The following is a 54748-nucleotide window of genomic DNA, read 5'->3' on the forward strand; positions in this document are numbered from 1 at the left end:
TGTCACCGGCGCGGCCCAGGGCATCGGCGCCGCCTACGCGCGCCGCCTGGTCGAGGAGGGCGGCACCGTGGTGCTGGCCGACCGTAACCACGAGGGCGCCGAAGCCACCGCCGCCTCGCTCGGCGGCCCGGGCAAGGCACTCGCGTACCCGCTCGACGTCGCCGACCGGGGCAGTTGCGAGGCGCTGGCCGCGCACCTGGGCGGCGCCCACGGCCGGGTCGACGGCCTGGTCAACAACGCGGCGATCTTCAGCACCATCCGCATGAAGCCCTTCTGGGAGATCACCGACGATGAATGGGACCGGCTGATGGCGGTCAACCTGCGCGGGCCCTGGTTGCTGACGTCCGTGCTCCTGCCGCTGCTGCGGGCCTCGGCCTCGGCCAGCGTGGTGAACATCGGCTCCGACGCCGTGCAGCTCGGCCGTTCCGGCTACCTGCACTACGTCGCCGGCAAGGGCGGTGTGCAGGGCATGACGTACTCGATGGCCCGCGAGCTGGGGGAGTTCGGCATCCGGGTCAACACGTTGTCACCGGGGCCCGTCTACACCGAGGTGGCCAGGGAGACGGTCACGCCCGCGCAGCGGGAAGCGATGATCGCGGCCCAGGCGCTGCACCGGGCCGCCGGTCCCGACGACATGAGCGGCGTGCTGGCCTTTCTGCTCGGCGACGACTCCGCGTACCTGACCGGGCAGACGATCAGCGTCAACGGCGGGCTGGTGCACCGATGAGCGACGAGATCCGCGAACTCGTCGCCCTGTCCTCGCGTGTCCTGGGCGCCGCCGAGCAGGGTGACCTCGTCTGGGGACATGCCTCCGCCCGCGATCCCGAGGGGCGTGGCGTCTGGATCAAGGCCGCGGGGTGGGGCATGGAGGAGATCACCCCGGAGCGGGTCCACCTGGTCGGGCCGGATGGGGACGTTCTGGAGGGGCGGGGACCAAGGCACAGCGAGTACCCGATCCACACCGAGATCATGGCGGCCCGCGCCGACGTCGGCGGCGTCGTGCACACGCACTCGCCCTACGCCGTGGCCCTCGCCGCCGCGGGCCAGGACCTGCTGCCGGTGAGTCACGCGGCCAACTACTTCGTGCCGCCCGGGGTACCCCGCTTCACCGACACCGCCGACCTGATCCTCACCCGCGAGCTCGGCCGGGCGGTGGCCGGCACGCTGGCCGGGACCTCGGCGGTCTTCCTGGTCAACCACGGCATCGTCACCGTCGGCCCCACCCTGCGGGCCGCCACGGTGGCCGCGATCATCCTGGAGCGCGCCGCCTACCAGCAGTGGCTCACCCGGGGCTTCGGCACCTGGCCGACCTGGTCGGACCCCGGAGAATCACTCTCCAAACGCGAGCACATCTTCCATGCGGACGCCGTGGAGCAGGTGTGGGAGTACCTGGTCCGGCGGCTCCCGGGCTGATCGAGGGTCTCGCGTTCACCTCGTTGCGCCACCACGCCGGAATCGTCGCACTCTTCGGCTCGCGGGTCCCGCCACCACCTCATACCTGATCGGGCGGGACAGGGAAAAGGACCCGCTTCTCACACGTTTTCATGACCGCCCTGAACGCCGTGCTGCCTCGGCATCGAGCGATGAAGGACCCGAGAGGGGCACCAAGCCTGCCGAGGCTCTGATCAGGCGGGGTGCACTCAACGACGAAGCCTCTTCCTGGGCCAGCAACTTCACCGGGTGGGCGATCTTGAAGAGGGCAGGCTTCGATCCAGCGCTCCGGCAGGGGCTCAGTTTCTCAAGGCTCAGGCGTCCGGGATCTTGGTCTGCGACTTGTTCAGCGTGGAGACGGTCATGCTGGACCGGCTCGACAGGATCGTGAACGGGGTGGCGTACGGACAGGGCTGCGCGGTCCGCGTACGCGCCGGGGGCAGGTCGCCGGGTCCTGGTGGCGGTCAGTCGAACAGATCGCGGCGGTAAGCCTCGCCGACCGCGCCGGCCCGGTCGCGTACCCCGAGCTTGTTGAAGATGTGCACCAGATGGGTCTTGATGCTGGCCTCGCTGATGAACAGCCTGCTCGCCGCCTCCCGGTTGGACGCGCCGTCCGCGACCAGTTTGAGCACCTCCAGTTCGCGCCTGCTCAGCGGACCTGGCACCGGTCTGCGAATCTGCTTCATCAGCCTGCTGACCAGGGACGGCGACAGTACCGACTTGCCTTCGGCCGCGGCGCGCACCGCGTCGAGCAGTTCCGCGGTCGGTGCGTCCTTGAGCAGGTAGCCGACCGCGCCCGCCTCCACGGCCGGCAGCACGTCGGCGTCGGAGTCGAACGTGGTGAGCACCAGGATCGGCAACCGCCGGTTGCCCTGGAGCAGTCGCCGGATGGCGGTGACGCCGTCCATCTTCGGCATGCGCAGGTCCATCAGCACGACGTCCGGCCGCAACGTGGCGATCCGCGCGATGGCCTCTTCACCGTCGCCTGCTTCGCCGACGACGGTGAAGTCCGGCTTCTTGCTGAACGCCGCGCGCAGGCCCTCCCGCACGATGGGATGGTCGTCCACGATCAGCAGCCGGATCGGGCCGGCGGCGGTCATGGCCGGTCCTCCACGGCTGTCTGCGGGACGCTCACGCTGATCGCGGTGCCGTCTCCGGTCATGCTTTCCACCTCCAGGTCGCCACCCACAGCATGCAGCCGCCGGCGCATGGCCTCCAACCCGAAGCCCGGCTGCCGCACCGCGCCGGGATCGAAGCCGACGCCGTCGTCACGCACGTCAAGCAGCACCACCTCACCCAAGTAGGACAGGGTGAGCCCCACCCGGGTCGCCCGCGCGTGCTTGGCCACGTTGGTGAGCGCCTCCTGCGCGGCCCGGAACAGGGTGATCTCGATGGCGGTCCGCAGCGGCACGGTGTCTCCGGTGACCTCCACCGTGACCGGCACCTCATGAGACTCCGACCAGCGCCGCGCCATGCCGGCCACCGCCTCGGGCAAGTGGGAGCTCTCCAGCTGACCGGGCCGCAGCGCCAGCACCGAGCGGCGGGCTTCGGTGAGGCTGCCGGTGGCCAGTGACTCGACGCGGTCGAGGTGGAAGCGCCACCGCTCGGGTTCTCCTGCGGACTGCCGCACCGCCCGTACGTGAGTGACGATGCCGGTCAGACCCTGGGCGAGAGTGTCGTGGATCTCGCCGGCCAGCCGCTGCCGCTCCTCCAGCTGGCCGGCCTCGCGCGCCTGTACCAGCAGCAGGTCCTGCAGACCGGCGTTCTCCGCGAGCGCGGATTCGAGCCGCCGGTTGGCCTCGGCCAGCGCGAGGTTGGCATGCTGCTTCCTGCCGTCCTCGACCGTGGCGATCCAGCCTGCCACGGCCACCGGTACGAAGATCCCGATCGGCAGGATGTAGACAAGGACGTCATCCGGTACGCCGACGGTGAGCAGGGTGGCGTACTGGCTGATCGCCGTCACCGACACGGCGACCAGAATCCAGTGCGCGGCGAACATCGCGAACGCGTAGAGGTAACCGATCCAGGAGAACGCGAAGAACGCCGGGCTCCTGATCACCAGAAGCGCGCCGAGGGCCAGCAGCCCGGCGTAGAAGACCAGTACCAGCCGGGGGTACGCGGCACGGTTGGGCAGCAGCCACGCCGAAAGGGAGAGCCAGCCCAGTGCCAGCGCGACCAGGCCCAGCGTGCCCGCCGTCCGCCGGCCGTCGACCGGCTCGGCGAGCAGGCCGAACACCACGGACACGACCAGCCCGGCAGCGCCCAGCGCCGGGAACAGCCACCGATCCCGGAGGTCGGTGGCCGTGGCCCGGCTGACGAGCCGGACGAAGCGGTCTGGTCTCATCGGACTCCCCCCGTCTACTCCCATCGGAACAATTTCACTGCGATCATGCCGAACACCACGGTGATGACGGCCAGGGTGATCAAGTGGCTCGCCGCGGGAAATGCTCCGGTCCACGAGTCCCGCAGCCCATGCATGGCCGCTCCGAGCGGGGTGTACTCGCTGATCCGGGCGATGCCGGGAGGCATGGATTCGGCCGGCATGGCCACTCCGCTGAGAAACAGGCTGGGGAAGAAGACGAACAGCCCGATGCCGGTGGCCGCGTTGCCGGTTCTCGCGATCGAGGCGACGAACAGCCCGAGCGCCAGCAGCGCCAGCACGCCGAGCACGAATGCCACCACGACGCCCGTGACGTTCTTCGGCATCGTCCAGCCGAACGTCAGGTTGCCCGCCAGCGTGACGAGCAGCAACGTCGCCAGCGCCATGCCACCGCTGACGATCAGCTGGGCGACCAGCACCATCGCCGGTTTCGTCGGTGTGGTGGCCAGCCGGCGCAGGATGCCCTTCTCCCGGTAGCCGGCCAGGGTGGACGGCATGATCAGGATGGACATGATGGCCAGGGTCAGCACCAGCACCATGGCGGGGAAGTAGTTGAGCAACGAACTCCGCATCGCCTCCGGGGTGCCCGCCGGGTTCAGGATGACGCCGAACACCACCACCAGCAACAGCGGCAGGCCCGGCACGAAGAACACCGATTCCGGTGCCCTGACGAAAAGCTTGAACTCGGTGAAGGTCAGTTTCCGCAGCGCGCGCATCTGTGCCACCTCTCTCAGACCTCGAACGTGCGGCCGGTCAGCGTGACGAAGGCGTCTTCCAGGGTGGCCTGCTCCACGCGCAGGTCAGCGGCAATGATCCGGTGACGGGCCAGCGTGGAGACGACGGCCTGCAGTACCTGGCCGTTGCCGGCCACGACCACGTGATCGCCCGCTGTGAGCACGTCCGTCACCTCGGGGAGATCGCTGAGCAGCCCGTCCGGCAGCGCCGCCGAGGGGCGGAACCGGACGCGCTGCTCGGCCCCCACCTTCGCCACCAGGCCGGCCGGGCTGTCCAGCGCGGCGATCCTGCCGTCGCAGAACACCGCGATCCGGTCGCAGAGCCGTTCGGCTTCCTCCATGAAATGGGTGACCAGGATGACGGTGACCCCACGCTCCCGTATCTCCTCGATCAGGTCCCACGCGCCCCGGCGCGCCTGCGGGTCGAGCCCGGTGGTGAGCTCGTCGAGCACCGCGATCTCCGGATCGCCGATCAGCGCCAGCGCGATGAACAGCCGCTGTTTCTGACCGCCCGACAGCTTCCCGAACGGAGTGTTCCGCTTGTCGGTGAGCCCCCAGTCCCCGAGCAGTTTCGCCGGTTTCACCGGGTCGCGGTAGAAGGAGGCGTACAGATCCAGTGCCTCCCAGACTTTCAGCCGCTCGGGCAACTCGCTCTCCTGCAGTTGCACCCCCACGCTGCTGCGCAGCCGGCCGTCGTCACGCTGCGGGTCCAGCCCGAGCACACGGACCGTGCCGCCGTCCGGCCTGCGCAACCCCTCCACACATTCCACGGTGGTGGTCTTGCCCGCTCCGTTGGGGCCGAGAATGCCGAAGATCTCACCCTTCTCCACGGTGAACGACACATCCTCCACCGCGACCTTGCCGCGATACCGTTTGTGCAGGTTGCTTACCTCGATGACCGGCATCTGCCCGCCTCCTCCGCACCCGTTCCTTCCAGGACACCGACGAGAATGCCGGGGAAGGCGCCGGTACGGATCGCTCCGGCGGCCACTCGATAGGTTGAGCTGGCGGCATCGACCTAACGGTCACACCATCAGCCGAACGATGGATGCGCCCCCGGCGGCCTGGAGCGGGCACGAGGATCATGCCGCCTGGCCCACCGATGAGCTTCCGTCGCCGCTGATCTTCTCCTCGGACGCCTTCGGACCGATCGCCCTCCTGCGCTTCACCGAGTAACGGCTTCCGGGGCTTGTGACATCGAAGCTTCAGCGGCTCATGGTGCGCTCTGATCGTGGATCTCGCCGTGATCGGTGTCCGGCGCCATGGTCTGGATGCGCGCCTCCGCGACCTGCTGCATGATGCGGCGGGCCCCGCACTCCTCGGCGGTGTCGTACGCCTCTGCGGCCAGCGCCGCCGCGTCGTCTCGTCGGCCTTGGGCGGCGGCGATGTAGATCAGCCCTACCTGGTTGGCGGCGACAGCGGCCGGCAGTCCGAGTTCCCGGCAGAGCCGTACCGCTGCCTCCAAATGTTCCCGTGCGGCATCGAGCCGGCCTGCGGCATGGTCGGCGATCCCGAGGTGCCGGAGCACCTCCCACTGGGTGTGCCGGTCGCCTGCCGACGTGGCCAAGCCGTACGAGTGCTCCAGGAGAGGAAGGGCGCGGCCGGGGTCGCTCCGTACGATCTGGTGGAAACAGCCCTCCCAGAACACCGCAGCCGCCTCGCCCGCCGCGTCACCCAGCGTCCGGTACATGCGTGTCGCACGCTCGAACAGCGCCAGCTCGCGCGGATCCTCGCGCCGGTCGTCGAGGAACCGCGCGTGCAAGATCCGCCCCCGGGCCAGAGCGAGATCGGCCTCGACCTTGTCCAGCTCCCGCTCCGCCGCTGCCAGCTCACCGTCATCACCGACGAAGACAGCGTGCTCATAGGACAGCTTGGCCTTCTCGACACGTGCCTCGCTCATCTCGGTAATGCCTCTCGCATGCAGTCCATGAGACCGTACGCCCGCTGATCTCAGCAAGCTCTCAGATCCGTCCAGCCTTCGATGGAGAAGGCCGCGCGAACACCGCTCACCGGCCTCGAACGCGGAGCGGGTCCGGTGCGCAAGGCGCGGGTAGGTGAGATCCGGAGCGCGTCTGCGAGGGTCAAAATTTCCATATGCGTATAGATCCTTTCTTGGGCTAGCCTCGCCGTACTCCCTGGATCCGGGAAGCCCACCTTTCACCTTTGCGCGCACGCTGAGCTGCGCCGGGACATAGGAGAACAGATGATGGCTGACCGTTGCGACATCGCCGTGATCGGCGGCGGTGTCATGGGGCTCGCGTTGGCGGTGCACCTGCTCGACGCAGGCGCCGGTGACGTCTGGCTCGTGGAGCGCGACGGGGTCGGTGAGGGGACCACCGCCGCCGGGGGCGGGTTCCTGGGCGACTGGGCGCCGTTCGAACAGGAGAGCGCCGCCGCCGACTACGGCCGCGCCTTCTACGCCCGCCTGCACGAGGAGGGCGGCGGCATCGGCTACCGGACCGACGGCATGGTGTACGTGGCCACCGACGAAGCGACGTGGCACGAGCTCATGGCCGGGCAGGTGGGCCGGCCGGTGCCACCCGCCGAGGTCGAACGCCTGACCGGCGGCACGGTACGCGCGGACGGCCTGCACGGTGGGCTGCTGGACACCGTCGGCGGCCAGGTGCACGCGCCGAAGGTGGCGGCGGCGCTGGCACGGCGCTTCCGCGCGGCCGGCGGCCGGCTGGAGACCCGGCGCCCGGTCACCGCGATCTCCACGGTCAAGGGGCGGGTACGCGCGGTCGAGACGACCACCGGGGCCGTCGCCTGCGGGGCGGTGGTCGTCGCCGCGGGCGTCTGGAGCGGCTCGCTCACGCGTGACCTGGGCTTCTTCCTGCCGATGGCCCCGCAGGTCACCTCGCGGGTGAGCACCGAACCGCTGGACATCCCCGGCACGCTCCCCCTGCTCTTCCTGAGCGGCCTGGTTCCCGGCGACGCCACCCTGCTGTGGGTCCGCGAGCACGAGGGCGGCCTGCTGTGGGGCGGGACGTACTCGACCTTCCCCCGCGACGTGCTGATCGACGCGGACGTCCCAGACCGCCTGGACGAGCTACCGGTCGATGGCGTGTTGGAGATCCTGCGGATCGCCGGCGCGGGCGAGTCCGTGATGCCGGCCCTGGCACGGCGGTCGAGGCTGAGGATCAAGCACGGCGCCCCCTGCTACACCCCCGATTCCCGGGCGCTGATCGGCCCGGTCCCCGGCGTCGAGGGCGCCTACGTACTCGCCGGCGACAACGAGGCCGGCATCACCTACGGCCCGGGGTACGGCAAGGCCCTGGCCGACCACATCACCCGCGGCACGCCCCTGGACCACTGGCGACCGGACCGCTTCGGCGACCAGTTCACCACCCAGGGGCAGGTGGTGGCGGCCCTCCACGCGGTGTACTCGACGACACCTTCCTGATGACGCCGTCGCGACCGCCCGGCCCGTCCACCGCTACCACTGTCCGGCGGACCTCGACCGGTGCCGTGTCGGCGGCCTTGGGACAACGCCCCGCACATCGCCGATGGCCGACGCCGATCATGCCACCGCTGGAAGGAGTGGACGCGGACGGCTTCGGAGGGGGCGCCTCGCGCGGCCGCCGCAACTCCTCCTCGCCGGCGGCGTCGACCACCTGCGTGCGAGGCGCGGGCCTCCGCCTGTCTGGCGGAGATGGCGCCGCGAGAGCGCTATTCGGCTCTGAGCGAGGAGGAGGCTCTTCGACCTCCCACGTCAAGAGGAGGCAGGAAGCTGTTACGTCGATGGGGCGCGCGGTGTCTTAGGTGTGAAACCTGAGCGAAGGAGGCCAGCGTGAGCGACGTGGTGGTGGCCGGTGGTGGCTACGCCGGCGTGCTGGCGGCCCATCGGCTGACGCGGTACGACGAGGTGAAGGTGACGTTGATCAACCCGCGCCCGTTCTTCGTCGAGCGGATCCGCCTGCACCAGCTGGCCGGCGGGTCCCACGACGCGGTCGTCGCGTACCGAAAGATCCTGGGCGGGGGCGTCCGGCTGGTGGTCGACAGTGTGACGCGGATCGACGCGGCCGAGCGCGGTGACCATCTGGGGCGCCGGGTTCGCAGTGCCGGCACGTCGAGGCCCGCCGCCCACGCGCCATGGCTTCCACCGACGAGACCCGGGCGGTTCTGGAGTCGTTGCGGCGCGCGTTCGAAACCGGCGAGATCGACGGCGCCCTGGCAATCGAGGTCGGCCACGCCCGCATCACCGGCCTCTACTACGTCCGCAACCCCGACAAACTCACCCGCCTCGAATCCACGACCCCCCTCACCCGGCGATGACGCGACCATGACCGCAACCGGCAACGAGCGCATCGCCCCGGCCGTTCCCGCCGACCCCGCCATCACGATCGGCGGAGCGGTGCGCGAAGAGTCCGACCTGACCATCGCCTCCCTGGCAACGCTCGCCCGGCGGGAACTCACCGCCGACTTGCGCAGGAAGAAGGGAGCGTTCGAATGATCAAATGGGCTGGTTGGCTGATCATCCTGTTCGGAGCCGCGCACACGGTCGGCGCCCTGACCGTGGAGAAGGCCGCGAGCCACGCCGGGACGTGGTTCAGCGGGGGACTGTGGGCGGACGACCTGTCCGCGATGAGTCCCGCCAACAGCGCCCATTGGCTGAGTGTGGCCAGCTTCGGGGTGCCGCTCGTCGTGGCCGGCCTGCTCGTGCTGTGGCTGGAGCGCCGCCGGGTCACGCCACCGCCGTTCATCGCCTGGATGCTGGGAGTCTGGACGTTGGTCGGCGCCATGGCCCTGCTCACCTCGCCCTGGCCGATCCTCCTGCTCGCCAACGTGCTGCTCCCGCTCGGAGCTCGCCGGGACAGCCCCGCGCCCCAGATCGGACGTCAACCATCGTGAAGAGCCGATCAGAAAGCCATCCTCAGCGCCCGGGTCCCGTCCTGCGAATGATCGTCTTCCGGGTGATCCAGGTCCTTCTCTCGCCCCTGGCGGTCATCGGCTCGTTGCTCTGGAGCCTGTCGCTGATCAGTCAGGCGCGGCGCACCGGGTCCTCGGCCACCGTGCTGGCCTCGTGCCATCCGCGGTGGATCCTCCACCACCTCCGCCAACGGCCGGATACGCCCTGCGTGCGGATGATGAACGTGCTGCCCATGCCGATCCGATTCGGCCTGCGCTGCGCGACGATGCCGACCATCGTCGCCCACGCGGCGACCGGCTACGTGCCCAAGCCCTTCCGGTATCCGTACCGGGGCCGGCCGCCCATGATTCATCAAGCGGTGGCACGCACCACCTTCCACGACCAGGCCCTGGCCCGGCACCTGCCCGACGTAGAGCAGCTGGTGGTGCTCGGCGCCGGGTTCGACACCCGCTGCTACCTGCTGCCCCCAGGTTCCGTCGTGCGATGCTTCGAGATCGACACCCCCCAGACCCAGAAGGTCAAACGCGAGGCGCTGGCCAAAGCGGGGGTGCAGGCGGAACATGTCACCTTCGTGCCGGCGAACTTCAAGGACGACGACTGGTTCGACACCCTGCTCGAGGCGGGCTTCGACCCGGGCAGACCGGCCTACTACGTGTGGGAGTCGGTGACGATGTATCTGGATCGCCAGGCCGTCGAGCAGACGCTCCGAAGAATCGCCACCCCTGGCGCCGTGGTGGCCTTCGACTACTTCACCACCGTGATCCTGCGCAGCAGCGACCCCTACTCCGCCGCCGCGCGCTGGACGACCGACCGGATCAAGGAGCCGTTCACCTTCGGCATCGACCAACAGGAGGTAGCCGGGTTCCTGCGCTCGTGCGGGCTACGTGCGCGGGAGCAGTACTTCTTCAACCAAGATCCCGTCATGGCCGGATTTGTCACCGCCACCGTGGACGACTGACGGCCCCACTACGCCAAGATCATCGACCAGACCGTGCGGTGCCGCTGAGAGCAGGAGACCAAGGTCAACATCAGGGGTGAGCGAGTGATGCTCAACCCTGATGGGCCACTCGCCCAGGCGCAATGGGCCAAGACTCCTTTCGCCATGGCGACCCAGACCCTGCCCAATGGCTACTGCGGAAGAGCTGTCCGCACGCCAATGCATGCTTCTCTGAACCAACGAGAGTGTGCCCTGTAATCAGGTGACGGGACGATCAGTCCTGAAGGGGAGGTCCGGTGTGGGGCCGGAGAACGGGTGCGAATGGCGCGGGTGTTAGTTTCCTTCCCGTGTTAAAGCACCAGGACGAGACCAGGGCGGCCTACGACGGGGTCGTCGAGCTGTACGCGTCGATGTTTGCTAATCGGTTGGAGACGCAGCCGTTCGCGCGGAACATGATCGGGACCTTCGCCGAGCTCGTGCGTGGCACGGGGAACCTGCGTGCAGCCGACGTCGGGTGCGGACCCGGGCATCTGACAGCCATGCTGCACGGCTTGGGGCTGGACTCCTTCGGGCTCGACCTCTCCCCGGCTATGGTCGCCCACGCCCGGCGGGCCCATCCGACGCTGCGGTTCGACGAAGCGCGAATGGAGGCCCTGCCGATCGAGGACGGCGCGCTCGGCGGAGTGCTGGCCCACTACTCGATGATCCATACCCCACCTGGAGAATTGCCCGCGCTGCTCGCCGAACAGGTGCGTGTCCTGACGCCAGGGGGCCTGCTCCTGGTGTCCTTCTTCGGGACCGAGGGACCGGAGCCGGTCCGCTTCGACCACAAGGTGGCGCCCGCCTATGGCTGGCCGGCGGAGCAGTTTGCCGAGTTGCTGACCGGGGCCGGACTCGTCACGGTTGCTCGGTTGCTCCACGACCCAGCGTCCGAGCGGGGCTTCCTCGACACCCATTTGCTGGCCCGCCGCCCGTAGAGCGTGGCCCGTGGCCTGGGTCGGGGTGGTGTAGATCATCCGCGTGGATGAGCTCGGCTAACTTGAAGGTCCTCTTGCCGTACTGATTCGTGTCGCGATCTGGCTGAAGCGGGGCATGCCGAGATCAACCACTTGGCGTTGACGGACTTGCTCTGCATCGAGCTGGGCGAGCTTCTCCTCTGCGCTGGCGAGGCTGACTTGGAGTCCTTCGATCTCACCGAGCCATCCCTCCTGTTCAGCTTCGGTGATTCGGGCGATCAAGTTGTCGCGGATCTCGGCAAGCCGTGCCCGTTGGGCCGGGTCAGGTCGGAGGAGCGAGCATCTGACACAAGCCTGACCTGCCCCGCCTTCATCACCGGCCCAGAGTTCATGCCCGAACTCCGCGAGCGCCGCCACCGCACGTGGCAAGGGCCAGACCCGGGTCGTGGAGATGAACCCGCGAGTGCTCGCCTCGGTGGCACGTTGGGCGAGGCACTCGGTGTACGGCAGACGCCATGTCGCCATCCTGCCGCTCGGCCCGATCCGCCGGCTGCGTGACCTGCCCGCCCTCGCGCGGACATGGTCATTGGCAGCCCCAGACGCCCGGACGGGGATGTGGGCCTCGAACGCGTGGTGCTCAGCCGATCGAGGTCTGGCGCGTTTCGTACGGTGCGGTTGGCTGGCCCGCCGACGACGGGCGCTGGGTGCCGGACACGATCAGGGCCCAGGCCAGGCAGCCGAAGGCGGCGACGTGGACGAGAGCCCGGATGTTGTTCCACAACACCCACTTGCTCTCGAACCGCTCGCGTGCGGCGGCGAGATGCTGAGCGTCCCCCGCCTTGGCGAGCTGGTCGTTGAGGGGGACGTTGACGCCGCTGGTGATGAGGAACGCTACCAGGTAGAGCACGAGCGCGGCGATGATCCACGGCAGTGCCGGCTTGCCGTACCCCTGCCAGGCCAGGACGCCGGCCAGGGCGATGAGCGGGATCGACCCCATGAACAGCGACATGAAGGTCGGATTGAGGATGGCCTTGTTGATGTTCTGCATCGCCTCGACCATCGTGCGGTCGGAGGAGCGGTTCAGGCCCGGCATCACCGAGTAGGAGAAGCCCGCGAACAGCCCGGCCATGAGGCCGGTGCTGATGGCGGAGATGAGGAGTATGACGCTTTGCAGGAGTTTCACATGGCCTCCTTGGGGTTCCAGATGCCGGTGGCGGCGGCGTGGCGGGCGTAGCCGGCAAAGGCGCGGGGAGCACGGCCCAGGGCCCGCTGCACACCGTCGCCGAGGTGAGCGTTGCGGCCGTTCATGACGGTGGTGAACAAATAGCCGAGCAACTCGACGATCTCGATGGGCACGCCCTCGGCATCGCCAGGTCGGGGTAGTACGACACGTACGCCGATGTCACGTCCTGCAGGGCAGGGCCCCAGCTCGACTGCTCGGTCCAGTCGAAGGGCAGCCCGCCGCGGCGCGACCCGATCCGTACGGGAAGATCCTTGACGACGCGTCGCCCGGTCTTGCCGGTGCCGCCCAGAACCAGGGTCATGGCCATGTGATTTCTCCTATGTAGTCCGAAATTTCGCAACACGTCGACGATCTTGGTACGGCAAAGCCGGAACAATCCGCGATTGCGCAACGCTCGATGCCCACATTGAAACGATCAAGGGGATCAGGATGGAAAGCCCAGTACCTGAACCTTTCTGACGCCGGCCAAGGAACTGCGTTTCGGCCGGACGGCTACATCTCTCGATGTGGGAGCTCGGGTAGGTCTCAGACGCTCGCGAGGACACTCTCCCGCTGGCTCGACGGCTTGCCGGCGCGGGAGCGGACGAGGTGGACGAGACGGGAGAGGAGGACGGCGGCGCTGCTGAGCGCGCCCGCGGCGGCGAAGACGTAGAGCGCGAGCCACACGTAGGTGATCTGCTCCAGCGTTCCCGCCCGGTTCATGACGACGCCGAACAGGTCGGCCAGGCCGAAGAAGAACGCGATCGGCACCAGGTACGGCACCAGCCGCACGCCCACCCGCCAGACGGCCTTGCCTTCGCGGCGGTGGGCCCAGCGGCCGGACCGCAGGACGCCCATGACGCCGAGGCCGAGGACGAGCGCGCTCAGGCCGGCCAGCCAGTAGTCCGCTGACATGGTGAGGGGTTCCTGACCGGAGTCGGCGCGGCCTTCGAGGATGTCGATCAGGCCGTCGCTGATCAGGAGTGCGTCGTCGCCGGAGACCATGCCGGTGTTGGTGACGACGGCGATGCCGTACTTGCTGTCGGGCAGCAGCGTCTGCGCGGCATTGTGGGTGAGCAGCCAGCCGGTGTGGCGCAGCTGGGGTGCTCCGCCGAGGGTCTTGCCCGCGGTCCAGCCCATGGCGTAGGTGCTTTCGGCCACGCCGGAGGGGGTGTGGGTGGTCTTCAGGATCTCGTCCGTCAGGACACGGCCGCCGCCGTTCTGGGCGACCAGCCAGCGGCCCAGGTCGTCGGCGGTGCTGACGACCCCGGCGCCGCCGTTGATGAACCAGTTCGGCTGGGAACGCTCCAGGACCTGGCCGTAGGCGCGGATGTAGCCCGCGGCCTGGCCGGGGAGTTCCGAGGTGGAGTTGACGGTCGCGGTCGACTTCATCCCGAGCGGCCCGAACACCCGCCGCGCCATGTAGTCCGCGAACGGCACCCCGGCCACCACCTCGACCAGCCGCGCAGCGACGGCGAAGTTGGGATTGTGGTAGGCCATCTTGGTGCCCGGGTCGCCGGCGAGCGGGTAGCTCGACAGCATCCCGACGGCGTCCTTGAGCGTGGCCGGCGCGTCGAGCGCCAGCTCGGGGAAGCTGCGGTCGCTCATCCCCGAGGTCTGCTGGAGCAACTGACGCACGGTGATCTTCGTGGCGCGGGCGTCGGCCAGGGTGAACTCGGGGAGGTAGGACCGCACCGAGGCGTCCAGGTCGATCTTGCCCTCGCCGACCAGGCGCAGCACCCCCACGGCGGTCAACGACTTGGACAGCGAGGCCAGCGGCATCGGGGTGCTCTTGGTGATCGCCTCGCCCTTGGCGGTGTGGCCGTAACCCGCGACCCGCACGATCTGGTCGCCCTTGGTGACCGCCACCGCGGCGCCCGGCAGACCGGTTCGTTCCACATAGTCGCGCACGTACTTGTCGATCGCGCCGGCGTTCAGGTCACCGGTCCGCACCGCTGCCGCCGAGGCCTGCCCCGCGGGCATCCCCACCGCCAGCAGCACACCGGCCACCGCGGCGATCTTCCGCATCATGTTCATGGACTTCCTTCCAAGATTTCCGTCTGTCAGGAGGAGACGGTAGGAGTTCACGCAGGTACGGCGTAGTGCGCGATCGTCGGGTGGTTACCCCGGCTTTCGTCAGGTCTGGTCTTCGTCCCCGCCCGGGGCGCGGTCGGTGAGGCGCTCGCTGCGCTGCCGAGTACGAGCCCGAAGGCGAGCGTTCACCGCGGCCCCCGCGAGCCATCACCGGCGGACCGCCGCTGATGGAGCCGTTCCAAAACCGTCAGTCGTCGGGTAGGGCGCGCACGGCGCCCTTGTCGGCAGACAGGGCCAGAGCCGCGTTCGCGCGCAAAGCCGTCGAAGCGTGCCGCTGAGGGCGGCGTGGCCGGTAACCCGAGCCCTCTCGATCGACGCGGCGGGCAGCGAGCACCGGCTCGGAGACCTGAAGGTGGAGAGTACGGGCCGGGATGTCGACGGTGATCAGATCGCCGTCGGCGACGAGGGCAAGCAGTCCTCCGGCGGCGGCCTCGGGTGAGACGTGGCCGACGGACAAGCCGGAACTTCCGCCCGAGAAGCGGCCGTCGGTGACGACGGCCACGGAGTGGGCGAGCCCTCGGCCCGCGAGGTAGGCCGTCGGATACAGCATCTCCTGCATACCCGGACCGCCGCGCGGACCCTCGTAGCGGATGACCAGCACACTGCCCGGGCCCACCCGACCGGACAGGATCGCGTCCACCGCCTCCTCCTGGGAGTCGGCGACCACGGCTTCGCCGGTGAACACGGTCATGTCGTCGGGGACGCCGGCGGACTTGACCACCGCCCCGTCCGGCGCCAGATTGCCCCGCAGCACGGCCAGCCCGCCGTCGGCCGAGTAGGCGTGGGCGATGTCGCGGATGCAGCCCGAGGCCGCGTCCAGGTCCAGCGACTCCCAGCGGGCCGACTGAGAGAAGCCGGACGCGGAGCGGACACCCCCCGGAGCGGCGAGGAAGAGGCCGGACGCCTCCGGGGAGGGAGCGGGGGCGCGGACGTCCCAGCTGGACAACCATTCGGCGAGTGAGCCGGCGTGGACGGTCCAGACGTTCTCGCGCAGCAGCCCGGCGTGGTGCAGCTCACCCAGCAGGGCGGGGACGCCGCCGGCTCGATGGACGTCCTCCATCAGGTACGCGCTGCTCGGGGCCACCTTGCACAGGCACGGCACCTCGCGCGAACGCGCCTCGATGTCGGACAGGCCGTAGTCCAGCTCGGCTTCGTTGGCGGCGGCGAGCAGATGCAGCACGGTGTTGGTGGATCCGCCCATGGCCAGGTCCAGGGCCATCGCGTTGTCGAACGCCGCCCGGGAGGCGATCGCCCGGGGCAGCACGGTGGCGTCGTCCTTGCCGTAGTACCGCTCCGTCAGCTCCACGACCGTCCGCCCGGCCTGCTCGTACAGGGCTCTGCGGGCGGTGTGGGTCGCCAGGGTGGTGCCGTTGCCCGGCAGGGCCAGCCCAAGAGCCTCGAGAAGGCAGTTCATGGAGTTGGCCGTGAACATTCCGGCGCACGAGCCGCAGGTCGGGCAGGCCGCCTCCTCGATGGCCGCCATGTCGGCATCGGAGACGGCGGGGTTGACCGCCTCGGACATGGTGGTGACCAGGGTCAGGCCGGTACGGACCGTGCCGTCGGACAGCACCGCCCGGCCGCCCTCCATCGGGCCGCCCGAGACGAACACCGTGGGGATGTTCAGCCGCAGCGCGGCCAGCAGCATCCCCGGGGTGATCTTGTCGCAGTTGGAGACGCACACCAGCGCGTCGGCACAGTGTGCCTGGACCATGTATTCGATGGAGTCGGCGATCAGCTCTCTGGAGGGCAGCGAGTACAACATCCCCGCGTGGCCCATGGCGATGCCGTCGTCGATCGCGATGGTGTTGAACTCCCGCGCGATACCGCCCGCCGCGCCGATGGCCTCACCGATGATGCGGCCTACGGGCTGCAGATGGGTGTGACCGGGGACGAACTCGGTGAAGCTGTTGGCTACCGCGATCACCGGCTTGACGCCGATGTCACCTCCGGGCACGCCGGAGGCGCGCATCAGGGCGCGTGCCCCGGCCATGTTCCGGCCATGGGTGACGGTGCGGGATCTCAACTGTGGCATGCCCAGATCTTGGCGGCGTGCCGGCGTACAGCGAAGACGCCCCGAGTGCTAGTAGTCCTGCTACCAGTACCTATCCTTCGTACATGGGAACGACGGCGGAGCGGCGCAAGGAGCTGGGCGACTTCCTGCGTGCCAGGCGCGCCCGGCTCGACCCGACAGCGGTCGGCCTGCCCCCGGCCGGTCCCCGCCGGCGTGGCGGCCTGCGCCGCGAGGAGGTCTCCACCCTCTCCCAGGTCAGCGCCACCTGGTACACATGGCTGGAACAGGGCCGCGACATCCAGCCCTCCCGGCAGGTCCTGGACGCCCTCGCCCACACGCTGCTCCTGACCTTCGCCGAGCATGCCTATGTGCTGTCCCTGGCCGGATATGCCCCACTCACCGAGCCCGCAGAACCGGCGGCCCGCACCGCTCCCGGCCACGTGCAGCGACTGCTCGACGCGCTCGCCGGATTTCCCGCGTACGCCATCGCGCCCGACTGGACGATCGCCGGCTGGAACGCCGCGTACCTTGACCTGTATCCGAACGTGGCCACCGTCGCTCCGGAGGAACGCAACCTGTTGTGGCTGGTGTTCACCGATCCCTACATCCGTGATCTGCTGCCGGACTGGGAGGTGACAAGCCGTCGTTTCGTCGCCGAATTCCGGGCCGAGGCCGGGCCCCGGCTCGGTGACCTCGCCGGCTCCCCGGCCATCCAGCGCCTGCTGGCGACAAGTGCAGCCTTCCGTACGGCCTGGCAGGACCACCACATCGAGGGCTTCGCCTCCCGGATGCGCGTCTTCGACCACCCGATCACGGGGGTGCGGCACTTCGAGCACCACCGCCTGGCCCCTGCCGACCACCCCGACCTGCACGTGGTCATCTACACCCCAGGATGCTGACGTAACGGCGCGGCCTCGCCTTGCGATCCTCCGTGCCCGGCGCGTGGTTGCGAACTAGGCGGCGTAGGCAGGCGTGGTCCATGCCCGGGTACCGGCACCGATTCGGCCGGGGATCGACCTGACCTCCCAACAGGCCACAACAAAGCCGTGACTCAACCTCCGCCGTGGCCAGCCGATACGCGCTGCCCGCCGATGGTCAGCAAGATGTTCCTGACCTTGAGCTTTGTGTGAATTCTGATGGCGTCGGTGAACACCGTGGGTGACGTGCGGACGTCGTCCAAGCCCGTGCTCGACCTCCAGCTGGCGCCGGCGGGCACCATGCCGCGGGCGGCTACTCAGTGGCCGTTCGGGGTGATCTCGCTCGCAGCGAGTAGAGGATCGGCAGGTAGGTGTCGCCGAAGGGGAACCGGGAGCTGCCGTCGGGTCCTTGGGGCAGGATGCGACGTCCGGGGAACTCGGCCTCGGTGTGCTCGACGAGCCGGTCGACGATCAGTCCCGCTCCGGCAGCCGCTGTGACGATCTCGCCCACCGAGTGCGGGTACTGGACCACCTCCTGTGCGGTCATCGGCAGGTCTGGGTCCGCATACGTGTCCGCTACGACCTCACGCTGGGGCTCTCCTCCGCCGTAGGGCCAGTCGGCCACGAGCGGTTCGTAGGTGGCCAGGGTCTGGAAGGCGGGATGTAGGTCGACCAGCACCAGCCTTCCACCTGGCCGCAGCGCCATCGCCGCACCACGCATCCACGCGTTAAGGTCCCCGATCCAGCACAACACCCCGTAGGTGGCGATCACAAGGTCGAACCTGCCCGCCAGGCCGGACGGCAGGTTCTGCGTGTCGGCCTCGACGAAATCGGCGGTGAGTCCGGCGAGCTCAGCCAGCTCGCGTGCCCGGACGATAGCCGCCGACGAGAAATCGACACCGGTGACCCTGGCACCCATACGGGCCCAGTTGAGTGTGTCCATGCCAAAGTGGCACTGCAGATGCAGCACATCCCGGCCGCTCACATCACCGGCCAGCTCCAGCTCGATCCCGTAGAGCGTCTGCCGGCCCGCCAGGAACGAATCGACGTCGTAGAGCAGGTCGTTGGGGGTCGTGCCGTGTGCCTGGGCACGGGCATCCCAGAGGGCACGGTTCGCGGCGAGCCCGTCAGCGGGAAGGATTCCGTTCACGTCCGTAGTGTGGCAGGCCAATGGGAGCGAGCGCCGACACCAGCGCCGATCGTGCGGTGCGGGCCAGCGTGAAGTATCGGTGGGCGGTGAGCATGGCCACGATGCACGGCATCCGGGCGACGCTGCGGCATGAGGGGCCCAGCCCTTTCCGGATAGCCAGTTTGTGGGCGTAGCCTATGTGGCTACCTGGGATGAATCGTGCTCGTTAAGGACCTCCTGGGGCGGTCGGTAGCCCAGCGTCGAGTGGGGGCGCCGCTGGTTGTAGAACCCTTCGATGTAGCGGACGACGTGTCGTTTCGCCTTTGCCCGAGAGGTGAGCACGTAGCGGTTGAGCCACTCGGTCTTCAGGGCGGAGAAGAGCGACTCGGCCATCGCGTTGTCGTAGCGGATGCCGGTGTTGCCGGCCGAGCGGCGAATCTGCCAGGTGGTGCAGAGCCGGCCGAAGGCGTGGCTGGTGTGTTCGAGCCGCGGTCGGTGTGGAAGATGGCGTCGGCGGCGATCCGCCCCGTGCCGATGGCCATGCGCAGCGCGTCGGCGACCAACTCGGTGCGGTAGTGATCGGCCGTCGCCCAGCCCGGCACCGGCTTGTTGTGGCCATCGAGGATGGTGGCCAGATGCAGGAAGCCCTCCCAGGTATGGATGTAGGTGACATCGCCCACCGGCTTGATTCCGGGCCGTTCAGTGGTGAGGTCGCGCCGGATCAGGTCGGGGGTGCCGCGAAAGTCGCCCTGCTCGGTCGTGGTCGGGCGGAAGGTGCGCACCTGCACCGGCGTGAGGTTGCGCGTGCGCATGAGCGCGCGGACCAGTTCCGCCGAGCAGGACTCCCCTTGGCGGGCCAGGGCGGCGTGGATGCGCCGGTGGCCGTGGGGTTCGTGGCTGTCGGTGAAGATCTGCTCGATCAGCGCGGCCAGGTGCTCGCGCCGCTGGGTGGTGGCCGAGGCCGGCCGCCGGCGCCACTCGTGGTAGCCGGAGCGCGACACCCGCAGCCGCCTGCACATCGCCGTGATGCGATGGTTGGCCTTCTCCGGCTTGATCAGCTCGTATGTGGCGAGCGTCATCGAGTCTCGGCCGCGAAGAAGGCGGCCTTAGATTCAAAGACACCAGCTTCTCGCGCAGTTCGGCGTTCTCCCGCTCCAACTCGCGCATCCGCGCCCGTTCGGGGCCCGACAGCGGCTGCTGCGGCTCGGGATGGATGGCCTTGTGCATGTTCACCCAGCTGCCGAGTGTGGTCGGGTTCATGTCGAACTCGCGAGCCACCGAGGCCACCGTGCGCGGGCCGTCCAGCACCATGCGGACGGCTTCCTCCTTGAACTCCGGCGAGAACTGCCTACGACGCCTCGTCACGTACCTGCCTCTTCCAGACTCACTGTCAGGTTACGTTCCTGACTGTCCGGAAACTTCAGGGCACCTCAATCCGCATGGAAGATAGCTGACCCACGGCACGAGGGTCTCCTCCGGCGGCGAGCCCGCCGGACTTGGAGACCCTCGTGTTCTGTGCACCAACCCCAAGGAGAACCTCGTGCATGATGATGAGATCCTCGCTCGCAACGAAACCGTCCTGGAAAGCTTCGAGGCGTGTGAGATCACCCTCACCCTCCCCGACCACGGCACCCTGACCGCGGCGGAAGCCATCCAGCGACTCGGATATGACCCTGCGCTAGCCACGCCCGGACAACCGGAACAGCTCTACGACCTGGGCGACCTCGCCTTCTACCAGGCCGGCAACGGAGTGATCACTGTGGATCTGCACGACGCCAACGCTATGACCAGAAGCGTCATCAGCCCGCTCGGCGGACCCGGGTTCCGGCATTGGTATGTGGGCACGAGCCTCTCGGGGCCAGCCACCTTCTACTGGCGCTACGACGAGACGGAAGGCCACCTGGAAGGCCCAGAAGCCGAGGAGGAGTGGACAATTGACCTCGGCCCCATGGCGACCCACTCCGACCTCATCACCACGACCCTCGGCGAAGACGCCGAATTCACACTCGCGGCGGCGTACCTGAGCATCATCGAACGTGATAGCGGCCTCCGTTTCACCGACACGCTTCACGGCACTCCGGACCTTGTCCTACCCGAAGCCGCGATCAACTGGCCTGGTGCTTGACGCCGATCCTCACCTGGGAGCAGCGCTGGAAGGAGTAGCTTGAGTGAAGTTCTCCTGCAGCGGTGTTCCCCGCCCCTCTGTATGAGGGCGCCGACGCGCTCGACCTCGTCCGGCAGGTCGACCAAGCGAATCTGCATCAGCGACTGCTTCGGGCCGGAGCGGGGGTGGCCGGGTGGGCCAGGACGTACGGCCTGCCGTCGACGATGCTGCGGGGGCCGACGAGGTAGCCGCCGCGACCCGGACCGCGGGTGTCGACGCCGTGGCCCGCCCCGTCGCGGCCAGCGAACCCGCGGCCCGACGACGATTGCCCGGCGAGCGTCACTGACCGCGCTGGCGCGCCTGCCAGGCACGGGCGAGCTTGGACGCGTACGAGCGTGACGGCGCGCGCCAGAAGGCGGCCATCATCCGTTCCTGCGCCTGGGGGATCGAGGCCTGGGTGTAGCCGGGCAGAGTCAGGAACACCAGTCCCACACCACCGCGCTGCAGGTTACGGACACCCTTGATGTCGCGCCGGTAGGGCTCCTCGACGGCGTAGGTGAGGATGTGCGGCGTCTTGAAGATCCGCCCGTAGTGCGCGATCGCCTCATCGAGCGGGGTGGGGTTGCCGTCGCGCTGGATCATGCGCATCAGGTCGTGGGCGCGGATCTCGCCGCTGTAGATCGATACCACGACCCGCAGGATGTCGCCCCAGTGCCGTCTGATCTTGTCCAGGTCGATCCTCCCGCGTGCGAAGCGGGACAGGCTTCCGTAGTCGGCGTCCTGGATGCGCCAGCCCTTCTGATCGGGGATGTCGGCCAGCGCGGGCCGGTACTGCGCACCCAGCAGATGGACCAGGCCGAAGACCACGTCCGGGGTTGAGGAACTTGCGGACAGCCGTTGGCGGTACCCATGAGTAACTTAGCTGGAGGCCTCAGCGAGGTCATGCGGTCCGGGGACCAATTCGCCGGGGGTGGTGACGCGAGGGAACGAGCCGTTGGTCAGTGCCTGGCACTTAGGGGGTGAGCTGGATGCGCTGCGGTAGGTGCATCCGCGCTCGGCGGGAACGCTGCGGCCGCGACGCCGTTGAGCGCATCCGCCCTGGTCGGGTGGGGTTATCCCTACCGTGTGATGGCCTGCCGGCATGATCGCCCCGATAAAGCCAGACATATAGCTTCATAACACCACAAACAACCGATGAAGGGCTTCACTCGTGTCTGGCACCACCTCGTTCCGCCGTATCGTCTCCCGCTCCGCCGTCGTCGCGCTGGCCGGCGTGGCCTGCCTCGCGGTCACCGCCGGGAGCGCCGGAGCGATCATCAACGGCTCCAAGCCCACCGAGTCCTACCCCTTCATGGCGACCATCCCGGTCACGGCCCCTCTCGCGGGTCTGACGGACGGCAACTGCGGCGCGGCCCTGATCAACCCGCAGTGGGTCGTGACCGCGGCGCACTGCCTCGACATGGAGATCGGCTCGATCCCGAAGGGGACTGTGCGCATCGGCAGCGACCAGCGGAAGTCCGGCGGAACCGTCCGCACGATCGCGCAGGCGTTCCTGCACCCGGACTACGCCCAGAACTCGCCGAACAAGAACGACATCGCGCTGGTCCGCCTGGACCGCCCGGTGGGCATCAAGCCCATCAAGATCGCCGACCAGGCGGGCAAGCCCGGCACGCCGACCCGGATCCTCGGCTTTGGCGTCACGAAGTCCAGCGCCAACCCGGCTGACTGGAAGATGGCCAAGAAACTGCGCCAGCTCGACACCCGCCGCGGCGCGGTCTCCGAGTGCAGCGCCGGCTTCGCCGATGACACCCGCCTGTGCACGATCAGCCAGAAGCCCAGGGCCATGGCCTGCAACGGCGACTCCGGCGGCCCCCAGATCCAGCGCGGCCGCGGCGGCCGCTGGGAACTCATCGGCGTCACCTCTGGCCCCGGCGCCAAGAGCCCCTCCTGCGAGCAGGGTCCCGGCCTCTACACCAACGTGCCCGCCTACGGCGAATGGATCAACAAGACCATCCGCGCGAACAGCTGAGCCGCGGCCCGGCAGGCCAGGTGAAGGACCGTGCCTGCCCACGGGTGGCAGGTACCGATGAGCCGAACGCATCCAGGTCATCACCCCCACCCGGCGAACGGGGGCATGAGACTGGCAGAGACCGTTGATCGAGTGATCTGTATTCACCTGTGCGGGAAGATCGGTGGTCACTTTGATTGGTCACCGGCGGCGTAGCGGCTCCAGGGGCTTCCGACTGCCGCAGCCTGGCGTGTCGTGGCTTGGGGGGTGTGGCCGAGCATCTCGGCAACGACCGGGGCTGGAGCTTGCAGTACGGGCTGGCGCAGCCCGGCCTCCCTGTGGCGGGGGCCGACATCAGCGGGAGAGCGTGGTCTCAGTTCAGGCCGGTGAGGAACTCGCCGAAGAGCCGGTTGGCGGTCTGCGAGTCGTACAGGCGCTCGAACTCGGCGCGGGCCAGTCGGCGTCGGAACTCGCCGTGGTAGGAGATGTCTCCCGCGTCGTGCATGAGGTCGGTGAACCACGCGGCGAAGGCCTGGTAGTTCCACACGTGCTTCAGGCACGTCGAGGAATACGCCTCCAGCAGGCCTGCGTCCTGCTCCTTGACGTGCTTCAGGACGGCCGCGGCGAACACGCCGGCGTCGTGAAGGGCCAGGTTCATGCCCTTCGCGCTCATGGGCGGCACGATGTGCGCGGCGTCTCCGAGCAGGTACAGGCGGCCGTGGCTCATCGGTTCGTAGACCACGCTGCGCAGCGGCACCAGCGTCTTGCTGGAGATCGGTCCCTTCACGGCGACCGGTTCGCCGAAACGCGTCTCGATCTCCTCCCAGATCCGGTCGTCCGTCCACTCCTCAGCGGAGGTGTCCAGCGGGCACTGCAGGTAGAAGCGGCTTGCCTGCGGGCCGCGGGCGAATTGCCCGGCGAAGCCCCGGTCGTGGATGGCCATCATGGACTGGTGGTTGGCGGGGGCCTCGGCCAGCACGGTCAGCCAGGCGTAGCCGTATTCGTGGGAGAGGTGGGTGAGCTCGCCGTCGGGGATGCTCGTACGGCTGACGCCGTGGTCCCCGTCGCAGCCGGCGATGAAGTCGCAGCTGATGGTGCGGGTGGCACCCGCGCTGTCGCGGTAGCGGACCCGCGGACGGGAGCCGGTGATGTCCTCCAGTGTCAGGTCCTCGGCTTCGAAGCGGAGGTCGCCGCCGTCGCTGACGAAGACGTCGATGAGGTTGTGCACGAGCACCTGCTGGGGGCAGAAGCGTCCGTCGCCGTGGTCGTCGGTCACGTACCTGAAGGGCCGTGTCTGTCCGTCGATGCGGAAGTTCAGCACCGGCTCGAAGGGGACGCCGCCCAGGACCCGGTCCGCCAGGCCCCACTCGCGGAACATGCGCACCGCGCTGGAGTCGATGGCCCCCGCGCGCTGGCGCTGCTCGACGTACTCGCGGCTGCGCCGCTCCAGGATGACGCAGTCGATCCCGCTACGCAGGAGGAAGTTGCCGAGGGCCAGGCCGGCGACACCCGAGCCCACGATCACGACAGTGGTGTTCTCGTCCATTACGGACATGGATGGTGCTCCTCAGTGTTTTGGTGACGTTGTGTCGCGCCGGAGCCCGAGAGGTGCGGGAATCCGGGGGCGTATTTGGCGCACCAGGCGCGACGACATACGCTTAAGCGAAGTCTTCACTACGCATCATACGTAGTGTCCACTACGTTTGCAAAAGGGGTACGGCATGCGCCGCGATGGAGCCGTCAACAGGGAGAAGGTCCTGCTGGCCGCCGAGCGGGTGTTCGCGGAGAAGGGGGCGGCCGCCTCCACCGACGAGGTCGCCCAGCGGGCCGGGGTCAGCATCGCCACCGTCTTCAGGAACTTCGCCACCAAGCAGGACCTGATCGAGGCCACCGCGTGCCGCTACCTGGAAAAGCTGACCGCCGAGGCGCTGCGGCCCGCCCACGGCCAGGACCCCGGCAAAGCCCTCGCCGCACTGATGAGGACCCTCGCGGCTGCCGGGCCGGTGAAAATGACCCTGATGGACCTGCTGCCTCCCCATGACGACGACGGAGAGGGCCTGTCCCGGCCGGTCGTCGAGGCGGCTGACGCCTTCCGGGCGGCCCTCGACGGCGCGCTCCGCCGTGCGCAGGCCGCGGGCGCCGCCCGCCCCGACGTCACCGGGGACGACATCTCTCTTCTCCTGCGCGCCCTCGCCTACGCTACGGACCTCAGTGAAGGCGAAGCCCTTGACCGGGCGGTGGGCATCGTCCTTGACGGCCTCGGCATACCGCGCTGACTGAGATCCTCCTCAGGGGCGCGCGGGGGTTGGCGGGCGACGACGGCGACACCGGCCAGGGCAATCGCGGCGCCGACCAGTAGGCCAGGTGGATATCACCGAGCGCGGTGCCCGCCGCGGACGGGACCAGGACAGCGATCCCGGCGCCGGAGCCAGTCCGGACTGCGGGGTTGCGGACACCCTTGATGTCACGCCGGTAGGGCTCCTCGACGGCGTAGGTATCAGTTACGTGGAATCAGATCGGAGAGGCAGTCATGCTGGTGCACTCCGGCACCCAGCCTCGCTCGCCGTACTGGCGGATCACGCCGACGCTCACCACAAGGCGACGGCCCCTTGTGGTCGTGGCGGGCGGGGTCAAGGAACTGGCCGTGCGGATCGGCGGCCAGGGCCGGCCGTGGAACTGGGAATGGGACGCCCACCAGTGGGAGGGCCGAGGCTCCCTGCGCCAAGCCCTCGGCCTGCTGACCGCCGCCGTCCGCACCCGCGCCGGCGACCTGGCCTGGGGCGGCCACCTACGGGATCCTGTCCTCTGAGATCCGCACCTGGGCACCGCTGGTCCCCACCCTCGTGGCGGTGCTCAACGACATCTGGGCACGCCAAGGCTGGGGGCTCGGCCATCATCGCGCTCACCGTCATCCCGGTCATCTACGTCGGCATCGCCGCCCTCCGCCGGCACCTGGGCATCACCGTCAAGCGCAAGCCCCGCCACCGCGGCGATACGGACGACTCCGGCCAGACACCTCTGGCTGAATGATCACAGCAGGGCACACCGCCCAGGCACCGGCGTGCCCGGACCAGAACGGCCGGCATCCGCGGGAAGGCCGCGGTCGGGTTCACCGGATCGTCCCGCGCAGATGCCCGTTTCGCGGTGTGAGGATGACGGGTAACGCCTTCGCTACTTTCGCTCCCCGCGCTGCGGGTTCGGGTGCACTGTGGAGGCATGTCGAAGACGACTCCCGAGGCCGGGCATGCGCCGGGTTCACGGCGGTGGCGCATGGTGGCGGTCATCGCTGGAGTGCTGCTGGTGGCCTCGCTGGTAGCAGGGCTGGTGTGGTTCTTCGCCGACCCGCTGAACCTGCCCCCGGCCGTGCTGGAATCCCTGGATCAGCGGGCCAGCGTGATCAGCATGTTCACCGGCATGATCATCGGCGGGGCCGGCCTGGTGGTCGCCGCGCTGGCGTTGCGCGGGCAGCGGCGAGCCGAGCCGGTCCCGCCCACGGCCGAGCAGGAGATGCCGGCGCGGGTGTCGGCCTCGGGGGAGCGGTCGGTCGCCATCGGCGGCGACAACTCCGGCATCATCACCACCGACGCCAATTCTGGCATCATCGCCACCGGCGACAACGCGCGGAACGTGCAGTTGCGGGCGCAGGTCTCCGGGCCTGGCCGGGCGTACCAGGCCGGCGGCGAGCAGACCGTCCATGAAGGCGACGACCACCGGCGCAGCTACGGCGGCGATCACGTCGAGTTCCACCACAACGCCTTCAACGACAAGGTCGTCGGCAAGCAGGTAAACACCCCGCCGCCTAGCCGGGACGGCGATGAGCAGCCCTGAAGACAGTCCCTCGACGGACGGCCAGACAGCGGACGCAGCCGGGGTGGGCGGGCCAAAGGTAGGCGGGCCCGTCGGGGGCGACCACGTCGACTTCCACGACAACGTCTTCCACGGCAAGGTCGTGGGCGCCGAGCACCACCACCACTATCCGCCCAAGCCTGCGCCGGGTCAGATCGTCGAGGGCGACATCCCGCAATGTCCGCCCGGCTTCCAGCCCCGCACGCACCTGCTGCAGCAGGTAGCCGGCGTGCTCGGCGACCAGGCCACGGGCCACACCGACACGGAGGTTGGCACCGGTGGTGGGGCGGCGGTGATCTGCGCTGTCGGCGGCACGCCGGGGGTGGGCAAGACGATGCTGGCCGCCTCCTACGCCTGGGCCTGCCAAGCCGAACGCTGGCCGGTGGTCGCCTGGATCCCCGCCGAAGCGGCCGAGCAGATCCACACCGGGCTGGCCGGCCTGGCCGAGCGGCTCGGCGAGCGTCACGCCGATGACGACGCCGTCACCGCCGCCGCGCGGGCCAAGGCGTGGCTGGCCGCCACCGACCGGCCGGCGCTGGTGGTCTTCGACAACGCCTCCGAGGTGGAGACGGTACGGCGCTGGTGCCCGGCCACCGGCGCCGCCCGGGTGCTCGTCACCACCCGCAACCGCGCCTTCCTGCGCCTGTTCGAACCGGTCGAGGTCGAGGTGTTCACCCCCGATCAAGCTGCCGCCTTCCTGCATCGCCGTACCGGTGTGGACGACGCGGACGGGGCCGCGGAGTTGGCCGTGGAGCTGGGGTATCTGCCGCTGGCTCTGAACCAGGCTGCTGCGATGATCGCCCGGTTGCGGTTGTCCTACCCGGACTATCTGGCGCTGCTGCGCGAGGTGTCCGTCATCGAGTACCTGCCCGCCCAGCGCGGCGACCCCTACCCTCGGGGTACGGCTGAGGCGATCTTGCTGTCGGTCACCCAGGCCGAGGCCACCCTGCCATCCGCCGCCGAGTTGCTGCCGCTGCTGGCGATGCTGTCCCCGGCCGGCGTTCCGCTGGCGGTGCTGCACGCCGGCAGCGGCGACGGCGCCGAGCGGATGCGTCTGCAACAGGCGCTCGCCGACCTGGCCGACACCTCGCTGATCACCTTCAGCGAGGACGGCACCGCCGTGGTGATGCACCGCCTGGTGCAACGCGTGCTGCGCGAGCGCGCCGCCCACGAAGGAAAGCTGAACGCTGTCCTCGACAGAGCCACCGACCTGTTCCACAGCTTCAATAACACACTCCCCAAAGGCGCAAGGACGTGGACAGCGCGAGCCGCTGTCGAGGTGCTGATCGAACAGAGCAGCGAACTCCACCGACACGCCCACACCCACGACATGGTGACCGCCGGCCTGCTGACCCTTCGCGGCTGGTGCGGCAGCTACCTGCGGGAACTGGCCGATCTCACCCGGGCCATCCCCCTGCTGGAGGCCACTCTCACCGACTCCGAGCGAGTGCTCGGCGCCGACCACCCCGACACCCTGACCGCCCGCAACAACCTCGCCGGCGCGCACTACACGGCGGGGGACCTGCGCCGGGCCATCCCCCTGTTCGAGGCCACTCTCACCGACTCCGAGCGAGTGCTAGGCGCCGACCACCCCTACACCCTGACCGCCCGCAACAACCTCGCCGGCGCGCACTACACGGCGGGGGACCTGCGCCGGGCCATCCCCCTGCTGGAGGCCGCCCTCACCGACTCCGAGCGAGTGCTCGGCGCCGACCACCCCTACACCCTGACCGCCCGCAACAACCTCGCCCACGCCTACCAGGAGGCGGGGGACCTGGGCCGGGCCACCCCCCTGCTGAAGGCCACCCTCACCGATCGGGAACGGGTCCTCGGCCCCGACCACCCCCACACCTTGACCACCCGCAACAACCTCGCCCACGCCCACCGGGCAGCGGGGGACCTGGGCCGGGCCATCCCCCTGCTGGAGGCCACCCTCACCGACTCCGAGCGAGTGCTCGGCCCCGATCACCCCGACACCCTGGCATCCCGCAACAGCCTCGCCAGCGCCTACCAGGAGGCGGGGGACCTGGGCCGGGCCATCCCCCTGCTGGAGATCACTCTCACCGACTCCGAGCGAGTCCTCGGCCCCGACCACCCGACGACTCGCGTGGTCCGCAGCAATCTGGCGAAGGCCGTCGCACGGGACAGGGGTCGCTGATCGAGCAGGGCAGGCCAGGGCCTTCATTTAACGATGACGGTCTCAAAGGGTCAGCGCATCACCGCTGGTCAGAAGGCCAGAATAGACACCTCCGTCGGTACCCTCTACAACCACATTCCCGGCCTCAAGAACTCCGCGCAACACCGCAAGGATCTACCACCTGAAGCGTCCGGCGGCCCCCGCTCACCCATCACGCAGGCGTACATCTTCGGCCACGTTGGCCAGGGCGATATCCCGGTTGTAGCCATCACCAAGGCCTCGAAAATGGCGGCGGCCTGCTCGCAGGTGGCGATCGCCTCCTCAAAGCGCCGCACGCGTCCAGCGTGGGGACGGTGCGTCCTCGCATGCGCGGGGCCGACCCGACCTTCAGCACCCGCGCGAGGTCCGGTCGGTAGGTGGCCAACAGGTCCCATCCAACCGTGCCGACCGTACGAATCAGTGTCAGGCCGGCCGTATGGGCGGTAGACCCGAGGAGGATCTATGGAAGGACAGCTAAATGAAGAGTGAGCTCACCAGTCGCGTCCCGGGTGTCGCGGTAGGCAGGGTGCGGCGGTGGTCCCGGATCGCACCGGCAACGTTGCTGGGGCTGTTCGCTATGGCTGGGCTGCTGTTCGGTGCCACGCCGGCGCACGCTGCGCAAGCCACGACCGCCGATGCCGCGACTGCCCAGGTGCCGCGACAGTCGTCGAACGAATCCCACCGAACCCCCAGAGGCCCGACGGGTTTTCAGTACTTCACCACCGGCCCCGGCCAGCAATGCCTTGACCTCGGCAACGCTGGCGTGGCGAACGGCATGTGGCTTTTCTTCTCCTGCGAGACCTTTACGGAGAATGGGGCGACGAGCCCCGGATCGTACGCCCTCTGGGTCGCCTACTGAGCCTGTGGGTGCCGAGTATTCATCCACCTACTCTTACCTAGAAGTGCTCAAGAAATGATCATTCTCGTCTGAGCATTCACTCAACCAGATTTTGAGCGAATGCTCAGTATCTACGTGTGAGGCGTCGCGTTGTTGGAGCTCATGCGCCGTTGGTGCCTTTTGGCGCGGTACAGGCGCCGTAAGCTCGTGGGACCACAGCTGGCGGCGTCGTCCCGGGAGACCGCCCACCGCTGCTGCGGTCAAGGCTCTGGTGCTGCGCATGGCCGCCGACAATCCCACTCGGGGTCACCGGCGGATCCACGGCGAACTGAGCCGCCTCGGTCACAAGATCGCCGCTTCGACCGTGTGGAACATCCTTAACCAGGCCGGCATCGCACCGCAGCGGACCAACGTGGAAGCAATTCCCGACAGCACAGGCCGAACACCTCGTCGCCGTCGACTTCCTGCACGTCGACACCATCAACCTCAAACGCATCTACGCCCTGGTCCTGCTCGAGCATCGCAGCCGTCGTACCCACTGAACCGCGGCCTCCGACAGTTGAGCCCATCCCAAGCTGAAACCGAACCCCCATCGCCAGCCGATCTGGCAAGCCATTGGGTCCGCTGCAGGCCCATACTCGGCGGTCTCCTCAATGAGTACCAGATCGCCAGCTGACGCAACCAAGAATCCGCAGGTCAGACATCGAATCCTATTTGTGAGCACCACACGCGCTGAGCCCGGAGATGTTCTTGCGGCTCGAGCAGGCCGGCGATGTGGGAAGCGCAACCGCGGTCGCGCACCGGGGCTGGCCTCCAGGCACGAACGGCCGCCGGTTCGATCGTCTGAGTCACGAGCCCCCATCGTCCTGGTTGCGCTGTTCCGTCGGAAAGAAGATCGCGCTGATCACATGCGGCCGGCGGCTCGGTGTGGGCCCGTTGCCCGCCCGGGCTCTGAACACCTTCAGCAACTCACCCGCGACCTCCTCCATCTCCTGCGGGCTGAGCCACAACGTGCCCTGCCGATACCCCACCCGATCCGCGGCCGGGTCGGCTCCCGGCCGATCGAGATAGGCGTTGAACTCGGCGAGCAGCGCCGCCATGGCCACCGCGAACCCGTGACGGTGGTCCTCGTTCGACATGGCCTGAGCGGTGTCGAGGTCGATCTGAAGGGCGTCGTGCCGGAGGCGGTAGTGGCGCTCGATCATCCCTCGCACTCGCTGCTCGCCGACGACTTCCAGCAGTCCGGCGTCGGCGAGCAGGCCGACGTGCCGGTACAGGGTGGTCTTGGGCACGTCGGGCAGGCTCTCGCACAGGTCGGACGTGGTCCGGGTGCGCCCACCCGACAGTGCCCACATGATGCGCAGCCGTACCGGGTGCAAGATCAGCTCAAGTGTGTCCACAAGCCAATTATCCCGCAGATGGTACTATTCCCAAATTTGGTACTATTTGGAGGGTGTCGATGACCACGCACACGACCACACCGCCGGCCCGGCTCAGCGACGCGGCCGTGATCCCCCTGCGCACGCTCGATCCGGCCGCCGGACTGGATGACCTGGCATGGCTGGACGAGGCGATCGGGGGCGCGCGGGTGGTGGCGATCGGCGAGAGCGCACACTACAACCGCGAGTCCTACGAACTGCGCCACCGCCTGCTGCGCTACCTGACCGAGCGGCACGGTTTCAGCGCGTACGCGATGGAGACCGGTTTCACGGAGGGATGGCATGCTGACGCCTGGATCGGCGGCAGCGTCGGCGACGATCGGCTCGGCGAGGTCATGGCGGGCGGGCTGACCTCGCTGATGGGCCTGTGGCGACAGATGGGCGCCCACCTGGAGTGGATGCGCGGGTACAACGCCTCCGCCGAGCACCCCGTCGGCTTCTACGGCATCGACCTCGGGGGCCAGAACGCCTCCCTGACCCCCGCCTTGGACGCCGCGCTCACCTATCTCACGCAGGCCGATCCCGGCTTCGCGCCCGACCCGGCCATCCGGGAGACGGCCGCGGTCTTCTCGGCGACGTCTCCGTTCGTCGCGTCCGCGACCATGGCCGCCTACGCGCGGCTTCCGGTTGAGACCAAGAACGCGCTGACGGCAGGCCTCGCCGGCCTCGCCGCGCGCATGAAGGGCCGGCGACTGGAGTACGTCAGACGCACCACCGCCGACGCCTACGAGCGCGCGCTGCGCTCCATGCGGCACGCACTCACCCTGGACTCCGTTATCCGCGGCATGACCGGCGGGGACCATGAGAGCGTGCTCTACAACCGCGACGCCGAGATCGCCGACACGGTCGAAGAGATTCTGCGCAGGCACGACCGGATCGTCCTGGCCGCCCACAACGCCCACATCCAGCGCGGGCCCGCCGTACTCCCAGGCATGAACCCCGTGACCCCGATGGGCCTGCACCTGGCGGACCGGCTCGGCGAGGACTACCTGGTCATAGGCATCACATCGGGAACCGGCCACATGCTCAACTCCGACGCCGGCGCGTTCATGGCCGGCACCCTCTTCGAGCCGATGCCCGCCCCGGAGCCGGGCAGCCTCGACGCCCTCATGCACGCCAGCCACGACGGTCCCTTCGCCACCGACCTACGGCGGCTGTCGCCCGCCGACGCCGACGCCGTCCGGACCGCGACCGTGCAACGCGGTGGTGTCGGCGCCTTCTACGCGCCGGTGAACGCGCTGGACGCCTACGACATCGCCATCCACCTGCCACACGTCACCGGCGCCGACCCCGACGAGACCGCACTGGCCTGCTCACCTCTAGAGGTACGGGAGGCGTTCTCCCACTACAAACCCCAATAGGACTTCCGAACACGAAGATCAACCGTCACCCATCAGCCGAGCCATCCCCGAAACCATGATCACAGGCGAGCTGCGCCGGAACGGGAACGTACGCTAACGACTGCACACCGGCCCCGTGCGGGCGCGCCTTCAGGCATGCGTATCCTGCCGTGATTCCACGCTTGGCGGCGATCCAGGCGGCGGCCGCCTTCGGCGCGGCCGTCTCCAGGGAGATCCAGCCATCGCGTTCCATCTGCCTTGCTCGCTCGCTGATGCCGAGTTCCCGTAGCCGCTGCAGGTAGCCGGCGACCTGTGCGGAGACGAACGGCCGATCCCCGCCGGCGCCCAGTTGGGCCAGGCGCTCCCGGGCGCACAGCAGTTGGCTGACGCGTTCGGTCAACGCCTGGTCGGTGCCGGCGGCGAGGAGTTCCTTGATACGTGCCAAGGGGACGCCGGCCTGGGCGAGTGTCTTGATCTTGACCAGGTCGATGGCGTGTTGTGCGGTGTAGCGCCGGTAACCCGAGGCGTCGCGTTCGGGTTCTGTGAGCAGGCCGCGCTGGTGGTAGTGCCGTACGGCCTTGACCGTCACGCCCGCGTAGGCCGCGAGCTGCCCGGTGGTGATCACGTCCGGGGTTCCCTCCTCGACGTGGGCGGCGTGATCAGCGTATGGACGGCCAGCGCGGTGAGCCAGACAAGAGCGAGGGTGATGCCGATGCGCTGCTGCAGCCCGAACAGCCCGGCACCGCCGAACACGGTGGGCCCGGCAAGGAACAGCACGAACACCGCGGCGCAGCTCAGCGCCGAGTAGAGCATCCAAGCGCGTTGAGTCAGCTTGGCGAAGGTCCATGCGAAGCCGGCGGCGGCGAGGGGCACGCCGAAGATGAACAAGGCCGCGAAGAGGTTGTGCAGGGTCCCGCTCGTGGTGGGTTCGAGCGGCAGGGGCGGGCTCCCAGGCGGGAAGCCGTTGGCGGGGTCGGTCGCGAAGGCGCCGGCGCCAACCAGACCGACCCCGCTCAGCGCGATCAGCAGCGGCCCCCACAACGCCTTCACGCTACGGCGTAGGCCGATCGAGAAGCCGACGATGAGCAGGCCGCAGACGAGGAAGCTGGCCGTCTGCAGCCAACCGACCTCGCCGAGCACGAGCATGCTGATGTGATGCCTGAGAGGGTCGTATCGCCCGGTCAGCGCACCCCCGGCCAGCCAGGCGACGGTGAAGAACGGACCGGCGAGCGCGCCCCCGACGAGCAGGCTCTTTGACGTTTTCATGGTGATCCTCCGGGTGCGGTTCACCACATGCTGCAGGCCTGCCCTTGGGGCAGGGTCAAGCGGCGCCGGTATCGAAGGCACCAGCCCACCCTGTGTCACGGCGAGCAGTCCGTGAGCCTTCACGACCATCACTCGACAGACGCCAGGCGGTTACGGCGGGGCGGGCAACCACGGCTTCGCCGTAAAGACTGCTTATGGGCGGGACTGAGCGAGCCGCGTCAACGTCGCCCACTGAAGCGCACGAACGGGATCCGCAGCCCGACCTGCCGGAAGTCCAGCACATCGTCGAACCCCATCAGGTCACACAGCCGCCGCGCCGCCCTCGGGTGGCGCGCGGCGTAGGTCGCCATGATGTCCGCGCCCTCTTCCGCCGGCAGGGGTACGGCGACGGCCGGGCGGGCATGCGCCCCGATCTGGATCGTGACCTCAGGCGTCTTCAGGACGTTCTGGTACCAGTCGGCGCGCTTGCCGAACCCCGACGCCGCGACCACGCTCCGGCCGTCCCGGGCCACGACCTCGATCACGGCCTGGCGAGGCTCGCCAGAGCTCCGGCCCGTGTGCGTCAGCAACATCACCCGGCGCGGCATCATCCACCCGAACCCCGCCCGGTAGAGCGCGATCGGCAGCCGCCACATCGTCCGCCGCCACCCGCGCGGCGGCTGCGCGGGCACGGGCAGGATCGTGCCAGCCCCCAGCTGCAACCGCAACACCGGCGCGAACGCCTCTCTGGTGATCACCCGCGTGACCGCGGTCTGCGCCACCAGCCCCGCCCGGGTGGCCGGGATCAGCGTCTTGGTGAACACCAGCGCGTTGCGTTGCCGTCTGGCCACCTCCGGGCGCATCCTCCGCTCGTAGCGGGCGAAGGCCCGCTCCAGGTCGCGCTCGTCGCGCAACGCCTCGGCCAGCAGGTACGCCCCGCCCATGGCCATCGAGACGCCCTGCTCGGAGACCATGGTCATCGATCCGCAGGCATCGCCCACCAGCGCCACCCTGCCGCGGTGCCAGGAGGGCATGACGATCTGCGTCATCGTGTCCATGAAGATCTCCTCGCTGGCCGGCGCGTCCTCCAGCAAAGCCGGGGTGATCCACCCCATCCCGTCGAAGGTGCTCCTGAGCAGATCCAGCCGCTTCTCCCTGGGTACGGCGGAGCCGTCGGAACTGCGGAAGATGAACAGCGCCACCGCCTCGCCCTGCCGATCGGTCGGATGGACCACGATCTGCCGCCCAGGCTCGGTGTAGTGCGCCCTGATCGGCCCCAGGTGATAGCGGTCGGGTACGGAGTACGAGGCCAGCTTGTAGCCCAGCTGGCGGGCGAAGCGCTCCTCGGCCCCGAAGACCAGCTCCCTGGTGACCGAATGGATGCCATCGGCGCCGATCAGCAGGTCGAAGCGCTCCTGGCCACCGGAGGTCGGCTCCACCTCGACAAACGTTCTGCCGAGCCGTACCCCCGCGATGCTTTCCTCGAAACGGATCTCCACGTCGTCCTGGAGCGCCTCCAGCAGCGCCCCTTCGAGCGTACTGTGCATGAGCGCCATGTACGGCCCCTTCACCACCCGCTCCAGCAACGGCCCGGACAGCCGCCTGCGCTCCTTGCCCGAGGCGTCCACCATGCCGATCGCGTCGATCGGCAGCCGCTCCCGCGCCAGCCGGTCGGCGATCCCCATCCGCGAGGCCACGTCATAACCGGTGCCGAAGAAGCTGATCTCGTACGCGCCCAGCCGCCCGCGCGGCGAGCGCTCCACGACGACCGGCTCGATACCGCCTCGCCGCAACCAGTAGGCGAGCGTGAGGCCCGCGACCCCGCCGCCGCAGATGAGAACCCTCATGACAACAACCCCTCCACCGCGCTTACGGCCTGGCCCACCTGAAGTTCGGGATCGAGCAGGTAATGCAGCATCAGCCCGTCGACGGCCGCGGTGATGAGTAGCGCCACCCCGTCGCGCCGCCCGTCCGCCCACTCGGGATGCGCCCCGGCGAGCCAGCCGGAGATCTGTCCCCTGGCCTCCCGCAGTTGCTCACGCAGCACCTGCCCGAGCGCCGGATCCCGGGCCGCCCCCGCGATCACCTCGACCGCCAGCCGCGTGGCCCGATCGTCTCCCGTGGTCTCCCCCAGGAGCCGCCTGATCATGCCCAGCGCCGCCCGCTCATCCTCCGCGCCGAGCAGCTCGCTCACCAGGGGCTGGATGACAAGCTCCCCGGCCGCACGGGCGATCGCTGCGTGCAGACCGGGGAGGCCGCCGAAGTGGTAGTGGATCAGTCCGGGGTTGGTGCCGGCGCGCTCGGCGACGCCACGGGTGGTGACGGCGGGCCAGCCGTCCTCGCATAGCAAGGCGATGCCCGCCGCCACCAGTTCCTCCCGCCGCCGATCACCCCGACGCGAAGTTGGCCGCTCGACCAAGTTATTCATACGGCCAAGTTAGCACGCGCTATCCAAGGAGTTCGCCGAGCTTCTCGAAGAATCCGATGTCTTTCTCCGCCTTTTCCACCTTTCCTTCGAGGCTGTCGGCGAACTTCGCCGGGTCCTTGCCCATCTCCTTCGTCGCGTAGTTGTGCAGCTTGACCAGCGGCGGAGTCCCCGGCGCCTTCTTGGCGAACGACGGGAGCTGATGGAGCGCCGGGACCGACGCCTGCGGCTGGATCACCGGAGCGTGGCCCTGCGCCGCCCGGTTCTCCGGCATCCTGCGCTTGTCCGCGTTGGCCTTGACGCCGCAGGCGAGCGGGCCCCTGCCGCCCCGGTTGCGGACCAGGACGTCCTCGTCCGCACCGGCCAGGTAGTACGTGTGGTCGGTCGCCACCGTCAGGTTGCGCACCCGCTGGGGCTGCGCGTAGGCCCGCACTGGGCGCACCGTCACCGTGCTGCCGTCCTCGGCGCGCAGGACCGTGCCCGGCCGTACCTTTCCGGCGTTCACCCACTCCTTGCCGGCCTCGTCCCAGAACGGGTGGTTGGCGGTGGCCACGATCACGCCGGTGTCGCCGACGCCGATCTCGACCAGGTCCTTGGGCCCGTCGCTGATGATGGTGGCCACCACGGTCCTGGCCCGCGTTCTGCCGGTCTCGGGATCGCTGGCCGTGACCGGCCTACGAGACTGGCAGAGACCGTTGATCGAGTGATCTGTATTCACCTGTGGGGGAAGATCGGTGGTCACTTTGAGTGGTCACCGGCGGCGTAGCGGCTCCAGGGGCTTCTGACTGCCGCAGCCTGGCGTGTCGTGGCTTGGGGGGTGTGGCCGAGCATCTCGGCAACGACCGGGGCTGGAGCTTGCAGTACGGGCTGGCGCAGCGCGGCCTCCCTGGCGGCGCCGTCCATTGGTCAGCCGCGAATGTCATGTAGTCGGAGATTCCATCCGCTGAAATCGCGGGCGGTGAGAGATTCGGAGCGGAATCTGACGTTCACGGGGTTCCTGCCGGGCGGCGGGCCGGTCTCGCTACGAACGTGGTCAACGCCGGATTCCGCTCGACTTCACAGCGCATCGTGGTCAGTACAATCTCCAAGCTGTATCGCTGCGCTGACCTTGGTCCGAGCCGAACAAGACGCCGAGGGCCGGCCCGCCCTGATCAGCTGGCTCCGTACCTGACCCGACAAGCAGCACTTAGGGCAGGTCCCACCAGCAGCGCTGTTGCTGGGCGACGACGACGAGGGCCGAGGCGTTCTGCGGCAGTTTCGCGTGTAACAGGGGACGGCCCCGGCCGGGGGAGACTACGGCTTCGCTGCGCTGGCGTCACTGCGGAGCGAAGCCGTTCGTCATGTGACGGAAGGGATGAGCGGCATGATGATCATGGTGTGTACGGGACTGGTACGGGCGAGCACGGTTGGAGCACGGAATGGCCGGAACTGTGTTCTGTTCGGGCGGCCAAGCGCATGTATCCGCAGGTCGGTGCCATGATCTAAGCGCGCCCTGCAGGATTCGAACCTGCGACCGTCGGATTCGAAGCAAGATCGTCTAGTGTCTAGCCGTGTCCGATCGTGATTCTTTGTCCCGGTCCATGGTGATTGCAGTGTCGGGTCGTGACGCGCCCTGTCCCTAGATGTCGGGACGGCCGAGCACGGGCCGAGCACGGCGACCTACCGTTGGGGGTGTGGGGGCGTTAGCCGACGTCGGCGTGCTGATCGGGCGAGTCATTCATACGACAGGAAACTCGCTGGCTGCGTGATGTTGCCCGCGGGGCGGTAAACACGCCGACCGGGCCAACACTCGCCGGGCGGTGTAGCGTTCACGGTCGTGACCACCGTGTACCATCCCGACACCGTCGGGGCCGATGATGCTGCGGTCGGTGACCTGGTCGATATCGTCTTCGCCGTCAGCACCCGCTGCGCCTGCCAACTGCGACTGCTGAGCGCGCCACTCGGTGAGGCCGATTTGGGCGACGGCGAGCGCCGGCAACTGGCCGTCGCGGCCGCCGAGCTTATTGACGTGCTACGAACCCCCGGTCAGTCGATGAGGTTCAAGGTGAACGATCCCCGCGTCCCGCCTGCTTGATCAGATCTGGATCCGGAACGTTCTCCGTTGTCAGCCGTACCTCACCGGCAAACATCGCATACACGGCATGAACATCCAGGTCATCGCCACACGATGCAGGAAAATCCTGTGGACCTAAGGCGCGCTACCGGGCAAGTCTCACGACCTGACCGCCGCCCGCATCTGGGGCATCCCGCGCGCACTCGATCACGCTGGGATCATCACCCTGGCCGACAAGGCCTACCAAGGAGCCGAAGGCCCGGTCCACTCCCCGTACAAGGGCAAGAACAAAACCGCGTCCCAGAAGCGGGGCCAACCGCTTCGACGCCAGGCTCCGCGGCCCCGGAGAACACGCGAACGCCCAGAGGTGGAGCTGGAAGATCCTCCGGCACGACGCTGCAGCCCTTCCAAGGCTGGACACCTGTGTAAAGCCATCGCTGTCCTGCGGAATCACCGAGTTGCGCAGGCAGTGTGAGGATGAAAAGCGTTCAATCTACTTTCAGGTCCAGTCTTTCCCAGTATGTGGCGCTCCTACCTTTGCAGGGAGGTTGCATATCGGGGTTTAGTGTCCAGTAGCAGTGCCCATACTGAACCTCTGGTTGCGCAACCGCGGTGGTTCTGAAGGGACTGCCGTGGTCGTCGACTGTGTAGACAGTGGGTTTCCGCCCTGGCTCGATCACAGTGATGTCGATGGCCCACTCAATAGCGCTTTGGGATTGTGAGACGGACGCATCGATCGTGAAGATCTCTTGTTCGCCGGGTTCAAGGGTCACCGTCTTCTCGTCGAAGTAGGCGTAGTCCGAGTTGTCGCGGACTGCTCGGGCTTCGGCCGACGCGTCGTCCAGGTACATGTGGAGCTGAATGTTGTCCTGGTTTCCGCCGGAGCCTGGACGGAAGAGCGTTCCGGCGATGGGAGGCTGACGCTTGATGATGCGCGCGCGCATGCCGGTGATGTTCGCCTGGCGGCGGCCTTGGACGGTCAGTTTGACGTAGCTGGCACCCGCGCCCCAATAGCCGGGTCTTGTTGTGAGCCAGGATTCTAGGCCCTGGTCGTTCAGGGACCGTAGTTCTGCTGGAGATAGGACCATCGGCTCTGCGAAGGCCACCTTGCCGAATTCGCCCAGCTCCACGTTGGCGGATGTGGCAATGGCGGCCCCGTCGTCTCTGGGGGCAGTTGGGGTGGGCGGTAACTGCACCTGTGGGCAGTTGATGATGTTGCCATTGCCGACGGGCGCGCAGTCACCGTCGCCGATCCGGGTGAGAGGAGCAGGCGAGGACGCGGCTTGGCACGAGATGATCGCGATCGGGATCGCCACAAGAGCGCATACAGCACCCACCGCCTGCCACACGGGAGACCGAAATGTTTTTCGAATGAAGGAGCGCTCGTCGGCCATGATTCCCCTTCTCTGTTGAAGTCCATATTGCCCTGGAACGCTCCTAGCGGGAGAGAAATCGAGGACGATATCCCCTCCGCATTGCCTTGCGGCCCCCTGCGGCTGCAAAATGCGGCGGTGAAGCCCTGCGACCTATGCTGGAGGCGGCCGGACAGTTGACCCGCGTCGACGCGGGTCAGGCGCGGGGAGCCTACATCGACGCCATCGGATCAGCCGTCATCGCTGGCAGCCGGGGCGAACTCGGCCTCGGGCGTACGGTGGCCGAGACCGTCCGCACCGCGCCCGCGGGACCGCTTCCGGAACGGCCGGCCGACGCGCTGCTCGACGGCTGGTGACCCGGTTCGCCAAGGACTTCGGCACGGGCCTCGAGGTCGAAGCGCGTCCTGGAGGCGTGTTGCCAGAAGCCCAACGCAGGTCAGATGACAACCCGCGCTGGCTCTGACTGACCTACCTGGTGGCCACGGACATGTGGGACGACCCGACCAGACGCTGCACGACCTGGCAGAGTACGCGGTCGCGGCTCGCGAGATCGGCGCGCTCCACTTCCTGCCTCAGGCCCTTACCCACCGCGCCGCCGTACACGTGTACGCGGGCCACTTCGACGCGGCCGTCACTCTGATCGAAAAGTCCGACGCGATCCTGAGGGTGACCGGCAAATCCCATACGGCACTGGAGGCTGGGTACACGAGCGCGAGAAGGAGATCACCCAAACGCTGGTGGAGCTGCTGATCGTCTCACCCTGACGATGGTGGCGGCCAGAATCGGACGATGTTCAGTCCCAATAGTTGAAGAGCGCTTCGCCGAGCGTGACGGGCGCCCAGTAGGTGATGTCCGCTGCCGAGACGCTGGGCCAGGAGGCCGCGTCGAGGGGGCCATTCAGTTCGGAGGCCGCGAGCACCTCGAATCCCGGTTGCTCTGCCAGGGCAGTTGCGAGCGTAGGAACGTCCACGAATGTCAGCGGACCCGTCTCCCTGGTGCCGTCTACGAAGGCGATGGTTCGGGGCTTCGAGATGGCCAGGACTGCCAAACCGCGCGGGCAGACCACGGCGACGGTGTGCTCATGATAGGCGACGAGCCCTTGATGGAAGTTGGGCGTCACATCGTCAGCGAGGCGGAACTCGATCAATCTGCCCTCGGTGAGTCGAGCGGATGTGATGCAGGCGCGCTTGAACTCGCGGACGTTCACCATCCAGTGAAGATATCCACCTGGAACATTCCGCAGCGATCAGTGCCTCTGGTACGCGGGGCATCAACCAGCTACCCCATGATCAACGGTAATGCCGCAGAGGGTGTCCTCAAAGCTCTGCATGATCTACTGCGAGAGCGAGTCCTGGCCTGGTGGTGCAAGACGATCGGTCAGTGGCGTTGAGGCGTCGGCAGATGGAGGCGGTGGATCAGATAGTTGGGGCAGGTTGGGCTTTGGACCAGGCGAACGAACGGGTGGCAGCATCGTGTCGCACTCCAATGGGTCGGCGGGATTTAGTCGAGAGGTGGCTTCGACGAGAGCGTCCAGCCTGTCCCGTGCAGCCAAGAGATCGGCCGCGGCAGCGCTGAGCCGTTCCCGTTCACGGTGCAGGTCAGGGAGCATTCCGGCGCAGGAAGGTGTCAGCGCCTCGCCGTCATCGGTCATGCAGGGCAGCACCTCGCCGATCGTCGTGGTGCTGAGCCCGGCCGCGAGCATGAGACGAATGCCTCGCACCGTGGCGGCGTCCTCCTTCCGGAACTCCCGATACCCGCTGGGCCGCCGTAGCGGCCGGAGCAAGCCCTGTTCCTCGTAGTAGCGCAACGAGCGCACGCTGGCGCCCGTGATCCGGGACAGCTCTCCGATCCGCATGTGACAACCGCCACTTCGAGTTGACTCTCACGCCGGTGTGAGAGTCCAGCCTATTCGCATGACAAAACAGCATTAATCCGGACAGGACAGCGCTGCGGTCACCGTCGTCGGTCTGGGACCGATGGGGTCGGCGCTGGCAGAGACGTTTCTTGGTGAGGGCCAGTCCCTGACGGTCTGGAACCGTACCGCAGGGAAGGCCGAGGCTCTGGTCGCCAAAGGGGCGCGCTGCGCGGCCACTGTCGCCGAGGCCGTGGCCGCGAGCCCTGTCACGATCACGTGCCTCAATGACTACGCGACCATGTATCAGGTCTTTGACTCCGCCGGCGGTGCGTTTCAGGGTCGTACGCTGGTGAATCTCACCTCGGGAACGCCGGCAGAAGCTCGCGCGACGGCGGGCTGGGCGACCGAACGCGACCTCGACTATCTCGATGGCGCGATTATGGTGCCCCCGCCACTCGTCGGACAGCCTGAATCGGTCTTCCTGTATGCCGGTCCACGGGAAGTCTTCGACCGGCACCGGGCGGCCCTGGCGTTCCTGGGCGATCCCCGGCACCTTGGCGCCGATCCGGGCCTGGCGGTGCTGTTCAACACGGCACTGCTCGAAATGATGTACGCGACCCTGAACGGATTCCTGCACGGCGCCGCCCTGGTCGGCTCGGCGAACGTGCCCGCCGCCGAGTTCGCCGAACTCGCGCTGGGCTGGTTCATGCCCGTGGTGCTGGATCCTGCGAGCCTCGCCGAACAGGCGCCGAACCTGGACGAGGGCGCATACCCCGGTGACCTCGGAACCATGTACATGAACCTGAACGCGCTGGAGCATATCGTCCGCACCAGTGTCGAGCAGGGCGTCCACTCTGACCAGCCACGGTTGATGAAGGAACTCGCCGAACACGCGATCGCTCAAGGGCACGGCACCGAGAACTATTTCGCCATGTTCGAGATCTTCAAGAAAGGCTGAGAGCCGATGTTTGCGGTAGCCGGTGATTGATGGGCCCATGCTCTGAAGGAGGCCACGCACGGCTCTCGTGAGTCAGCTCGAGATGGGAAGAGCCGTGTGCGGCCCCTGGTGCTGCCGATGGTCCCGAAAAGCGTGCACCGCTTCATAACTCGTCGCGTGGTGCTTGATCTACGGGATTGACCAGCGAAGGCGGTAGGGCAAGATCGGGCCTTGTGCCGATTCGTCTGCTGTATTTGACCTTGATTCGGGTGTTCGGCTGGCTGGTGTTGCTGGGTCGTGCAGGCGTCCAAAGACGTCGAGATCATGATGCTCCGGCATGAGGTGGCCGTGTTGAAGCGTCAGGTTGTCTGACCGAAGCCGGACTGGGCCGATCGGGCGGCTTTGGCCCGCTTCCTGCCGTTGGTGCTGCGAGCTCATCGGCTTGTCACGTCGTGCACCTTGTTGGCCTGGCATCGGTGTTGGGTCAAACGCTCGTGGACCTACCCGCATCGCGCCGGTCGTCCTGCGATGAGCAAGGAGATCCGGGAACTGGTCTTCCGCCTGGCCCGCGAGAACGCACGGTGGGGTAGCGGCGGGTACGTGGCGAACTGGTTCGCCTCGGCGTGCCGGTTGGCGAAGCGACTGTGCGACGGATCCTGTGTTCGCGCTGGCGCCGGCCGACACCACGCAACCTCGACACCCCCTTGGCGAACATTTCTACGGCTGCAAGCGAAGGGATTGTTGGCCTGCGACTTCTTCCACGTCGACACGATCTCCCGGAAACGCCTGTACGTGTTGTTCGTGATGGAGGTGGAAACACGGCGCGTACACGTCCTGTGAACTTTTCATGCTCACGGGATGGCGAAAAGATTCTTCTTAGGTGTGACCTCGAGCAAGCTCTTTGGCTCAAGCTCCAGATTGCTCTATAACTTCTAGCAGGAACGTACGACCTGAGGCTGTAAAAGGAAGTATGAGTAGCGCCGAGGTCATCAAGAGGATGACCAGCACAAGGGGGATCGTGAGCAGCGCACCTATGGCGACACGTTGCCATGCCGCAGATAGGATTACCACAAGACACTTCGGCTGTGACGGCACTGACGGGCAGCGTCTTGGCCTTAGCCGTGAGCAGCACGCCTAAGGCGTTACTTGGTACCTTGTGAGTACATAGAAAACCCCTGTCGCTGGCATCGCTGCTTCGACTGTACTCGCACACGCCGGCAGGCGCGGATAACTCAGAGGTAAGCCTTTTCTGTCCTCGACTTAGAGGTTGATTGATGCGCGGATGCGCATTTGGCACGCTAGACTAGCGGTGAAGGCAAAACACATTGGCTTCATTTGCTGAGAAAGGCCCTTCCTGGCTGGGAAGGGCCTTTCTGTGCGCCCTGGCCCTTCGGCGCTTATGCCGCTTTAGCCCAATGGCAGACGCACCGGTCTTAAGGAGCCCCGGTTTGAGTCCTGTGGGGCTCAAGAACACGATTCGCCGCCAGCTCCGGCGTTCATCGCCTGGTCGGGTTGGGCGTTCCTGGGGCGTGGGCGACTGGTGCGGGTTGCCTGGGATCATGGTTCGTGCTCTTGTCCACGGTGTACGCCGTCACTCGACGTCTGCTGTCTGTGCCCGCGCTGTTGTTTCGCGGTGACGTCTCCAAGGAGGCGGAATCGCTGGTACTCAGGCACGAGAACACGGTTCTGCGCCGTCAGGTCCGACGGGTGCGCTATGAGCCCGCCGATCGCCTGTGGTTGGCGGCGCTCTCGTCTCTGATACCCCGGCGCCGCTGGGCGAAGATCTTCTCGATCTCCCCGGCTACCCTGCTGACCTGACACCGCAAGCTCGTGGCGAGCACGTGGGACCACAGCCGGCGGCGTCGTCCCGGGAGACCGCCCACCGCTGCTGCGGTCAAGACTCTGGTGCTGCGCATGGCCGCCGACAATCCCACTCGGGGTCACCGGCGGATCCACGGCGAACTGAGCCGCCTCGGTCACAAGATCGCCGCTTCGACCGTGTGGAACATCCTTAACCAGGCCGGCATCGCACCGCAGCGGACCAACGTGGAAGCAATTCCTGACAGCACAGGCCGAACGCATCGTCGCCGTCGACTTCCTGCACGTCGACACCATCAACCTCAACCGCATCCACGCCCTGGTCCTGCTCGAGCATTGCAGCCGTCGTACCCACTGCTTGGTGTGAGGGCCAACCCCACGGGCGAATGGACCGCCCAGGCTGCCCGCAACTTCCTCATGGACACCGACATGACGAACATCAAGTTCCTGATACGCGACCGTGCCGGCCAGTTCGCCGAAGCCTTCGACACGGTCTTCGCCGATGCGGGCCTGCGCGTCCAAAGAGTCCGCCACAAGCCCCGAAAGCCAACGCACACTGCGAGCGGATACCTGGAGCACTACAACGGGGCCCGGCCTCGGCTAGCTAAGCCCATCCCAAGCTGAAACCGGACCGCCATCGCCAGTCGACCTGGCAAGCCATCGGGTCCACCGCAGGCCCGTTCTCGGCGGTCTCGTCAACGAATACCAGATCGCCAGCTGACGCTACCAAGAATCCGCAGGTCAGACATCGAATCCTATCTTTCAGCCCCACAGGCCCTCCACTTGTGGCCGTGCCCCGCGCGATCCCCAGCCGCGCGGCGACGGCGAGGTCGGAGTTACCTCGCGCGCACTCCAGCACGATCCGTGCTCGTAACGCCAGCTCCTGTGCCGTCGATCGGCGAGACGCCCAGCCCTGCAAGTTCATCCGCTCGCCCGCGGTCAGCACCAGCGGTGGCAGCCTGCTGTCTCCCACACCCTCTGCACACTCCCACCCGAGTCCGAAGTCACCACCCAGCTACACAAAGCAACACAAGTGGTGACCACGCGACTCGAAGCCAGCTCACTAGGTCGCCACCGGCCCGGCCAGCGACGGTCATGGCATCGTCACAAGCTTGACTGCCCGGCCTCAGCGGTCTCGTTCCGGCAGGCGCAACCACCGGTCCGGCGGGCCGACGATGGCGCGGGCGTCGGGCGGGCGCAGCCCGGTCTTGGCGCATATGTATGCCAAGGCCTCGCCCTGGTAGAGGTATTCGGCGAGAATCTCGTCGGCCGTCAGGTGTCCGCCCGCGTCGCCGCCGCCGGGAAGTGTGTCGGAGTCCTCGATCTCCCCATCGCGGCTGACAAGCCCCTGGTCGCCGCTCTTGGGGTTGGCGAACAGGCTGTAGCAGACGGTTCCCTCGGACAACGGCAAGGTCACTTCGGGAGTGGAGGGGACGTATCCCCAGGGTTGGATGACGACGCATCCACCAGGTACGTCGGTGACGCCGACGATGCCCAGGTGGGCGTTGGGATCGGCCCAAGGATCCATGGTGGTGTCGTCCACCGGCCAGGCTTCCAGCCGCCGCGCAGCCTCGGCCGCGGTGAGATCCGCGACGCACGCCACACCCATGTAGTCGTCGATGTCGGCCAGCGCGGCGATCAGCCGATGCGCCTGCGCCGCCGTCGCGGCCTCGTCCGGGGTCAGGCCGGGGTGCCCGGCGGGGACCGGGAACAGATCCGGGTTCGGACCGGCGAGCGCGAGCCGTCCAGGAGACCACCCGGCCATCATGGGCCGCCAGGGGTCCGCACCGGCGGCGACCAGGGCACGGGCGTTGTCCAGGCGATGGGTGAACACCGCCGTCCACAGGGCGGTCCGGTCGTCGAACTCGGCGTCGACGTCAACGACGCGACGGGCCAGCTCGGCCACCGTCTCAGGCGTCCCCCATTCGGCCGCGAAGTGCAACGGCCTTCCCTCGTAGCCGCCGAAGGCGTAGACACCCGAATCGGGGTCGGCGCCCGCTTCCAGCCTGGCGCGGATCGCCGCGAGGTCAGCCCATCCGTGCCCATCGATTCCGGACCAGCCCGCCGGTAGAGGCTCGGACATGACGCTCCCTCGGATCGGTATTTCATGGACGGGCACGATTATTCCGTATCAGAACGGTCCGCCTCGGCCCTCTGTCGAGTGACAGAGGGCCGAGGTCGGGGTTCAGCTTCTGGTTCTCACCAAGAAGGGGTCCTTGTCGGCGAGCCTATTTCGCGAATAGAACGTTCTGAGCCAGGTCCATCCGTGGTTCCTGTTCTGCAGGCCATTGATAGGTCTGACGGAGTAGTCGTTCCCCACCTTTCCCTGGTACGTGCTGGCGAAGGGGAACTCGTCACACTGCAGACCGGCCTGGGTGTAGTGCTGCACCCACTTCAGGCTCGGGTTCAGCTCCCAGTAGTACAGGTCGCATTCACCCTTCGTCAGATGGCCGTTCACCTGCCTCTCCCAGTTGAACTTCTTCCGGTTCTCATCCGCGTTCTTCTTGCCCAGGAGGCGGGTCAGCGGATGCGATCCCGCGACGTCGGCGTTGCCCGGGATGGTCTTGACCTGGCGCACGTTGTTCACCAGTTTGTAGGGCCAGGTGTTCTTGTTGTCCGGTGTCTTTAGGGCGTCGGCGATATGGTCGATGACCGCGTCCATGGGTTTCCCTGCCGCCGTCGCCGCGCTCTTCGACATCGTGAAGACGGGGGTGACGGTGAAGATGCAGGCGCCGGTGTGCACGCCATAGGTGTTGTTCGCCGCCGCTCTCACCGTGCTCGGTGGGTCCTCGTCCTCCTGCCCGAGGGTGAGCTCGTCACAACGGGTGGTCGGGGCGTACGCGTGGCTGGGACCACCACAGACGCGAGTCGTCCCGATGACCTTGCCCACGTCCAAGCCCATGTCGTCGAAGCAGCCGGTGTTCCACAGCGGGATCGCCTGCTTGTCCCAGGTTGTGTCGACCTCACCGTCCGAGTCCCACTCGTCCAGGGTGTTGTACAGCCGGGGACGAAGGGTGCAGGTGCTGACACGGTCGCTGTCGGGGTCGGAGTAGAAGCGGAAGAAGGTGTCACCGCTGGCCTTGAACTTGGCGATGCTGTCCCGGAACGTGTAGATACCGTCCGCGTACTCCTGCCAACCCTTGGCCCTCATCTGGCTGAGGACTGCAGGCGTGAGGTTGCACGTGGAGCCGCTTTCGCCCTTCGAGCTAATCACCAGGCCGATTCGGTACTCGTCGAGCTTGTCGGCCGGGATCTCCTTCCCGTCGAGGTACGCCACGATATTGCCCAGCCGGGTCCACATCGAGATCGTCTGCGGAGTCAGGCCCGTTCCGCCGACCACGCCCGTGCCGTCGGCGGTCCCCAGATAGGTGTGGTAGACGGTCGTCGCCTCCACGAGATAGCCGTCCTCCACCTGCGGCCGGACGTACTCTCCCTTCTTGATGTAGTCGCCTACGCCGATGAGCTTGCTCCAGCAGGCGTTGTAGCGGGAGGACTTCTGCCAGCCGAAGCTGGCGTTCGGTTGGGGCGCGTTACGGCGACCCTCCGAGCACATTTCCAGGCTCATGTGCTCATAGTCGAAATCGGCGTTCTGTACGGCGGCCGCCGCCTTCTTCGGAGTGCCTGCCTGGCCGGAGTCACCGAGATCGATCTTGACCGGCTGCCATTCCGTCCACGAGGACGCCGCGAAGGCCGACGCGGCGCGAGCACGCCATCGCACCCGCCACCCGTCCTTCAGCTTCCCGCCGGGCACCCGAGCGATTCCCACAGGCCCAGTGGCGATCTCCGTGCTGCCGGACCAGATCCGGCCCTTGCCCTGCGACCGGGCGCCGGGGTCGTGCTCGACCTCGACTTCCACCTTGGAGTGCCGCGCCAACCGGCCGGACACCTTGACCATGAGCTCCGGAGCCGTGGTCGGTACGACGGCCTCCTCGGCCTTCGAGGAGCGGGTCCACACCTTGTCGATGGACAACGAGGCCTTGGCCGTACCACGTAGTTGCCGCGGTTGCACCGACCCGGCCAGGAACGTCCACCCGTAGGGCTCCTCGATGGCGTTGCCCGCCGTGTCCGAGGCGGCGGTGACCTCAGCCCAGTAGTAGAGGTCCAGCGGTTCGTCCGGGGTGAACGTCAGCACCGTGTTACGGGCGCTCATCGTGACGCTGCCGGGAACCACCTCGTCGTCGATGTCGGTCAGGACGAAGTTGACGCCGGTCACCGGCTCGCTGAAGGTGACCTTCACCGTGGCGTCGGCCGGCACGTCCTCGGTGCCGTCGGCCGGTTCCACAGCGAGGATCGTCGGCGGTGTCGTGTCCGAACCGGGAGGTGTCGTGGGAGTCGGGGTGGGACCGGCGTTGTCGGTGTAGGTCACCTTCAACGTCGGCGGATGGGCCTCGGCCTCCTCGGTTTCCGACGCGTGGAAGCCGCGGTCGTACTGCGGGGCGCTGGTGGATTCATCAACCCCGCGCACCATCAGGCCATGGTTGTCATGGCCCGCTGCCCAGCCCCGCACGATGTCGGTCACCGGCCAGGTCCACGCGACATCGCTCGGCGGCGAATCGCCCACGCATCCGCCGGGGTCCTTGGCGAGCGCCTCGCCGTTGGTGGTGGTCTGCGGCTGATTGCGCCAGCTCAGGGTTTCGGCACTCCACGCCCCGGTGACCTGCTGCGCCTTGAGAGCCGAGTCGGCGGCGCCACAACCGAAGGAAGCCGAATTCCACAGCTCCAGCTTGGCCTCGGTGATCGCCTTACCCGCCAGCGCCGAGGTATCGAACTTCAGATAGGTCCGCTCAATGGCCCTCGGAGCGCTGCTGCCGTACGCACCCGCCCACACCGTGGGGCCATTAGGGCCGACCGTCCCTTGGTCATCAAGCCAGGTGTCGGTCTGCACCGGCAACGTGATCGTCTTCGGAGCCGACGGCGCCTGGACCGTCGTGAAGGACCAGACGTGCGGGGTGGTCATGATGTTGCCCGCGGTGTCTTTGGCTTTGGTCGCTTCGGCGGTGTAGGTGGCGCTGTGGGCCAGGGGTTGTTGTGGTGTGAAGGTCAGGACTTTGTTGGTGCTGTCCATCGCCGTGGTGCCGGTGATGGTGGTGCCTTGGGAGTCTTTGAGGGTGATCTCTGCCTCGGATACCGGCTCGCTGAAGGTGGCCCGAACGGGTGTGGCGACCGGTACGTCGGCGGCGTTGTTGGCGGGGTCGGTCCCGGTCACCGTGGGTGCAGTCGTGTCGGGTGCCGCCGTGGTGAAGGACCAGACGTGCGGGGTGGTCATGATGTTGCCCGCGGTGTCTTTGGCTTTGGTCGCTTCGGCGGTGTAGGTGGCGCTGTGGGCCAGGGGTTGTTGTGGTGTGAAGGTCAGGACTTTGTTGGTGCTGTCCATCGCCGTGGTGCCGGTGATGGTGGTGCCTTGGGAGTCTTTGAGGGTGATCTCTGCCTCGGATACCGGCTCGCTGAAGGTGGCCCGAACGGGTGTGGCGACCGGTACGTCGGCGGCGTCCTTGGCCGGGTCGGTCCCGGTCACCGTCGGCGCGCTCGTGTCAGGTCCCGTTGTGGTGAACGACCAGGAATGCGGAGACATGGCGTTGTCCCACAGGTCCGTCGCACCGCTGACGGTCGCGGTGTACACGGTGCCGGGCCTCAGCGGCTGACCTGGTGTGAAGGTGACGGTGGCGTTGCCGTACTCACCGGTTTCGCCTGTCGTGGTGGCCACGACACCGCCGTCGGCGTCCTTCAGGACGAGGTCGGCGCCGCGTACGTCCTCATTGAAGGTGACGCTAACGGCGGTGTCAGTCGGTACGTCGCTCGCGCCATCAGCCGGCGTCGTTTCGACGACGGACGGCGGAGCCCCGTCACCGACGTCAGGGTTGGTGGGAGACTCGTCAGTCTCCCCCTCCAGCGGCAGCAACTCGGGGATGGTGTTGTCCGTCTCCGCGTACCGCTGGGTCTCGATCGCCCTGATCTGTTCGGTGCTGAGGACGCTGTTGTCGGGGGTGGCGAGCAGGACCTCCTCCATCGCCAGGGCCTCGCCGTACGTGGGGAAGGACGTCAGATCCCCGCTGGAGTTGAACACCACCCTGACGCGATCCGCAGGCGTGTAGTCGATGAACAACACCGGACCGCGTCCGTCCCCGCCGGTGTACTGGTCGGAACGGTATTGGCGCCAGTTGGCTCCGGCGGCGCCCTCGGTGGCGGCGCGGATCATCAGCCCGTAGTCCGACGTCCCGTCGGCCCACTGCTGCACGATGTCCTGGATCGAGTAGTACAACTCGCCGCTGCCCGAGCAGCCTGCCAACGTGGCGCTGTAGCCGCCGGTGTTGACCACCGCGTTGGTGCCGGTGCTGGACGGCTGGTTGGCCCAGGTCAAGGTGGAGTAGTGGTAGGCCGAGGTGAGTCGGCGCGCGACGATGCCCACGCCCACGCTGGTGCCGCACCCGTTGGCGTGGTAGTTCCACAACCGCAGGTCGGCGTCGTGGATGGTGGCGAAGTCCAGATGGGTGCCATTGATCACGTAGCGCAGGTAGGTGCGCCACAGTTCTCCATCGGCCGACTTCCCCGCACGAAGCCATGTGAACAGGGTCGCCGAGTTGGGGTACTGCACGCTGGAGACGAAGGTGTCGGAGGAGTCCCCCGCGCCGATCCACTCCCCGCTCATCGGCACGATCACCGGGTAGGCCACCGACGGATCGGCCAGGAAGACGGCGTCGGGGGTCAGCACCAGCGAGGTATTGCCGGAGGCGCCGGTGGTCACCGAGGTGTCTACCTTGCCGATCCTGCCCTGTTCCGGCGACTCGATGGCCTTGGCGTCAACGGCCTGCGCCGCCAGCGGCCTGCTCTCCGCCGCGCCCTGCGCCGACATGAGCTGTGGCTTGCCGTCACGGATGCTGTACGCCTTGCCGTCGGGCAGGTTAACGGTCAGCGGAATCTGTATCGGGCTCTTCGGACGCGTACGCAGCACGACGTCCTGAGCGAACCCGTTCGGGAGGGCGGTGAGTACCAGGTCGGCGCCCTCTGCCACCACATCCCGATAAGTAATCTTGTTTCCGTCCACGTTCGGCATGGGCAGCTTGCGGTTCCAGCCGATGGCGACGGTTCCGTCCTTGTCCTTGGCGGTGACCAGGGTCTTGTCACCCTCACCGCCGAAGGTCAGCGGAGTCTTGACCAGCTTGGCCCCCAGCGTGCCGTCGGACTTGGTCACGATCGAGGTGTCGACCGGCTGCCAGGACTTCTTGCCGTCCTTGCTGGACACTTTGAGCTGCACCGGCTCGGTACTCAGCTCAGCATGCAGCGTTTTGCCATCGGTGTTGGCCCACACCTTCATGGTTTCGGTGTAGTGCGAGGGTAAGGCGACCCGTTTGCCGGTCTTGACGGCTTTCGCCTTGGCCGCCACCATCTTCTCGTCCACCACGGGACTGCCGCCCCGCCGCTCTGAAGGCGCCGAACTCGGCGTAGGTTCGTGCTGCTCAGCCCAGGACGGAGCTGAGGCCATGCTCAGGGCCATAATCGCAGCCACAGCAGTGGCGGCGGCCCTCGCCAGGCGTCTTCTCCGATGCCTGGGGCCGGGTAAGTGCGGTGCTGTCTCCCCGTTTCGCACCAGCAGTGTCACGTAACACTCCTCTGCGCACAGCAGAGTGGCCATGTCGCCACGGCCACTCGAACGGATGTTCCAGACGCAGAGATATCATCCAGATCAACGCAAATAAAGGTCTTTGATCAAGCTGCCATTCGTGATAACCCCACGGGCAGGGCAGGAAGGGAAAGGCCTCTACCTGTTGCTCTTCCCGCGGCAGGCGGGCGAGCGTGCATCACCACGGATCAGACAACGATCGAAGCGCGCCCTGCAGGATTTGAACCTACGGACCGTCGGATTAGAAGCAAGATCGTCTAGTGTTTGGCTGTGTCCGGTGGTGATTCTTTGCCCGGTCCATGGTGATCGCAGTGTCAGGTTGTGCCCGGCCCTGACACGGGTGCCGGGACGGACGAGCACGGGCCGAGCACGGCGACTTACCCGGTAGGCGTTGCGGGGGAAGTCATCCGGTATGGGGACGAGGCTGACATCTGCGACTCTGGCCAGTGCGTGTGCTGGTTCACCGCCACGGGCATGGGGGTGAACCGACGTGCGAGGCCAGCTCGGTGAGGTGGTCTCGAGGTACCCACGCCCTTGGGGAGCTGACTACACTCGGCCTCAAAGTCGCGCCGTCCACAGTATGGGAGATCCTCCAACGGGAAGGCGTCGACCCAGCACCCGAGCGAGCTTCCACCACCAGGGCTGACTTCCTACGATCGCAAGCCGAGGCACTCCTGGCTTGCGATTTCATCGAAGCCGTCACCCTCAACGGACAGCGCCACTGCATCCTGGCCGTCATCGAGCACGCCGCCAGGCGCATCCGCGTTCTTGGCACCACCACTCACCCTACCGGGCGTGGGTGACCCAGGAGATAAGGAACCTCGTCGTGGATCTGGAGGATGCAGGCTGCCGGACCCGGTTCCTGATTCGAGACCGTGACGGCAAGTTCCCCGCTCTCATGGACGAGATTCTCGCGGATGCCGGTATCCAGGCCGTGCTCACCGGCATCCGGATGCCGCGGATGAACTCGATCATGGAGCGGTGGGTGCAGTCGTGCCGTCACGAGCTTCTCGACCGCTGCCTGATCTGGAACGAACACCATCTACGCCACGCCCTGGGTGAGTACAGAAGTTCTATAACGAGCATCGCGCTCATCAAGCCCTCGACCAAGCAGCTCCACTCCGCGCCGTTCCCGAATCGACCCCCCACCTGCGCGCATCATCGACCCGAACATCCATCGACACGACCGGCTCGGCGGAATCTTCCACGAATACACACATGCCGCTTGAACTGCACGGACGCAATTTTCGGCAGGCGCAGTCCTCCGCAAGTACTCGCATGCCGCCTGACCTGCCTGGATGGATGGAGTTATCCGCAGGCGCAATGTGCTGAGACTGAGTGTGTCAGCCATCTTCCCTGCGCGGGCCCATAAAAGAGGTCAAATCACCGTCCGGTATGGGGAGAATATGGCTTAAAACAAAGTTGCGCTCTGGATTGGTTGACCTGACTAGCTGGTCATGGAACTCGGCGTGGGCGAATCTTTCCAGGGCGGTGATACATGCGTTTCGCCAGTGGGGGACGGTGATGGATCCGCCCGCTCCCCGTCCTCTTCTCTGCCCTGCGGGGCTTTGGACGCTGATGGTCTCGTAGTCGAAGCGCGACCCGGCAAGGTAGGGATCCAGGGAACGCTCGTCCCACCCTATCCGCACGTGAAGATCACCTGATGGGTCGAGTGCCGACAGGAGTCGACCTTCAGAGGCGAGCGCAAGGAGATTGTGCCACTCCTGCCAGGCGGGGCTGATGCCTCGATCATGCCAGCAGGCCGTCAGGGCGGTTCCGCCTGAGGGTGTGAGGGCGGCCAAGGCCTCGGGCTGAGCGCATCGCGTTCCATAACTGGGTTCGGCCACGAGGACACCGTCTCCCCATGCGGATATCACGGCATCGTTGATGGCATCCCATCCGCTGTATGGGGAACCATTCGTTTCACCCATTTCTGTCGCGCCGAGGATCCGGCATACCGCTCCGACATCCAATCCTTTAACGGCTGTGAAGCAGGCGGAGTCGACAGTCGTCACATTGAACGCCATGGATGATTCAGGTCCTTTCACCGATTCACTGCCCCGGAGTGGCGGAAGGGGGTGTGCCCCTTCCGCCACTCTTGCCTCTATTGCGGGACGTTGTCTGTGGTGATCATAACCCAGAATGGGTCGTTATCGAGAATCCGGTATCACCAATAGAACCAGTTGAGAGTGGTTCCGGCGGATCCGTTCTGGCTCGCGAATACACGACGAACTGAATAGTTGTCCGTAAGCGCTGCTGTTTTCCAGACTCGACCCCCGCCTTCATAGGAGGAGTTGAATGGGTACTCATCGCATTCAGTATCTACGATGATTGGGAGTGTCGCACAGACAGTGACCACCCGGCCCCTGATATCCCTGCGCAGTCGGGGATCGATAGTTCTGTGGAGAGGTTTTCCCTGGGCGCTGGCACGGGGTGCCATGAAGTTCCCTGGAACAGCTTTATTGCTGTTCGAGGGAGCCGTTGGGCCTGGATTGTAGAAGGCGTCCTTGATGTGTCTTGCCACGGGCGAATGCGCCGCGCTCGTCGTGTCGTACACCATGGTCTTGTTGGCTGTCTCAAAGACGCAACCACCGACGGCGTTGGGGTTGTCGGATGCCGTGCCGCAGGCTACAACTGGTGCCGTGCTGAAGTGGGGGAAGTCCTCGTCTCCGATCTGGGATCCGACCTCGATATAGGGGCTGATGGTGCATGTTCCTACGTAGTCCGGGCCCAGGGCGCCGGGATGGGAGCGGAAGGTGATGAGGCTGCTCTTATTGCTCTCCCATTCCGGCAGGCTGGACTGACTTCCGGTAGACGAGGTCGGCATGCATTGAGAGGTGGTAGGGTCGCCCGCCTTTTTGACGTACGTGCGCAGCGATACCTGTGTGGTGTCTCCCGTGAACGCTTTTCATCCTCACGTTGCTGGCGCAACTCGGCGATTCTGCAGGACGGCGATGGCCTTGCACAGGTGGCCGGCCTTGGATGGGCTGCA

53 protein-coding genes and 2 pseudogenes (1 of these 55 only partly in view) are annotated in these 54748 nt (G+C 67.3%); 26 read left to right on the top strand and 29 right to left on the bottom strand.

Annotated features, from left to right (window positions below):
- Together ACIBKY_RS33155 and ACIBKY_RS33160 are read left to right on the top strand one after the other, a co-directional pair.
- Positions 1-727, top strand: the 3' portion of a protein-coding gene (locus ACIBKY_RS33155; RefSeq protein ID WP_397102847.1) for an SDR family NAD(P)-dependent oxidoreductase. The gene continues 26 nt to the left of window position 1, outside the view; the window shows 727 of its 753 coding nt (coding positions 27-753); the start codon falls outside the window, past its left edge; its stop codon occupies positions 725-727.
- Positions 724-1413 (top strand): class II aldolase/adducin family protein, encoded by a 690-nt coding sequence (locus ACIBKY_RS33160; RefSeq protein ID WP_397102849.1) that lies wholly within the window; start codon positions 724-726, stop codon positions 1411-1413. Before ACIBKY_RS33155 ends, ACIBKY_RS33160 begins: the two co-directional genes overlap by 4 nt.
- Positions 1414-1895: 482 nt before the next feature.
- Here the strand turns inward: ACIBKY_RS33160 and ACIBKY_RS33165 are convergent, their stop codons facing one another.
- Genes ACIBKY_RS33165 through ACIBKY_RS33180 form a run of 4 tightly spaced genes read right to left on the bottom strand, consistent with a single transcriptional unit; the run spans position 1896 to position 5450 of the window.
- Positions 1896-2531 carry a response regulator gene (locus tag ACIBKY_RS33165; protein WP_397102851.1) on the bottom strand — a complete coding sequence of 212 codons (636 nt, stop codon included), beginning with the start codon at positions 2529-2531 and terminating at the stop codon, positions 1896-1898.
- The gene (locus ACIBKY_RS33170; RefSeq protein WP_397102853.1) at positions 2528-3775 is read right to left on the bottom strand and encodes a sensor histidine kinase; all 1248 of its coding nucleotides are present in this window, start codon (positions 3773-3775) and stop codon (positions 2528-2530) included. Before ACIBKY_RS33170 ends, ACIBKY_RS33165 begins: the two co-directional genes overlap by 4 nt.
- Before the next feature lie 14 nt (positions 3776-3789).
- The gene (locus ACIBKY_RS33175) at positions 3790-4527 is read right to left on the bottom strand and encodes an ABC transporter permease (protein ID WP_397102855.1); all 738 of its coding nucleotides are present in this window, start codon (positions 4525-4527) and stop codon (positions 3790-3792) included.
- A gap of 14 nt (positions 4528-4541) precedes the next feature.
- On the bottom strand, positions 4542-5450 hold the full coding sequence (locus ACIBKY_RS33180) for an ABC transporter ATP-binding protein (RefSeq protein ID WP_397102857.1): 909 nt from the start codon (positions 5448-5450) through the stop codon (positions 4542-4544).
- Positions 5451-5589: 139 nt separating this feature from the next.
- Between ACIBKY_RS33180 and ACIBKY_RS33185 the strand changes: the two genes are divergently transcribed.
- Entirely contained in the window at positions 5590-5721 is a 132-nt protein-coding gene (locus ACIBKY_RS33185) for a hypothetical protein (RefSeq protein ID WP_397102859.1), read from the top strand.
- 37 nt (positions 5722-5758) lie between these two features.
- Here ACIBKY_RS33185 and ACIBKY_RS33190 read toward each other — a convergent pair whose 3' ends face one another.
- Entirely contained in the window at positions 5759-6445 is a 687-nt protein-coding gene (locus ACIBKY_RS33190; RefSeq protein WP_397102861.1) for a hypothetical protein, read from the bottom strand.
- Positions 6446-6748: 303 nt separating this feature from the next.
- Between ACIBKY_RS33190 and ACIBKY_RS33195 the strand changes: the two genes are divergently transcribed.
- The 5 genes from ACIBKY_RS33195 (at position 6749) to ACIBKY_RS33215 (ending at position 11329) form a co-directional block, all read left to right on the top strand.
- Positions 6749-7948 (top strand): NAD(P)/FAD-dependent oxidoreductase, encoded by a 1200-nt coding sequence (locus tag ACIBKY_RS33195; RefSeq protein ID WP_397102863.1) that lies wholly within the window; start codon positions 6749-6751, stop codon positions 7946-7948.
- A gap of 387 nt (positions 7949-8335) precedes the next feature.
- Positions 8336-8998: a hypothetical protein gene (locus ACIBKY_RS33200; RefSeq protein WP_397102865.1), complete on the top strand. Its 663-nt coding sequence runs from the start codon at positions 8336-8338 to the stop codon at positions 8996-8998.
- Complete coding sequence (locus ACIBKY_RS33205) at positions 8995-9396, top strand: DUF6463 family protein (protein WP_397102867.1); 402 nt, start codon at positions 8995-8997, stop codon at positions 9394-9396. The genes ACIBKY_RS33200 and ACIBKY_RS33205 overlap by 4 nt, the downstream gene beginning before the upstream one ends.
- 47 nt (positions 9397-9443) lie before the next feature.
- Positions 9444-10373, top strand: a complete 930-nt coding sequence (locus ACIBKY_RS33210; RefSeq protein ID WP_397102869.1) for a class I SAM-dependent methyltransferase — start codon at positions 9444-9446, stop codon at positions 10371-10373.
- 326 nt (positions 10374-10699) lie between these two features.
- Positions 10700-11329: a class I SAM-dependent methyltransferase gene (locus tag ACIBKY_RS33215; RefSeq protein ID WP_397102871.1), complete on the top strand. Its 630-nt coding sequence runs from the start codon at positions 10700-10702 to the stop codon at positions 11327-11329.
- 57 nt (positions 11330-11386) lie between these two features.
- Here ACIBKY_RS33215 and ACIBKY_RS33220 read toward each other — a convergent pair whose 3' ends face one another.
- The 5 genes from ACIBKY_RS33220 to ilvD all read right to left on the bottom strand — a co-directional run bounded on the left by ACIBKY_RS33220 (position 11387) and on the right by ilvD (position 16656).
- Positions 11387-11725 carry a hypothetical protein gene (locus ACIBKY_RS33220; RefSeq protein ID WP_397102873.1) on the bottom strand — a complete coding sequence of 113 codons (339 nt, stop codon included), beginning with the start codon at positions 11723-11725 and terminating at the stop codon, positions 11387-11389.
- 220 nt (positions 11726-11945) lie between these two features.
- On the bottom strand, positions 11946-12491 hold the full coding sequence (locus ACIBKY_RS33225; protein ID WP_397102875.1) for a DUF1772 domain-containing protein: 546 nt from the start codon (positions 12489-12491) through the stop codon (positions 11946-11948).
- The gene (locus ACIBKY_RS33230) at positions 12488-12664 is read right to left on the bottom strand and encodes a hypothetical protein (RefSeq protein ID WP_397102877.1); all 177 of its coding nucleotides are present in this window, start codon (positions 12662-12664) and stop codon (positions 12488-12490) included. Before ACIBKY_RS33230 ends, ACIBKY_RS33225 begins: the two co-directional genes overlap by 4 nt.
- Before the next feature lie 412 nt (positions 12665-13076).
- Positions 13077-14567, bottom strand: a complete 1491-nt coding sequence (locus ACIBKY_RS33235) for a serine hydrolase domain-containing protein (protein ID WP_397102879.1) — start codon at positions 14565-14567, stop codon at positions 13077-13079.
- Positions 14568-14811: 244 nt separating this feature from the next.
- On the bottom strand, positions 14812-16656 hold the full coding sequence (gene ilvD / locus ACIBKY_RS33240; protein WP_397102881.1) for a dihydroxy-acid dehydratase: 1845 nt from the start codon (positions 16654-16656) through the stop codon (positions 14812-14814).
- An 83-nt stretch (positions 16657-16739) separates the two neighbouring features.
- Here ilvD and ACIBKY_RS33245 point away from each other — a divergent pair, with 83 nt between their 5' ends.
- A complete protein-coding gene (locus ACIBKY_RS33245; protein WP_397102883.1) occupies positions 16740-17534 on the top strand; it encodes a helix-turn-helix transcriptional regulator in 795 nt (264 codons plus the stop codon).
- 331 nt (positions 17535-17865) lie between these two features.
- Here the strand turns inward: ACIBKY_RS33245 and ACIBKY_RS33250 are convergent, their stop codons facing one another.
- The 4 genes and pseudogenes from ACIBKY_RS33250 to ACIBKY_RS33265 form a co-directional block, all read right to left on the bottom strand.
- Positions 17866-18702: a class I SAM-dependent methyltransferase gene (locus tag ACIBKY_RS33250; RefSeq protein ID WP_397102885.1), complete on the bottom strand. Its 837-nt coding sequence runs from the start codon at positions 18700-18702 to the stop codon at positions 17866-17868.
- A 174-nt stretch (positions 18703-18876) separates the two neighbouring features.
- A complete protein-coding gene (locus ACIBKY_RS33255) occupies positions 18877-19074 on the bottom strand; it encodes an integrase core domain-containing protein (RefSeq protein ID WP_397102887.1) in 198 nt (65 codons plus the stop codon).
- Complete coding sequence (locus tag ACIBKY_RS33260) at positions 19047-19760, bottom strand: IS3 family transposase (RefSeq protein ID WP_397102889.1); 714 nt, start codon at positions 19758-19760, stop codon at positions 19047-19049. Before ACIBKY_RS33260 ends, ACIBKY_RS33255 begins: the two co-directional genes overlap by 28 nt.
- Positions 19761-19818: 58 nt before the next feature.
- A pseudogene (locus ACIBKY_RS33265) lies at positions 19819-20046 on the bottom strand (transposase); the annotation flags it as partial.
- Positions 20047-20221: 175 nt separating this feature from the next.
- Here ACIBKY_RS33265 and ACIBKY_RS33270 point away from each other — a divergent pair.
- Both ACIBKY_RS33270 and ACIBKY_RS33275 read left to right on the top strand, forming a co-directional pair.
- On the top strand, positions 20222-20806 hold the full coding sequence (locus tag ACIBKY_RS33270) for a hypothetical protein (protein WP_397102891.1): 585 nt from the start codon (positions 20222-20224) through the stop codon (positions 20804-20806).
- Positions 20807-20868: 62 nt separating this feature from the next.
- A complete protein-coding gene (locus tag ACIBKY_RS33275) occupies positions 20869-21033 on the top strand; it encodes a hypothetical protein (protein WP_397102892.1) in 165 nt (54 codons plus the stop codon).
- 91 nt (positions 21034-21124) lie between these two features.
- On the opposite strand, the gene ACIBKY_RS33280 is transcribed toward ACIBKY_RS33275, so the two are convergent.
- The gene (locus tag ACIBKY_RS33280) at positions 21125-21652 is read right to left on the bottom strand and encodes a Tn3 family transposase (RefSeq protein WP_397102894.1); all 528 of its coding nucleotides are present in this window, start codon (positions 21650-21652) and stop codon (positions 21125-21127) included.
- A gap of 343 nt (positions 21653-21995) precedes the next feature.
- Between ACIBKY_RS33280 and ACIBKY_RS33285 the strand changes: the two genes are divergently transcribed.
- Positions 21996-22814 (top strand): S1 family peptidase, encoded by an 819-nt coding sequence (locus ACIBKY_RS33285; RefSeq protein WP_397102896.1) that lies wholly within the window; start codon positions 21996-21998, stop codon positions 22812-22814.
- Positions 22815-23166: 352 nt separating this feature from the next.
- Here the strand turns inward: ACIBKY_RS33285 and ACIBKY_RS33290 are convergent, their stop codons facing one another.
- Positions 23167-24348 carry a 4-hydroxybenzoate 3-monooxygenase gene (locus ACIBKY_RS33290; protein ID WP_397102898.1) on the bottom strand — a complete coding sequence of 394 codons (1182 nt, stop codon included), beginning with the start codon at positions 24346-24348 and terminating at the stop codon, positions 23167-23169.
- A gap of 166 nt (positions 24349-24514) precedes the next feature.
- On the opposite strand from ACIBKY_RS33290, the gene ACIBKY_RS33295 reads away from it, so the two are divergent.
- The 5 genes from ACIBKY_RS33295 to ACIBKY_RS33315 all read left to right on the top strand — a co-directional run bounded on the left by ACIBKY_RS33295 (position 24515) and on the right by ACIBKY_RS33315 (position 29674).
- Positions 24515-25069, top strand: a complete 555-nt coding sequence (locus tag ACIBKY_RS33295) for a TetR/AcrR family transcriptional regulator (RefSeq protein WP_397102900.1) — start codon at positions 24515-24517, stop codon at positions 25067-25069.
- A gap of 254 nt (positions 25070-25323) precedes the next feature.
- Positions 25324-25602, top strand: coding sequence for a hypothetical protein (locus ACIBKY_RS33300; RefSeq protein ID WP_397102902.1), 279 nt, complete (start codon positions 25324-25326; stop codon positions 25600-25602).
- A gap of 407 nt (positions 25603-26009) precedes the next feature.
- Entirely contained in the window at positions 26010-26621 is a 612-nt protein-coding gene (locus tag ACIBKY_RS33305) for a hypothetical protein (RefSeq protein WP_397102903.1), read from the top strand.
- Positions 26608-28797: a tetratricopeptide repeat protein gene (locus tag ACIBKY_RS33310; protein ID WP_397102905.1), complete on the top strand. Its 2190-nt coding sequence runs from the start codon at positions 26608-26610 to the stop codon at positions 28795-28797. Before ACIBKY_RS33305 ends, ACIBKY_RS33310 begins: the two co-directional genes overlap by 14 nt.
- A 496-nt stretch (positions 28798-29293) precedes the next feature.
- Positions 29294-29674 carry a hypothetical protein gene (locus ACIBKY_RS33315; protein ID WP_397102907.1) on the top strand — a complete coding sequence of 127 codons (381 nt, stop codon included), beginning with the start codon at positions 29294-29296 and terminating at the stop codon, positions 29672-29674.
- 827 nt (positions 29675-30501) lie between these two features.
- Here the strand turns inward: ACIBKY_RS33315 and ACIBKY_RS33320 are convergent.
- Positions 30502-31053, bottom strand: a complete 552-nt coding sequence (locus ACIBKY_RS33320) for a helix-turn-helix domain-containing protein (protein WP_397102909.1) — start codon at positions 31051-31053, stop codon at positions 30502-30504.
- A gap of 59 nt (positions 31054-31112) precedes the next feature.
- Between ACIBKY_RS33320 and ACIBKY_RS33325 the strand changes: the two genes are divergently transcribed.
- Entirely contained in the window at positions 31113-32453 is a 1341-nt protein-coding gene (locus tag ACIBKY_RS33325) for an erythromycin esterase family protein (protein WP_397102911.1), read from the top strand.
- A 25-nt stretch (positions 32454-32478) separates the two neighbouring features.
- Here ACIBKY_RS33325 and ACIBKY_RS33330 read toward each other — a convergent pair whose 3' ends face one another.
- From ACIBKY_RS33330 to ACIBKY_RS33350, 5 genes are all read right to left on the bottom strand, one after another.
- Positions 32479-33057 carry a MerR family transcriptional regulator gene (locus ACIBKY_RS33330; protein WP_397102913.1) on the bottom strand — a complete coding sequence of 193 codons (579 nt, stop codon included), beginning with the start codon at positions 33055-33057 and terminating at the stop codon, positions 32479-32481.
- The gene (locus ACIBKY_RS33335; protein ID WP_397102964.1) at positions 33054-33827 is read right to left on the bottom strand and encodes a DUF998 domain-containing protein; all 774 of its coding nucleotides are present in this window, start codon (positions 33825-33827) and stop codon (positions 33054-33056) included. Before ACIBKY_RS33335 ends, ACIBKY_RS33330 begins: the two co-directional genes overlap by 4 nt.
- Positions 33828-33916: 89 nt before the next feature.
- Positions 33917-35524, bottom strand: a complete 1608-nt coding sequence (locus ACIBKY_RS33340; protein WP_397102915.1) for a nitroreductase family deazaflavin-dependent oxidoreductase — start codon at positions 35522-35524, stop codon at positions 33917-33919.
- Complete coding sequence (locus ACIBKY_RS33345; protein WP_397102917.1) at positions 35521-36105, bottom strand: TetR/AcrR family transcriptional regulator; 585 nt, start codon at positions 36103-36105, stop codon at positions 35521-35523. Before ACIBKY_RS33345 ends, ACIBKY_RS33340 begins: the two co-directional genes overlap by 4 nt.
- A 19-nt stretch (positions 36106-36124) precedes the next feature.
- Positions 36125-36844 carry a polymorphic toxin-type HINT domain-containing protein gene (locus ACIBKY_RS33350; RefSeq protein ID WP_397102919.1) on the bottom strand — a complete coding sequence of 240 codons (720 nt, stop codon included), beginning with the start codon at positions 36842-36844 and terminating at the stop codon, positions 36125-36127.
- Positions 36845-37918: 1074 nt separating this feature from the next.
- Between ACIBKY_RS33350 and ACIBKY_RS33355 the strand changes: the two genes are divergently transcribed.
- Positions 37919-38176: a hypothetical protein gene (locus ACIBKY_RS33355; protein WP_397102921.1), complete on the top strand. Its 258-nt coding sequence runs from the start codon at positions 37919-37921 to the stop codon at positions 38174-38176.
- Between the two features lie 467 nt (positions 38177-38643).
- On the opposite strand, the gene ACIBKY_RS33360 is transcribed toward ACIBKY_RS33355, so the two are convergent.
- On the bottom strand, positions 38644-39549 hold the full coding sequence (locus tag ACIBKY_RS33360) for a hypothetical protein (protein WP_397102922.1): 906 nt from the start codon (positions 39547-39549) through the stop codon (positions 38644-38646).
- A 155-nt stretch (positions 39550-39704) separates the two neighbouring features.
- Here ACIBKY_RS33360 and ACIBKY_RS33365 point away from each other — a divergent pair, with 155 nt between their 5' ends.
- Positions 39705-39884 carry a hypothetical protein gene (locus tag ACIBKY_RS33365; RefSeq protein WP_397102924.1) on the top strand — a complete coding sequence of 60 codons (180 nt, stop codon included), beginning with the start codon at positions 39705-39707 and terminating at the stop codon, positions 39882-39884.
- A 133-nt stretch (positions 39885-40017) separates the two neighbouring features.
- On the top strand, positions 40018-40278 hold the full coding sequence (locus ACIBKY_RS33370; RefSeq protein WP_397102926.1) for a hypothetical protein: 261 nt from the start codon (positions 40018-40020) through the stop codon (positions 40276-40278).
- 43 nt (positions 40279-40321) lie between these two features.
- Here ACIBKY_RS33370 and ACIBKY_RS33375 read toward each other — a convergent pair whose 3' ends face one another.
- Together ACIBKY_RS33375 and ACIBKY_RS33380 are read right to left on the bottom strand one after the other, a co-directional pair.
- Entirely contained in the window at positions 40322-40738 is a 417-nt protein-coding gene (locus tag ACIBKY_RS33375; protein ID WP_397102928.1) for a hypothetical protein, read from the bottom strand.
- 123 nt (positions 40739-40861) lie between these two features.
- The gene (locus ACIBKY_RS33380; protein ID WP_397102930.1) at positions 40862-41383 is read right to left on the bottom strand and encodes a MerR family transcriptional regulator; all 522 of its coding nucleotides are present in this window, start codon (positions 41381-41383) and stop codon (positions 40862-40864) included.
- A gap of 109 nt (positions 41384-41492) precedes the next feature.
- Between ACIBKY_RS33380 and ACIBKY_RS33385 the strand changes: the two are divergent.
- From ACIBKY_RS33385 to ACIBKY_RS33405, 5 genes and pseudogenes are all read left to right on the top strand, one after another.
- A pseudogene (locus ACIBKY_RS33385) lies at positions 41493-41909 on the top strand (NAD(P)-binding domain-containing protein); the annotation flags it as partial.
- Positions 41910-41954: 45 nt separating this feature from the next.
- Entirely contained in the window at positions 41955-42341 is a 387-nt protein-coding gene (locus ACIBKY_RS33390; protein WP_397102966.1) for a hypothetical protein, read from the top strand.
- A 507-nt stretch (positions 42342-42848) separates the two neighbouring features.
- Positions 42849-43160 carry a hypothetical protein gene (locus tag ACIBKY_RS33395; protein WP_397102932.1) on the top strand — a complete coding sequence of 104 codons (312 nt, stop codon included), beginning with the start codon at positions 42849-42851 and terminating at the stop codon, positions 43158-43160.
- Between the two features lie 732 nt (positions 43161-43892).
- Positions 43893-44138, top strand: coding sequence for a hypothetical protein (locus ACIBKY_RS33400; RefSeq protein ID WP_397102934.1), 246 nt, complete (start codon positions 43893-43895; stop codon positions 44136-44138).
- A gap of 96 nt (positions 44139-44234) precedes the next feature.
- On the top strand, positions 44235-44762 hold the full coding sequence (locus ACIBKY_RS33405) for a hypothetical protein (protein ID WP_397102936.1): 528 nt from the start codon (positions 44235-44237) through the stop codon (positions 44760-44762).
- A 502-nt stretch (positions 44763-45264) separates the two neighbouring features.
- On the opposite strand, the gene ACIBKY_RS33410 is transcribed toward ACIBKY_RS33405, so the two are convergent.
- From ACIBKY_RS33410 to ACIBKY_RS33425, 4 genes are all read right to left on the bottom strand, one after another.
- Positions 45265-46221, bottom strand: coding sequence for an ankyrin repeat domain-containing protein (locus tag ACIBKY_RS33410; RefSeq protein ID WP_397102938.1), 957 nt, complete (start codon positions 46219-46221; stop codon positions 45265-45267).
- Positions 46222-46323: 102 nt separating this feature from the next.
- Positions 46324-51534 (bottom strand): Ig-like domain-containing protein, encoded by a 5211-nt coding sequence (locus ACIBKY_RS33415; protein ID WP_397102940.1) that lies wholly within the window; start codon positions 51532-51534, stop codon positions 46324-46326.
- A gap of 1003 nt (positions 51535-52537) precedes the next feature.
- A complete protein-coding gene (locus tag ACIBKY_RS33420) occupies positions 52538-52798 on the bottom strand; it encodes a hypothetical protein (RefSeq protein WP_397102942.1) in 261 nt (86 codons plus the stop codon).
- A gap of 301 nt (positions 52799-53099) precedes the next feature.
- The gene (locus ACIBKY_RS33425) at positions 53100-53783 is read right to left on the bottom strand and encodes a hypothetical protein (RefSeq protein WP_397102944.1); all 684 of its coding nucleotides are present in this window, start codon (positions 53781-53783) and stop codon (positions 53100-53102) included.
- Positions 53784-54748 lie beyond the last annotated feature (965 nt).

Origin of the sequence: Nonomuraea sp. NPDC050394, assembly GCF_044459065.1 — a bacterium.
GTDB lineage: Bacteria > Actinomycetota > Actinomycetes > Streptosporangiales > Streptosporangiaceae > Nonomuraea.

Excerpts from the sequence above, each read along its gene's own strand:
- ACIBKY_RS33160 (WP_397102849.1), top strand. The coding sequence starts at position 724 with ATGAGCGACGAGATCCGCGAACTCGTCGCCCTGTCCTCGCGTGTCCTG.
- ACIBKY_RS33165 (WP_397102851.1), bottom strand. The coding sequence starts at position 2,531 with ATGACCGCCGCCGGCCCGATCCGGCTGCTGATCGTGGACGACCATCCC.
- ACIBKY_RS33170 (WP_397102853.1), bottom strand. The coding sequence starts at position 3,775 with ATGAGACCAGACCGCTTCGTCCGGCTCGTCAGCCGGGCCACGGCCACC.
- ACIBKY_RS33175 (WP_397102855.1), bottom strand. The coding sequence starts at position 4,527 with ATGCGCGCGCTGCGGAAACTGACCTTCACCGAGTTCAAGCTTTTCGTC.
- ACIBKY_RS33180 (WP_397102857.1), bottom strand. The coding sequence starts at position 5,450 with ATGCCGGTCATCGAGGTAAGCAACCTGCACAAACGGTATCGCGGCAAG.
- ACIBKY_RS33185 (WP_397102859.1), top strand. The coding sequence starts at position 5,590 with ATGGATGCGCCCCCGGCGGCCTGGAGCGGGCACGAGGATCATGCCGCC.
- ACIBKY_RS33190 (WP_397102861.1), bottom strand. The coding sequence starts at position 6,445 with ATGAGCGAGGCACGTGTCGAGAAGGCCAAGCTGTCCTATGAGCACGCT.
- ACIBKY_RS33195 (WP_397102863.1), top strand. The coding sequence starts at position 6,749 with ATGATGGCTGACCGTTGCGACATCGCCGTGATCGGCGGCGGTGTCATG.
- ACIBKY_RS33205 (WP_397102867.1), top strand. The coding sequence starts at position 8,995 with ATGATCAAATGGGCTGGTTGGCTGATCATCCTGTTCGGAGCCGCGCAC.
- ACIBKY_RS33210 (WP_397102869.1), top strand. The coding sequence starts at position 9,444 with ATGATCGTCTTCCGGGTGATCCAGGTCCTTCTCTCGCCCCTGGCGGTC.
- ACIBKY_RS33235 (WP_397102879.1), bottom strand. The coding sequence starts at position 14,567 with ATGAACATGATGCGGAAGATCGCCGCGGTGGCCGGTGTGCTGCTGGCG.
- ilvD (WP_397102881.1), bottom strand. The coding sequence starts at position 16,656 with ATGCCACAGTTGAGATCCCGCACCGTCACCCATGGCCGGAACATGGCC.
- ACIBKY_RS33245 (WP_397102883.1), top strand. The coding sequence starts at position 16,740 with ATGGGAACGACGGCGGAGCGGCGCAAGGAGCTGGGCGACTTCCTGCGT.
- ACIBKY_RS33255 (WP_397102887.1), bottom strand. The coding sequence starts at position 19,074 with ATGGCCGAGTCGCTCTTCTCCGCCCTGAAGACCGAGTGGCTCAACCGC.
- ACIBKY_RS33260 (WP_397102889.1), bottom strand. The coding sequence starts at position 19,760 with ATGACGCTCGCCACATACGAGCTGATCAAGCCGGAGAAGGCCAACCAT.
- ACIBKY_RS33290 (WP_397102898.1), bottom strand. The coding sequence starts at position 24,348 with ATGTCCGTAATGGACGAGAACACCACTGTCGTGATCGTGGGCTCGGGT.
- ACIBKY_RS33295 (WP_397102900.1), top strand. The coding sequence starts at position 24,515 with ATGCGCCGCGATGGAGCCGTCAACAGGGAGAAGGTCCTGCTGGCCGCC.
- ACIBKY_RS33300 (WP_397102902.1), top strand. The coding sequence starts at position 25,324 with ATGCTGGTGCACTCCGGCACCCAGCCTCGCTCGCCGTACTGGCGGATC.
- ACIBKY_RS33305 (WP_397102903.1), top strand. The coding sequence starts at position 26,010 with ATGTCGAAGACGACTCCCGAGGCCGGGCATGCGCCGGGTTCACGGCGG.
- ACIBKY_RS33310 (WP_397102905.1), top strand. The coding sequence starts at position 26,608 with ATGAGCAGCCCTGAAGACAGTCCCTCGACGGACGGCCAGACAGCGGAC.
- ACIBKY_RS33315 (WP_397102907.1), top strand. The coding sequence starts at position 29,294 with ATGAAGAGTGAGCTCACCAGTCGCGTCCCGGGTGTCGCGGTAGGCAGG.
- ACIBKY_RS33325 (WP_397102911.1), top strand. The coding sequence starts at position 31,113 with ATGACCACGCACACGACCACACCGCCGGCCCGGCTCAGCGACGCGGCC.
- ACIBKY_RS33335 (WP_397102964.1), bottom strand. The coding sequence starts at position 33,827 with ATGGTCGTGAAGGCTCACGGACTGCTCGCCGTGACACAGGGTGGGCTG.
- ACIBKY_RS33340 (WP_397102915.1), bottom strand. The coding sequence starts at position 35,524 with ATGAGGGTTCTCATCTGCGGCGGCGGGGTCGCGGGCCTCACGCTCGCC.
- ACIBKY_RS33345 (WP_397102917.1), bottom strand. The coding sequence starts at position 36,105 with ATGAATAACTTGGTCGAGCGGCCAACTTCGCGTCGGGGTGATCGGCGG.
- ACIBKY_RS33360 (WP_397102922.1), bottom strand. The coding sequence starts at position 39,549 with ATGGCCGACGAGCGCTCCTTCATTCGAAAAACATTTCGGTCTCCCGTG.
- ACIBKY_RS33375 (WP_397102928.1), bottom strand. The coding sequence starts at position 40,738 with ATGGTGAACGTCCGCGAGTTCAAGCGCGCCTGCATCACATCCGCTCGA.
- ACIBKY_RS33380 (WP_397102930.1), bottom strand. The coding sequence starts at position 41,383 with ATGCGGATCGGAGAGCTGTCCCGGATCACGGGCGCCAGCGTGCGCTCG.
- ACIBKY_RS33395 (WP_397102932.1), top strand. The coding sequence starts at position 42,849 with ATGAGCAAGGAGATCCGGGAACTGGTCTTCCGCCTGGCCCGCGAGAAC.
- ACIBKY_RS33405 (WP_397102936.1), top strand. The coding sequence starts at position 44,235 with ATGGCCGCCGACAATCCCACTCGGGGTCACCGGCGGATCCACGGCGAA.
- ACIBKY_RS33410 (WP_397102938.1), bottom strand. The coding sequence starts at position 46,221 with ATGTCCGAGCCTCTACCGGCGGGCTGGTCCGGAATCGATGGGCACGGA.
- ACIBKY_RS33420 (WP_397102942.1), bottom strand. The coding sequence starts at position 52,798 with ATGGTGTTCGTTCCAGATCAGGCAGCGGTCGAGAAGCTCGTGACGGCA.
- ACIBKY_RS33425 (WP_397102944.1), bottom strand. The coding sequence starts at position 53,783 with ATGGCGTTCAATGTGACGACTGTCGACTCCGCCTGCTTCACAGCCGTT.